We start from the raw sequence: 57,671 nt of genomic DNA on the forward strand, positions 1-57,671 counted from the left end.
TCGGTCGGGGTGAAGGTAAAGGTCAGATCTTCGCCCGGCATCACTTTCGCGCCGTAGATTGCATCCGTGGAGATCACCACATCTGCATTTCCTTCCACTTCCACCGCTGCATTGCTGCTCCACTGTACGGTCAACAACTGCGGCTCTGCGGGACTCAAATCTCCTACACGGTCAAACCGCAGAGAATCCAGATTAAAGTTACCGGGGTTATCCGAACCTTCCGAGCGGATCTTAATCGTATGCGAGCCTTCAGTCAGCTCAATTCCTTCAATAGCGTGTTCAAACCAATCGCCCCAACTGTCGTGCACTTCCAGTCCAAAATCTGCTACTTTTACGCCGTCTACATACAAAGCGCCCGTTCTTGGGGTATTATCGTACTTTGCTTCGTTCTTCTTGCCGTTTCCAGCATGCAGAACTAAGTCGTAGATTCCAGACTGTTGTACATGGACATCAAACTCGACATAATGTCCAACGGCCTTCCAGCCCGCTGTATAACCAGTTCCAGTATATCCAGCCCATTCGGTATCCACACGTACCTTACCGCTACCGTCGCCCTTCGAGCTGCTGGTATCGCCACGCGCATTTTCGAGTTCAAATACACTACCAGGCTCCACAATGTTCTCGCCCTGCTTCAGCGTTACCGTCACGGTTACCAATTTGGTATTCGGCATAGCAAAGGTATATGCTTTCCCTGCTTCTACTTCGGTCAATTTGACTGGTGTCCCGTCCTGGGTTTCTGCTGAGATTGAATCGAATTCCTTGCCGACTTCGATGTTAGAAATCTCCACCTTCACAGTGTTTCCTTCTTCCACCGGGTCCGGCGCATCGACGGTCACAGTCGCTGTGCCGCCCTCCACCTGTGTAGAGACAGTTGCCACATCCCGTGTAAAACGAATCCAGTCCATATCACAAATGGAATTGTCCGTCGTCGTATTGACAAATTTCAGATAGACATCATGGATACCCTTAATGTCCTTACAAGTCGCGGAGAATACCTTCAATGTATTCCAGTCGCCAGTGCTCTCGATCGTCACCTCAGCCACCTTAATCCCGCTCTCGGAATCAAGGCGTACTTCCAAAGTGCCACCCTGCAATCCGGCTGCTACACGGGTTTCAAAGCCGCTAACCCCGCCATTGCCAAAGTTGACATCTGCAAATTTTGCCCAGTCGCCATTTTCGATGTGGTTTAACAGCTTGATTTTTTCGCCGTTGACCGTTTTCGTCGTTGTGTCAATACCTTCCCGCTCATCCGCTGACTCCGCTTCAATCTGACTGTATGCATCAACCGTTTCACGGTCGGTCGTAAAGTGGAACCAGTCCACATCGCAGTTGAAATCGTCCTCGCCAACAAAGGACAAGAAAATATTGCTGGTTTCTGCGTCCGTATCCTTGGAGTCTACATTCAAGGTATGCCATTCGCCATCGGATGGCAGAGTAATGGTGGTCAGAATCTTGTCGCCTACACCGTTTTCGTAAACGATGATGCTACCGCCTGTTGTACTTCTGACACGGATGGTAACACCCGTTCTACCGGTGCCGCGTACTTCATCAAATTGAGCCCAAGCGCCATTCTCTGTAGCTCTCAATAGGCTGCCATTGGAAACGGCCTCATCTTCAACAACCGCAATGCCGCCTTCCAGATGCGAAGAACTCTCCGCTTCAATCCGGCCAAATGCATTGGTTGACGTATCCACGCGGTTAAAGGTCACAGAATCCAGGTTGTAGTTGCCAGGGTTATTGCCCTCTGCGCGGATCTTGATGGTATTGATACCAGCTGCTAATTGGACGCGGTATGTGTAATCAACCCACACGCCTTGCTTGACGCCGTCCACGACATTGCCCCAGACATCGGTAATTTCAAAGCTGAGATCAGCCGCCTTTTGGTCCTGAATGTACAGGCCACCCGTACGCGGCGCACTATCATAAGCTGGATCGTTCTTTTTACCGTTGTTAACGCGGAGAACCAGATCATATGTACCTGCATTCTCTACGTTTACCTCAAACTGAACTGCGTCTCCCTCTTTCTTGAAGCCCTTTGCAAAGCCACTTCCGGTGTAGCCCTTCCACTCGTTGTCCGGCTTTACTTCGCCTTCTGCGGTGGGCAGCATCTCAGCGTCTTCCAGTTCAAACCGCTCGCCATCTGTGATGACCGGTGGAGGGAGTCCTTCATCTTCATCGCCCAACGCAGGCTCTACAATACCATTGGAGTCAAGGACTACATTGATCTCGTCGCCTGTGTCCGGGGTACGAACATAAACGATATGATTTTCTGCGTCCAGCCAATAGGCCTGCTCTGCTGCGTTGTATTCCTCGAGGGATTCCGCTGCGGAGATCGGAGTTCCATTGATGGTCACACCATTGATCTCTGCAATATGGTTAAACTTTAGATTATAGGAACGCTCATCCGGCGTGTAAACATCGGGATTATGATCTTCACGCGCGTGAATCTTAAAGGAAATATCCTTTCCTTCCTGTACGCTCTCAAAGGTCGTCGTGCTGTAAGCATCTTCCGTGATATATCTACGGCTTTCTCCGTCGTCCTCATACAGTGTAAAGGTGGTCGTTCCCTTCGGATAAATATCCAGTGTCAGTGGATCAAGCGGTTTCTCGTCCGCATAATTCACATCCGGTCCCATCGGAACAATCGCACCGGATTTGACGAATACCGGAATTTCATCCAAAGCTGCTGCCACATGGATGGTCTTTCCAATTTCGCCACCCTCATAGCGCTCGCCAGTATAATAGTTGTACCAGGTGGTGTGCGGCGGGAGCCACACGCTTACAACCGTATCCGTTGTTGCAGAGGCCGGGGCCACCAGGAACCAATCTCCATAGTAATACTGCTTATTGAGATCCCACGCATCTGGATTGTACTGGCTGTCATCTTCCAGCAACATGGCGCGCATGATCGGCACACCCTGACTGTAACCCTGCCATGCCAAAGAGTAGATGTAAGGATACAAAGCATAACGAATCTTCAGGTTCTCTTTCAAAGTTTCCTGGGCTGTCTCATCATAGGTCCAAGGCTCACGTCCATCGTGGCCATGCGTACGCATAATGCCGCTCCAAGCGCCGAATTCCGATACCCAACGGGTGTACAGTTCATCGGTCGGGCGCTTCATAAAGCCGCCCAGGTCATTGGAGGACGCCCAGTATCCAATAAGGCCGGTGTCAATGCTGAACCCAATCTGATTGTCCAATTCTGCGCTGGTGTTGTTGATGTCGCCCGACCAAGCAGTTGCAAAATGCTGGCCAGCATAGCTGCCGCGGGTAATGAACATTGGACGGGATTCTACCGTATACTCTTTCCAAGCCTCATAAGCGCCTTTGGAGGAGAACGTCGGGGCAGTGTTGGACCCCAGCACATCAAACTCATCCGGCCAGAACCAATCGCCATAGCCAGTGGTAATGACGCTGTCCATATAGGATTTGACCCATTTCTCTTCATATTCGGGCTTATAAAGCTCTTTGCCGCCGGATGCCTCCGGAGTTCCGGCATTGTTATGCAAGCCTACACGGAATCCCAGCTCGTCCGCCTCTTTAAACATGGCGTCGATATCCGGGAACTTTGTCTTGTCATTGCTCCACATCTGCTTGCCCCATTTTTCACCAGCACCGTGCTGAGGGTTCCCGTTGTCGGCTACATCGCCGCGCCAACCGTAGTCGAACACATAGCAGTCCGTCGGGTATCCTTCGTCGCGCAGGCGGTGAAGCCACTCTAGGAATTCCGCCTGTGTTGCGTTGTCGTTACCGTACTTGGAAAGCATAAAGCCGTGCGCCCATTTTCCATAGAGTTCCATGCGGCCGGTGATCTCCGCATATTCATTCAGAATGGTTTTAAAATCCGGGCCATACATGAAGTAGTAGTCAAGGTAACCCTTGGTCTGGAAACCACCGCCATGTTTGAAGAACTTGGTGTCCTCTTCAATGGTGTTTAAGAACACACCGTAACCGACCGTACTCATGAAGAACGGTGCGATTACGCGGCCATGGCTCATAGTGAATTCAGTAAAATCGTTGTCGTAGCGGTTGAGGTTGCTTCTGCGGCCGTGGTCGCCAGAGCCGAAACCGAAAATACCGCCGGCATTCTGCGTTCCCTCCACCTTTTTAACGCCACGGATACCGCTGTCATCCCAATACATGCCCTGATCGTCTGCATCCTTGCTGAGCAAATTGCCCTCCAAGTCATACATGCCGATGCGCAGTGGGCTCTTCTGTACACGGATCTCCATCATAGAAGTGCGAATCTTTATTACATCGCCCTCATCGGTCACCGTCTTATCAACCGGATCCCACTCATTTTTCTGTACCATGTAATACTGCGGATCTTCTGGGCGGTAGCCGTCTGCTCCATCCAGGGATAGTTGTACACGAACTGTACGCGGTGTGCAGAGTTCTACGCGGACCTCCTGTCCGCCCACTTGGAAGATGAGAACATTGCCATCCTCCGATTTTCCTGTCACATCGCCGATGTTCTCTGTTGTTGCCTTCTGTGCGCCAAAAGCAGAAACTCCCGGCACTGCCATCATGGAAAAAACCATGACAATGGCCAACAACAGACTTAGTACTTTCTTCTTTCTCATAAGCGCTCCTTTCTCTTCATTCCCGATTTCTCGGACGCTTTTCTCTGCAAAAAGACATGACTTGATCTTTTTACAGGCTTTCCATGTCTTAATCATACCGACTTATCCTCCAATAATCAATAAAAAATTTTGTGATTTTTCATTCAGTTTTATGTGATTATTCTATTTTATTATTCACCTGCAATTTATTGCAACAAAAAATGACAGGCCCAAGGGGCAATCCCCCGTGGGCCTATCACTCTCGTACTTATTCTCCCTGCCGATAAACGTCTTCCTTGAGATGGAAGCCATCCTTAATAACGGTATCATCAATATTTTCTTTTGTCACCGCAATCACATCGATCATCCAATAGGGAACTTGATACGTTCCATCGTCAATGGTCTTTTCTCCATCGATCTCTTTTCCTTCTGCCAAAAGTTTGCAAGCCTCGATGGTCTTATCCACCAAATCCGGGATGGGCTTATATACAGTCATCAACTGTGTTCCAACCACAATCCGTTGGCAAGCGGCAAGGTCCGCATCGTGTCCCACCACCTTTACTTGATCCATCCGTTGCGCTTCTGAAAGGGCATCGATGGCGGCCCAAGCAAGGGAATCGTTAGCCGCTATCACCGCATTCACCCGGTCGCCTTTATCACGAAGTACATCCGAGGTAAAGGCAAACGCAGTTTCCCGTCGCCAATCCTGTACCCAGGTTTCCCCCACAATTTGAATCTGTCCGGCATCGATAGCCGGCTGTAGCTGATCCATGCAGCCTTGATGGTACATCTGGCTATTGCTGTCATCTTCTGAACCGTTCAGCAAAATATAACCGCCTTCCGGAACCGCCTCCAAAATCGCCTTTCCTTGTAGTTCTCCTACTTTATAATTGTCAAAAGAAATGTAAACGTCCACATCTGCATTTTTCACCAAACGATCGTAGGAGATCACAGGGATTCCCGCCCGTTTGGCCAACCCTACGCACCGCGCAGAATTGTCACAATCGTGTGGGGCAATCACCAACACATCCACCCCTTGTTCCACCATATCGGCTACCTGCTCATATTGGCGGTCTGCATCGTTATTGGCATTGGTTATCAGGACATCAATTCCTTCCTGTTTCGCTTTTGCAGAAAAAATGTCGCGGTCCCGTAGCCAACGATCCTCTTTGAGCGTAGCCATCGAAAAACCGACCAGCAGCCGTTCCTCCTCACTGGAGGTAGGAGCGGGTATTTCATTCTGACACCCTGCCAATAGCAGTGCAGCGGCCAATGCCAGCGGTGCAGCTCTGCGCAAAAATCTTTTCATTCGCATCAGTAGCTCCCCTTTCCATACGACTCTTTGTATTCCGTTGCGGTCATATTGGTCACCTTTTTGAACAATTTGGAAAAATAATTTGGATCGGCATAGCCAACCGCACGAGCAACATCCTTTACCGTATATTCTGTACGTGCCAGATATTCCTTTGCTTTTTCCACGCGGACAGCTGTCAACCGGTCGATAAAATTGACGCCAGTTTCTTCCTTATAAAAGCGGCTAAAATAGTAAGGGCTGAGATTGACCGCACGGGCGACATCCTCCAAAGCAATTTCTTCGCTGAAATGCTCTTGCATATAGCGGTCTGCCCGGTCGATAATCGAACCAATTTTTTTCTGTTTCCCAGAATCGATTCGGGTGGCAGTGTCCCGGATAAACCGGCTTTCGATCTCATACAGTGTGTCGGCATCCTTAGCATTCAGGAGATTGGACAGCACAGGGCAAGAGTTCCCTATCACATTGCCCCATCGTTTTCCAAAGTCGACAACCAGTTCAATCGCACGATTTTTCACTCGGATAAAATCTGGCATCAGGCTTTTACAAAGATGTGCATACAACTGTTCAAATGCAATGAGCGCTCCCGCTGCATCTCCGTCCGCAGTCCTTTGCAGAACACAGCGTTCCAATCGCTCGTCTTCATCCGCAGGAAGGTCCTCCATATCCCGTACAGCGTCGTCAATGTGTAGGATACTCATCTCCTTCGAGCGGCCATCCTCCATCCCAAGGGCTTGTAAAGCCTCCCTATAGCTTTTTTTCGCTTCCTCAATGCGCCGGTAGACCCGGCCAATTCCAATGGAGATTTCCGGATACAAGCTTCCTACACGTTGGTACAGCGCATTTGCCAGTTTAATTGCAGCGACTTTTTGCTCAAAAGAAGTCCCTTCTGGACCATTTTCGCAGACATATACCACCAACCGGTTGAGCATGATTGGACCGACCATACAATTGCACATCGCTTTTAAAACTTCCCTGTACCGGCTATGAAGCGCCTGACCTCTCACTCCAGCTCCCACACGGTTATTTCCACCTCCGCTATCCTTATCTTCAAACGCAATCACCATCACATATCCCCCTTCTCCGGGGCTGCCCAGCAAACGGTGATAGCGTTTCAACTCTTCTTCACTGTCCTCAAACATACACAGAGCATTGATAAAACCGGTTTCCATCATGGGGACAATCATTTCAAACTTTTCTTTGATTTCCAACTCTTTGCGCAGCTGTGCGCGTTGTGCATCTACCTGCGCAGTAACCTTTTCCATCACCTCCAGTAATTTTGCCTCCCGAATCGGTTTCAAAAGGTATTCCGTTGCCTGTAATTCCATCGCTTCAACCGCATAGTCAAAATAGTCGAATGCAGTTGTAATGATAAACTGCGCAGAAGAATTGGTCTCCTTGATCCGCCGAATTGCCTCCAAACCGTTGATGCCTGGCATATTGATGTCCATCAAAACAATATCAGGGCGTGTATTATACGCTTTCTCCACAGCGTCTCTCCCCGACCGTGCCTTCCCTACTACTTCAATATCCCTTCGATTTTTGCGAAGCATATATTCCAATGAATCAATCGCAATCGGCTCATCATCCACCAATAACACCCGATACATACATGCATCCTCCCCTTCTTTTCTCCATCTTCCATTCCCTTTGATTCTTAAATCTTAAAATACTCGACCGCAGATCCATCCGCAGCCGTTCATCCCGTCGTGTCCCCTGTTTCCACCTTCGGAAGCTTCAATAAGAAGCAGGTCTCTCCCTCTTCGCAGGTGATCTCCATGACGTTTTCTCTACCAAAGAACAGGCGCAATCTTTTCAACACGTTGTCCACACCAATTCCCGATACATGCCCCTTTCGGACACGTCCTGCTGTTTCTATCTCTCCTAAATCCGCATGCAAAAGCTCCGCGATCTTCTGCGTAGATATCCCTTTTCCGTTGTCGCATACAGCAACGCGAATTTCTTCCTCTTCTTTCCAAGCCAGCAGGCGTATAACGCCACCATTTTCTCGTTCGCTGATCCCATGGATATATGCATTTTCCACCAGGGGCTGAAGAGTCATGCGCGGTAAAACAAAGTCCAAGAGATCTGCATCCTCCTCAATTCGCTGCTCAAAACACACGGCATCCCCAAAACGTGTTTGAAGAAGGTTCATGTAAGCGTTGACATTTTCCAGTTCTTGGCGCAAAGTCGCATTGGTGTCCAATCCTCGAAGGTTATATCGGAAAATATCCGCCGCATTCTGGAAATACGTACAGGTAACATCGTCTCCATGTAGCATGGCCAATTGTGCGCCGATATTGATCGTATTAAAGATAAAATGTGGATTTACCTGGGACTGTAGCGCCAATAGCTCGGATTCCCTCAAAGCATTCTTCATTTTTAAGTTGTTGACCTTTTGTTCACTCAAGGCACTCTCAATTCGCTGCTTCTGCCGAAGTTCCTCCACATGTCCTTTGATATTGGCTGCCATTAACCGAAAGGTGCGGTACAGGACACTCACTTCCCGGCTGGTTCGGTTTTCCGGAATCTGCACATCAAAATTTCCTGCCGAAATCTCCTGTGCATAAGAGGCCAGCTGAGAAAGGGGCCGAGTCATCTCTGCGCTAAAAAATACAACTGCAATCGTCATAAACGCTGCTATTACTGCAATCAACAGGTTATTAAAAACTGTGATCTGCCCCACATCCCGACTGATCGCCGCATAACGTTCTGCACTTCCAATCAAATCGGTACTCATCATCTTTTCCATGTAACGGGTGATATACCGGTTTTCTTTGACCGTATCGGTATAGCCCTGTGTATAGCTGTCCACAATACGGCCGCGCTTTGCACGGATGGTATCATCCGCCTTTTGTATATAGTGCTCCATCATATTGGACACATTTTTGATGCGAACCCCACGTTCTGTATAGGTGGCGGTTTTTCGTAGTTCCGCAATATTACTACTCACTGCCGCAGAATGGTTATAGAAAGCGACTAAGCTGTCGGAACTGCTTGTTGAAAAGTAGGTCTCAAACTCCTTTTGCATCAGTTCGACTTCTTTATAGGCGTTTGCCAATTGGTAATTTTTCTGAAGAATCTCCACGCTGTCATCCATCAAATTTTGGACGGACAAATAGGAGTACAACCCCGCCAACATTGTAATCCCTATGGACAACAGCAAAAAGGCAACCAACTTTGTTTGATAACGAAAATTTCTTGGACGCCTCATTTTATGTAATGCCTCCCTTAATCGAGGTTTTGCTGCGCTGTCTCTTTGCGAAATTGCTCTAAATTCTCTTTTGTAACCGTATACATCCCCGTGTTGGAGGAATTGCTCACGGTTTCTCCATCCAGCATTCTACAGAGTTGCTTGACCGATTGGTATCCAATCTGGTAAGCATCCGGGCAAACGGAACCATAAATGACTCCCCGTTCAATGTAATCCAGGGTCTGCGGCATCGCTCCATATCCAATCACACAGATGTCACCCACACGGTTGGCATCCACTAAGACCTGTGCAACCCCTGGAGTACTTGTTTCCCCTGTGCACAGAATCAAGTCCACCTCTGGACGTTCCTCTAAAATTTGGCTCGTACATTTTTCAACTTCAAAGCGTTCTACGTCCACCGGATATACCTGGGTTACTTCAATTTGGGGTGCATCCGAAAGGGCGTCCATAATCCCTTGAACCTTTAAATTTCGTGAAGAGGAGGGCGCATTTTCCAAAACACTTTCCACCAATATGGCTGCAGTCGCCCGGCCACCACAGGCCTGAATCGCCATCTGTCCCAACGAATAACCAGCATCATAACTATTGGAACCAACCGTAGGGACATCTGTCGTTGGAAATAAATCACTTTCAAAGGTTAAAACAGGAATTTGTGCCTTCTCCGCCATCAACAAAACATTTGCTGTCCTCTCTTCATCCGCTGCCTGTAACGCAAGACCATCCACCGCAGAATACACGGCCTGTTCTGCCGTTTCTGCAATCAGTTCCGGGTCTTTTGCCGAAATGTCAGCGAATTCAACATAGATGTTTTCCTCTTTTCCCGCATCCAATGCACCACGTTTAAATGTAGACCAGAAATGTTCATTGGAATTCTGTGTAATCATCTGCACATGCGCCCGTGGCTCTGTCAAGACCGCGGAACCTTCCGGAGCGTATTCTCCGGAAAAATAGGTATATCCCACCATAGCGAACAATAAAACAAACACTACGCTTAAAACTGCAAAGAAATACTTCATGTTTTCTCCCCAATCCACCATTCGAATCTTTCAATAATTCTTTACAAAAAACAAAATATTTTGTCTTTTTTGCTGCCTTCGTTTTATTATAGATAGTTTTTTTAAGCGAATCAATACAATAACACAAGAAAATAATGCCAAGTCTTGACTTTTTCTATAAAAAAGGGCCCCCAGTCCTAACGAACTGGGGGCCCTCCTTGCAATTCCGTTTTGAAGAATAGAGAAAATCACTCCATTCTTCCTTTATTTGTTACGATTATCCAATCGTAACGGTGCAATGTTTCACAGCGTTCTGACCCGACAGAGTCGTGTACACGCCCGTACTCTGACCCGGTGTACCAATTGCATATACTCTGTAGTAGTAGTCATTGCCGACCTTTGCTACAAACTGCGTCTTGAGCACATTGCCATTTCCAACTGTGAAGCTCGGCGCCTGATTGTTGCCATTGACTACGGTCATTTTGAAGCAGTATGCGCTGCCTCTCTTCATGGTGAAGTTCACCGTCGTATCCGATACGACCGATGCTGCATTTGCCACTGTAGATGCACCGTTCATCACGGCCACTGCTGTTCCTTCTCCAGACGTATTGCCTACAGGCTTTCTGTTGGAAGAAGAACCGGACCCGGACGAGCTGGAACCCTTCGAATCCGTCTTCAGATTCTTCTCTGCAAGTTCGAGATTCTCAATCAATTCCTTTGCACGCTTTTCTGTGAGGTTCGGATCAGCCAAACCGTCATTCGCAGCATTCAACGCCTTTCTGAACGCATTTGCGGAAGCTGCCGTGTACTTGTTAAGGTTCTTATTGCTGAGTTCATTTACGAGTTCTTCCAGAGCACCTCTGTTCGGAACCAGGCGCATAACTGCCAGAGCAGAAGTCAAATTCGAGGTTACTTCCTCAACCTCATCCTGCAAAGCTTCCTCATCATTGTACACTTTAAGCGCTGCATCATATGCACGCTGTAATGCGTCCTTTTCTTCCTGGCTGTTGCTGTAATCGCCGAGGTTATCCAGAACCTTCTTTGCTTCTGTCAAGGCAAGGTTCAGCTGGCCCTTATCAGAAACAAACTGCAAGTCCTTAATCGCTTGATCGAGCGCATTATATGCCTCTGTGATTTCATCCTGCATTGCATCCACATCGTCGTTCACTTTTTGCGCTTCAGCCAGAGCCTTCTCAAAGGCATCCCATGTGCTGCTGGTAAAGCCGTCTTTCTGAAGATTTTCTACACTCTTAATCAGAGCATCCAGAGTCGTCTTGTCGCCCTTGCTGAAGTCAATCACATGGATAATATCGAGCAAGTCGGACCATGCCTGATTGATTTCTTCCTGTGTTGCGGAATAATCTTCCTGTACGGCAACAGCTGTATCCAAGCGAACCCGGAACTTCTCCTTCACTTCCTCCAAGCGGTCCTCATCTTCCAGGACGCCGTCTTCTACGAGGCCTTTTGCATAATCAATGATGCTATCCAGAATGGTACGATCGGTGACCGTGAATTGGAGATCAACTTCCTCATTCTCTTCTTCTACGTTCAGGATATACGTATATTCTGTGCCGCCGGTAAAGGTTTCATCCACTTCGCCATTAATGGTTACGGACTGGATCACACGTCCCTCAACTGCGGGCTTAAAGACCATCTCCACCTGGGAACCGGCTTCTGCATCGCTGTGATATGAACCAATCAGGTCAGCCAGCTTTTGCTCTTCGCCGTCGATGGTCAGCTTCACAGTTCCACTGTTATAGTTGACCGTCGCTCCGGACGGAGTCGGAACCGGTGTGTCATCCGAAACGATGACCTCAATCGTGGGCTGTCCAGCATTGTTGGTGACATCTTCCGGAACCTCCATGACGCCATTCAGCGTGTAAGTCCCTGCTACATCGCCATTGTAGTCACCCTGCTCCCAAGTAACAGGCAGGTATGCCAGCTTTCCAGTATCCAAGAGTGTTGCCACAAGCGTCGGAAGTTCTGCGGTCAGTTCTTCAAAGCTGGTTCCGGTTTCAACCGTAACGCTCTCCGGCTTCTGAATGGATTCGATAACCGGTGCAGCTGTGGAGCAAATAAACTGTGCATCCGCCCAGTCTGCATGGTCGTTGCCATTCCCGCCCAGTTCATCGACATACAAGGTGATGGTCTTCGCATCTGCCGGGATGTCTACAATGACCTCCTGTGCCTCGCTGGTGGAGCGCATTGCGCCACTTTCGAATGCAGGGTTTGCACTGTCATCGTCAAAGTAAACGCGGAATTCCAAGTTGGCAGTCGTGTTGCCATACTGTTCGCGGTCCACGCCAACCATTGCCTGGAAGCGCTCATAGCCCTTGCCAGAAATATCAATGACAATGCGGGACGTCGCGTGCGTACCAATGCCCTTTGCAAAGGTCTTCTCTTTGCCGTCCACCGTCAACTTCAACGGATTTCCATCGATAGAGCGGTCGATCTTTGTGGTGCTGTAGCCACACTCGTTGACCATCCACTGCATATCGCCTGCATACGCGCTGGTCGTCTCTGTAAAGTTGATGGTATAGGTCTTGCTTACGCCATATTTGTCGGTCGCAGTGATGACTGCAGTCCCCGGAACGCCGTCTGCCTGCTGGATCTCAACTGTACCGGCATCATCCGAAGTCTTTTCCACTTCTACCAACGGAACGCCAACAAAGGAACCTTCCAGATAAGACATCTCATAGTCGGTCTTAACCGGATCAAAGCTTGCCATCTCAACGCCGTTGATAGTGACCTTGTCGATCACATTAAACACAGTGTCAAAGTCTAGTTTGCTTTCTTCCATCTTATCCGTCTGATTGGTGATCGGGATAATACGGAACGAATGCGTAACATTCCGATCGCTTGGTACTTGGAATGCAGGAAGAGCTGTACTGCCGCCGCAGCTGTTGTTGCCGAGGCCTCTCTGCATATAGTCCACGGTCCAAACGATATTTTCGCTCTGTTCAATCTGATAGATGTGTCTGCCAGCGGACGTCGAACTGGTTCCACGGTTGCCAATGCCCATTGCTTCCGGCTGATAACGGGTTGCGCCGGTCTCCATGGTGTCTTCAGCAGCAATCATCAAACCATTGCCGTTTTCGTCCGTCAAAGAAGTCCATCTGACATCTGTACGGTTTGCAAACTCCTGCGGATGGAGATACTTGAATTCCTGGCCATCGACGGTCAGATTCTCGCCGTTCTCGTCGGTATTGTATACATCGACGAGGGAACCACTGTTGCGGTCACTGTAGTTCTCAACAGGGCCACGGCCATAGTATTCCATGTTCTGCAGATCGGAATTGACTTCCATCTTCATGCCGACTCTCGGCAGGTTGCCAAGGCTTGCATTCGGCAACAGGCTGTTTGTCACAACAATGTCGCCATTGCTGTAGAACTTATAGTCCACCTGGTTTGCCGCATTGATCCCCAAGTCGCCCTTGAGGGAAACCAAAATGACCTTATCCTTTGTCTCTTTTGCGGTCGGAACCGAAACCTCTACCTGTGGATCGGTCATCGTATCAAAGATATTCTTGAGATCTTGTCCCATGCTGCCATCATTGTCGATGGTCGCTCTGTACAGGTTCAGAACCGGACCCTTTTCAATCAGAGTGGTTCCATCAACCGTATAGTTTTCCAGCACGCCGGTGGTCTTGTTCAGGGAGAAGCTGAATTCTTGCCCCTGATCGGTGATGCCGGAAGCAGTCAATACATCCGCGTCATCTTCCAGTCCTTCGATAGAAGTAAACGGATTCATGCCGCTGACGTTGAGCGCTTCTGCCTTCACTGCCGGGTCAAATTCCAGTTCGAACTGCTCGTAAGCCACTTCAAATCCGGCCTCTGCCCATGCGGTGTCTTCTTTCGTCCGGACGCTGAAATTCAGCAGATAATCGGAATTCTCTTCGATGGTATCCGGATCAATCCCGAGATCGATCTGCACCGTTTCCTCTGTCTGCGGAGCGGTATGGAGATCCAACGTACCCTCGTTGATTTCCTGGTCGTCTTTCTTGAGCTGCCAGGTAATCTCATAGTTGTCCAGATTGGTATTGAGGAATTCATTTACAACGCGAACTTCGCCATCCTCAATCTTGCCATCGTCATAGAAGCTGACTTCCTGATGGACCTTTTTGACCTCATAAAGCTTTGCACTGGGGGTTCTGTCTGCATAAACAACACCGTTGCCGCAGAACCAGTTATCATTGACTTTGGAATCGATCCAGTCGCCGCCGTAACCCCAGAAGTATCCTTCCTCCGGATAATCCGTGCCGCCGGTAAGCGGAATATCTTCCTCTGCAAAATTGGTTGCAAAGACAACGCTGTTATCCGCCACAGAAATCTCATTTCCTGCATATGCATTTGCAACTTCTTCTGCAGTCAATGCACGATTGTAAACGCGGGCACTGTCGATCAAGCCGTCAAATGCTCTGCTTGTATACTGCGGGTCGTTGCCAATCGCCAAACCATAATCCAAAGAGTTGTCGTACGGCTTCGAAACGTTAACTGTCTTACTTCCAGCCTCTTTGCCATCAATATACATGGTGTAAACGCCATCTGCATTCAGCGTTCCTACCAGATGGTGCCATTCTCCAACATAATTATCCGGCAGGGGCACAGTCAAAGTGCCGGCCGACCAACCGTTGACAAAGAATTCCAGATGGCTGCCGTTTGTAGCGCTATACTTGAGGTTGTAACTTCCATCGCCCTTGGAAATGATCGCTTGGTCTGCAGAAGGCATGGAGTTTGGTTTTACCCAAGCTTCCAATGTGATGCCTTCGGTGCTGTTTGCATTCAGCTCTTGCTTCGCAGGCATGAAAATTGGAGACTTGGCAGCCAATGTGCCGTTGCGTCCCTCGGCAAATACAGCGTCCATATCGGAAATCTCTGTATTACTCAGTACACCTGTTTTTGAATCCTTCACCTGATGGAAAGTTGTATTCTCTGGGAAGCGAGTCGCAACCGACTGATCCATCCAGTCCCAAATGAAGCCGCCCTGCACATTTTCGTTGGAGCGTACTTCTTTCCAATACTCGTCAAAGCTGCCTAATGCGTTGCCCATAGAGTGTGCATACTCGGACCAAATATACGGGAACTTGTTGTTACTATTCTGCGCATAACCAGTCGCACCACCCTGTGCTGGATATTGCACACTATAGATATCTACCAAGCACCGCTCACGATAATCTGTATTCATCGGGTCTTCTGCATTGATATTATATCCCTTATTATCGCGTTCGTACTTTCTGATACGGCTGGGATCGCGCTCCAAAATCCAATCGGAGGAAATGCGGAAACAATAATCTTCACGATCTGTATTCGCACTCGCATAAGTTGCCTCATTGCCCAATGACCAGATGACGACGGACGGATGGTTCTTCAAATTCTCAACCATGGTTTGCGTTCTGTCCAGAACCATACCATTAAACTCCGGATTTGCAGACGGAAGGTCGCTGTGGGATTCGATATTCGCCTCTGCACAGATATACAGACCCAATTCATCTGCCAACTCATAGGTGAGTTTGTTCTCCGGATAGTGGGACGTACGGATTGCATTGACGTTGAACTGCTTCATCATCTTCAGATCAGTGACAATCTCGTCCTTTTCAAGGGCGCGCCCCTTCATGAGGTCGGTTTCATGGCGATTAACGCCACGGAAAACAATCTTCTCACCGTTGATCTGCATCTGCTGCTGGTTGTCATCGTTGATAATGACCTTATCCACTTCACGGAAGCCGACGCGCTGGCAAGCCGTTTCAATAACGTTGCCTTCGCTGTCCTTCAGTTCGATGAGCAGCTTGTAGAGGTTCGGCGTATCGGCAAACCACTTGTCCGGATTTTCTATCTTCATGCTGCCCGTTGCGCGGGTGCCGGTGGTGTCGATCCTCTCCTCAAAGTCTTCCGGAGCAGCCTCTACGCCATTCACCGGAATTTCCATGGATTCAATCTTCTGATCATCCATGTCATAAAGGGTGGCTGTAACATTATAATCGCCAGAGATGGACGGGTCCAGGCTTCTGACGTCTACATCCAGAGCCAGCGTCGCGTCCGAATTGACTGCATCCTCTTTGTCGTCCAATGTGGTATGTACGAAGAAGTCGCGCAACTCAACATTGGCCTTCGAATAGATGGAAACATCGCGGAAGATGCCGCTCAAACGGATAAAGTCCTGGTTCTCTAGGAAACTTCCATCGGACCAACGGAAAACTTTCACCGCCAAAGTGTTGGGGGTTCCATCCGTATGGAGATACGGTGTGATGTTAAAATCGTGTGCGGTATAGCTGTCTTCTGAATAGCCCACTTCGTGACCATTTACATAGACATAATATGCAGACTCCACACCTTCAAAGGTGATAAAGGTCTGGCGTCCATCAAAACTATCCGGCGTCTCAAAGGTAGTACGATAGTAGCCAACCGGGTTATAAACCGTAGCTGCATATCCGTTCGCCGAATCGTTTCTGTTTTCAAAGTTCTGCCACGGATAGGACTGATTGGTGTAAATTGGGGAGTCATATTTGAAATCTCCGCGCTCATCGCGATAGGTCTGCCAGCTCTGCGGAACGTATTCCTTATTGAACGCTGCCTGATCCTCTGCGCTGAGTGTCTCTGCCAGCCAAGTCTTGTCCTTTTCCTTCGCTTCTGCCGGGGTAGTTACCAGGGCAAAATCCCACTCTTTCCCCGAAAGTTTCTGGTAATATGCAGAAGGCTCGTCCTCATCCAAAGCGGATGCTTCATTTTCCAAAGCCTTGCTTGCACTTTCATAGGGGATAAACAATGCATGACCGGGCTCACGGTTGACTTCATAAGTCTGTAATTGGTCATACCACTCTTCCCCTTGGAATTCTGGATTCACTGGAACGGCGGAACCGATGGTACTCATTCCGCTGAATGTTGAGCAAACCAACGCAAACGCCAGAACAAACGACGCTGTTCGTTTGATTTGCTTTCCTCTTTCTTTCTTCATTAGGTCCTCCTTCTCAAAACATACTCATTTTTTCTCTCCAAAAGTGCAATCCGAGCAGGAAACAACCAACCGGAAGCACTCAAAATCATATAGGTATCAGGCTCCTTTCCATTTTAAAATAAAAAATCTGTGCGTAATTTGCACAAATTTTGTCACAAAAAAAGAAGCGTTTCTTTTGCCTTAGATAAATCATCTAATTTCAGCTAACGCTTACGAACTATATTATATAATCTATTTACAAAGAAAGCAACACCTTATGTAAAAATTTTCCTAAAAAAATAATTTTAACCTTTTATCTGTGTGATAAAGTGCTAAATCAATACAATCTTGCTGCAATTGTTCGATTGTTTACAATTTATTGTTGAATTCGTGTTTTGAAAGGCTTAAACTGATTCTAAAGAACTCCCTTTCAGAAAGGAATGTTTCATTTTTGGATTGGCTACGAAGATTTATGATGGGACGATATGGTCCGGATCAACTGGGTTTTGCCTTGATGATCATCTATTTGATCCTGATCTTCTTATCTCCGCTTACCGGATTCTGGTTACTGCGATTGGTGGCCCTGGCATTGTTAGCGTGGTGTTTCTTTCGAATGTTGTCTCGCAATACGTCCAAACGTTATGCGGAGAATCTAAAATTTCTGGCTTTGTGGAACCCAATTAAAAGCCAGTTTCAGAAGTTCCAGGCACGGTTTAAAGACTCCAAAACTCATCGCTACTACAAATGCCCCAACTGTAAAAGTACCCTACGAGTCCCGCGCGGGAGGGGCAAAATCCAGATCACTTGTCCTGTGTGCCATACCGAGTTTATTAAAAAGACATAATGAAGAGAGTATCCTTCAGCCAAGCTACGACTGAAGGATACTCTTGTTTTTTAGAAACCCAGATATTTTCCCAAACAGAAAGAGGACGCCTCTTTCCTATGAATCGAACAATTCATAGTTTAGGGACATCCTCTTCGGAATATCGTCTTTACAGACCCTTAAATCAGGTCCAGTATGTCACACTGTAATATGTCGGCAATGCGCTTCCATGTGCGGACATCCGGCTCTACCTCACAATGCTCCCATTGATACAACAGCGCCTGCGAAATTTCCAAACGGTCGGCTAATTCTGCACGAGTCAAATTTGCAAGCTCCCTTTGACGGATTAGTTTCTTGTCACGTTCTACTAGAATTGCCAGTTTTTTCGCCTCATCGATTAAAAGAGGACAACCATTATGTCCTTGTAAGCCGCAGGGATTTCCATCCGGATTTAAAATCATCGGCACCCCGTCCTGTGCACTCAATACATATCCCTTTGGCAATTGGTAGTCCCTTCCTCCGTCGTCTTCTCCTTTCATCGTAGGGTCTTGCTCATCCCATGGTACTAGGGAAAAGGTTTCACCCAGCAATTCTTCATAAGGCGCGTCGTAACAGTTGATCCGATAAAGTGTTACCGTATCCATGTACAACCCTCCAAAATTTCCGCCGCACAAGCTGCTAATTCGGCACAGGGGCGTTTTTGATAGTAATCTTTTGTACGCGCGCTTGGAATAGGGCTATTATCCGCGTCTTTCACTCCTGCTAATAGCTCCGCGCAGACAATAGACCCGTTCTCTTTGCGAAACTGCTCTGCTATTCGTTGAATCTCCTGGTAGAGTTCCTTCTTCTCCACGGTTGCCTTTGGATCGGAATAACCGAGTTTTGCGCTCGCTACAAATACCATCCCAGAAACCGTTCCACACACCTGGCGCAAGCGGCCCATCCCTCCGCCAAAGCCCGACACAAGCTGAACCGCCATATCAAAATCTAAGCCGAGCTCCTCTGCAAAAGCGCCAACAACCGCTTGTGCGCAATTGTATCCCTGTAAGAATAGAGCTTTGGCCTTTTCTCCTTTTTCGCTCATTTTCATTCTCCTTTATAGACTTGGGGAGTCCCCCAATTTTTACTTCTTATAAATCTTCAAAACTTATCGAACTCTTTTATAACAGTCAATTTTATCATTTATCGTCTAGGGCGTGAAGTTATTATAATATCCATTCTCCAGATTATTGCTTTCCTTTTCCTTATGAGCCAATGTTTATCTACCGGCTGATGTTTCAATGTTCTCCCAGTCGTCGGAAATCTTCGATTTCCGCTTACGGCGTGAGGTTATTATAACATCCATTCTCAGATCGTTGCTTTCCTTTTCCTCTTGAGCCGATGTTCCCTATCGGCTGATGTTTCAATGTTCTCTCAGCCGTCGGAAATCTTCGATTTCCGCTTACGGCGTGAGGTTATTATAACATCCATTCTCAGATCGTTGCTTTCCTTTTCCTTATGAGCCAATGTTCCCTACCGGCTGATGTTTCAATGTTCTCTCAGCCGTCGGAAATCTTCGATTTCCGCTTACGGCGTGAGGTTATTATAACGCAAATTCACAATGGTTGCAATTTCCACTTGACTTCTTCGAAAAAACGTTCTATACTATCATATGCGAACATTTGTTTATTTCGAGGTACTCTTATGACGACCATGGAAAAATTGACCATTCTTACAGATGCTGCTAAATACGACGTAGCCTGCACTTCCAGCGGAATTGATCGCCGCGGAAAAACCGGACAACTAGGCAGTGCGGTTAAAATGGGAATTTGCCACAGTTTTGCGTCGGATGGCCGATGTATTTCTCTTTTAAAAGTACTCATGACCAATGCCTGTATTTACGACTGTCAATACTGTGTAAACCGCCGTTCCAACGATACGGCACGGGCGGCATTCACCCCACGCGAACTTGCCGATTTGACCATTGGATTTTACCGACGCAACTATATTGAAGGGCTTTTTCTAAGTTCTGCCGTTATCAAAAGTCCGGACTATACCTGTGAACTCCTCATCGAGACATTGCGCATCCTCCGAACAGAGTATGGTTTTCGCGGATATATCCATGTAAAAGCAATTCCCGGGGCCGACGAGAATTTGCTGACACGTTTAGGGATGCTTACCGACCGCATGAGCGTTAATATCGAGCTTCCATCCGAACGAAGCCTCAAACTTCTTGCTCCAGACAAGACAAAACATTCCATTTTAAAACCAATGGGGCTAATTGCAAATCGAATTCAAGAAGCCCATCACGACCTTGTCCGGTATCGAAACACGCCCAAATTCGCTCCCGCCGGACAGAGTACCCAAATGATTATCGGCGCTACGCCGGACTCAGATTGGGACATTCTCCGCTTGACAGAAGGCCTCTACAAAAAGTATGGCCTACGCCGGGTATTCTACTCTGCCTATATGCCGGTTTCAGAAAATACGCTGCTCCCCCCAAAGGGGACAAAGCCTCCTCTTTTACGTGAACACCGGCTCTATCAAGCGGACTGGTTGCTCCGCTATTATGGATTTGCTGCCGACGAATTGCTCGATGAACGCCACCCCAGCTTTCATCCTCTTGTGGACCCCAAATGCGGCTGGGCAGTCAATCATATGGAACAATTTCCCGTCGAAATCAACACAGCCCCCTATGAAATGCTTTTGCGAGTACCGGGGATTGGTGTGCGCTGCGCCCAACGCATCCGTGCTGCACGCCGGTGCCATTCCCTTGACTTCGACGGTCTGAAAAAGATTGGCGTTGTTTTGAAACGTGCGCAGTACTTTATCACCTGCTCTGGAAAGATACGGGAAGGCCTGCGTTTTACTCCTGAGAGTATTTTACGCGCTTTGATCTCTGAAGAAAAGCAAAAGTTCGTTGTTTCAGACATTCCAGAACAGCTATCCTTTTTTAGCACGCCCCCTGTTCCGAATTCAAGTGACACGACCAGCTTTCCGGAACTCGCTCAAAAGGAGGCTTAATTTATGGTAGCCTATCGCTATGACGGCAGCTTTGAAGGTTTTCTATGTTGTATCTTTGAAAGCTATACCAAGCGTGAAGTTCCCGCACAGATTTTCTCTGATGAAGAAGCACAAGTATCACTCTACCCGGAAAAGTGGATTGAAACCGATTCCGGCCACGCGGAGCGAGTTTATGTTTCCCTATCCCGCAAAATCTCCCCGCAAGCCCGCGAATGGATTGAAGTGGGGTTTCTCTCCTGTCTACCGGAACGGGAACTCATACTTTACCGGTTCATCCGTATGGGTTATTCATACGGTGCACAGGTAACCAATTGGCTTGCCGACGACACGGTAAATACTTTGAATAAAGCAGTTTTTGCAGCCAGTCATGAAGCCCATCTCCTGACGGGATTTCTTCGTTTTTCCGAACAAAACGGTACTCTCGCCGCAATCATTACTCCGAAAAACCGGGTACTCCCCCTGATTTTGGAACACTTCAGCAGCCGTTTCAATGGAGAAACATTTCTTATTTATGATAAAACACACCATATGGCCCTCGTTCACCAACCGGGCCAGGACGCTATTATTCCTCTCGAAAACTTTACTTTGGAGCATCCAAATGAGACAGAACAACAATTTCGCGCACTTTGGAAACGATTTTATCACACCATCGGCATCGAAGGGCGTTTCAATCCAAAATGCCGTATGACCCATATGCCAAAGCGATATTGGGAAAACATGACTGAATTTCTTGATTCCGCTCTTCCAGGCAATGAAGTACCTGCCACAGAGATTTCTTCCCCAATGTCGCGAAAATATCTGGAATAGACCTTTTCCCCAAGCAGTCCCATTTACTATTGGTTGAACTATTTCCTCTTTCATTCTTCTATTTTTCGCAGGACCCCATTGTCACCCGCTATTCTTAAAAGTTACAAAACCATCGGCCGCCTCATGAGCCAAGCTTATGAGGCGGCCGATTTTATACAACCTTTATTGAAATAGGCTACTTTTGTGTGAAAAGAAAATTATCCCCTTCCTCTGAAAAGCTTCGTATAAAACCAATCCAACCACTATAACCGGGAGTTTCTTCCGATCGACATACTGGATGGTGTAGGCCTTTCGACCATTCGGCCTCCCGCCATAGCTGTGCTGAGTGATCGGCCAACCGGCGGTTTCTCTGCTGCATACAACTCCTGTTGTAGTGGGAACGCAGGCAAACACAATCGCCGCAATTTGCCAGAATTCCCAGACGGTGTGCCCATTGGCTTGCGGCTCAGTAGCCCGCCTGCGATTCGCGGGAAAAAATTGCAACCAGCATATGGATTTTTCCAAAAAGTCGTGTTGCATGCATTCCTTCATCAACACTTTGGTTTTGAAATGACAAGTTTTGATAGCCTATATAAACGCCAATATGTCCTTTTCCCTATTCATCTTCATACTGCGAATAGCAACGTCCGACCACAGGCGTACTCCATCGGAAGTTATATCCGCATAATCAAGAAAAGACTCGCAAACATCGGATCTAGCCATGTACCCTGCCATAAACGGATTTACACCATCCTTTTAAACACCGCTGCTTTCGTTCGAATGATTCGCATCGCCAGAAGATTCCATTTCATTCACATAGTCCCTATAAGAAACGGTACTCAAAACCTCTTTTGTGTCACCATCAATAAAATGAACTACAACATCAATTTTATCGGGCGCTACTCCTGCAAAAGACTGATAATACGCGCCCGTCATATAGAAAGCCAATGCATAGAAGTTATCCCATTGTGTATATTCGTCAGCATTTACCTGTATATTTACTTCGGAATAATCGTCCGTATAGTCGATCGACATAAAGGAGGCTACTGCATTCTCACCCTCTGTCAAGTTCTTAATGGATTCGTCCATACTTTTCTTAAGTTCCTCGAGCATTTCTTTATGCTTGGTTTTCGTCATTGTATAGGTGACAGAACCATCCTCATGCACCACACAACCGCTATAGCCGTTTTCTTCGGCTGTCTTTTTGATGTCTTCTTCTGTCATGCTATCAAATAAAGCGGCGGGTAAGGTTACATCAACATTGAACAATCCCTCATCCACCTGAACGCCAGTCGAATTTTCTTCGCCATTGTTTTTGTTAACATCTCCATTCGATGCATCTTGGCCACAAGCTGCCAAAGATAGTAATAGAACAAGTGACAGCAGTAAGGCAAAAAATTTTTTCATTTTCCTTTCCTCTCCTTATCCAAAACATAGCTATACAGTAAACCGCCCATTGTCCATAGAATTCAAACAATATACAAGTTTGCACACCATTTTCCGATTCATGGATGGGAACTTTGGGGCGGATTTCTGACTAGAATCAATTGAAAATTCCTTTTAATATTGTATAACATTTTCATATGGATTCCAAATCTATAATCATGCTTGTAGCGCTTAATGGATGAAATCATCCCCTGATTCTTCGTTCACTCGAATGTATTCTCAGATTTTTTGCTATATGTGAATTTTTTCAACCATTTCTGTACCAATACCTTGGACAATCAAAACCACTCGTAAAGGAGCGGTATGCTCAGATTCCAGAGGGGTCAGCAAGTACTGCCCCCTCTGGGGTACTGAGGGTTTGTCATTGCATCACTGCTACAGGCAGCCGCTAAAAGCGGCTGTTTTCTTTTGCTTACTTTCTCCTGCTATCCATAAACGGGTCCATGTATCCCTTTCGAGACATCTGGCCGCTTGCCAAATCTTCTTCCAATTGGTTTTGGATATACTCCTGGAGCCTCTTCGTATCCTTTCCTACTATCCACAAAGGGTCCCCGGCACCAGAAATTCCGGCTCCTGTATTTGTACTTTAGGTTTGCATGTCTATCGAAAATCATCAGCGCACTTTTGCTCTTGAGCGTCCCCACGAACTGTGCTATACACATAGCGGATACTCACTCGAAGATGAATGTGATCCGGGCACGCCTCGCCCTCGATGATCTCTACTTTCATCTCCTTACACAGCTTTTTGATGATTTTCATAATATCCCCGCGTAATGCCTTATAAATCACTTTCCGGCGGTACTTTGGTGCAAATACCAGGTGGTGTTCGCACCGGTAGCCGGAGTGCGCCGTCTGCTTTCCTTCATGTTTCACTTGCGTAAAACCTCCTCGCTCTTTCGGGATGCGGTTGCCAAACCATCTCGATTGTAGTAAGGAGGTTTTTTGGCCAAGGTTTTTTATTTCACTCCTGATAGAACCAGGGGGGTTAAGCCTAATGGCAACAACAAAAGAGGATGCAATACGGCTTCGTATTGCATCCTCTTTTTCTCTGTGATTCATTTCCATCAAGCTGGTTCCGGGATATGCTCGCTGTAATGATGCGCCTCTTCCAGCATCATGTCCTTAACCTTCATCAGGCGAATCTGCGTGCTGCGCTCGTTTTCATCGAGCTTCATGGTAATATATTTGATATTCGCCTGCATCTGCGGAATCATCACATGTTCCAGTGCGTTGACCCGCCTGCGCGTCTTTTCGATCTCAGCCGCCATCAGCTGACACGACTTCTCAATCTCAGCCAGACGCAGCATGTCCGGCAGGACATCTGCCAAAGACTTCACCGCCGCATCCAAATCGCTGGACGTAAATGCAAAGCCGTAGGAATAAATATCGTTTGCATCCGAAGTACGGGTCTTATAGGTGAAAACCGGAATGTCCACACTCATCACGTTGCGCGCGCTACACTCCAAAAAGACTTCCTGCTTCGGCGTCATCAACGCCACATCGAGCACCGGGTCCTGCATACCCGCTCGCGCCAGAACAAAATTCTGATTGGCTGCCGCGATACCAGCCTCTACCTTTTCGCGCAGGGCCTTATTCTCCCGAACCAAATCCAAAAATTGGCGCATCAGCTCGTCGCGCTTATCCTTCAGAAGCTTGTGCCCCCGTGTGGCAGTCACAAGTTTTTTCTTCAGGCGCGTCAATTCCATTCGCGTCGGGTTTACATGGGTTACCGCCAAAGATGTCTCCCCCTTTCCGTGAGGCAACGCAGCGGGTTACGCTTCCCGTTCGCGCTGCGCCTTTGCTTTATCGTAATATTCATCCAGGAAGGCATCTTTGATACGCTTCAATTCACTGCGCGGTAGTATGGAGAGCAGTTTCCAACCGATTTCTAACGTCTCTTCAATATCGCGGTTTGCATTGTATCCCTGGGAAACATATTCCCGCTCAAATTCATCTGCAAATTGCGCATACAGCTTATCCATATCCGTCAGAGCTGCCTCGCCGAGAACCGTCATCAATTCCTTGGCTTCCTTACCGCGCGCATAGGCTGCAAAGAGCTGGTTCATCGTATTGGCGTGGTCGGCGCGGGTTTTTCCCTCTCCGATTCCCTTATCCTTCAAACGGGACAGGGAAGGCAGTACATCAATCGGCGGCGTGACGCCCTTGCGGTACAATTCACGGCTTAAAATGATCTGCCCTTCTGTAATATAGCCTGTCAGGTCGGGGATCGGGTGGGTCTTGTCGTCCTCAGGCATGGTCAGAATCGGAATCATTGTGATGCTTCCATTTTTGCCCTTTTGCCGTCCAGCACGCTCATACAGGGACGCAAGGTCCGTATACATATAACCTGGATACCCACGGCGTCCGGGCACCTCTTTGCGTGCAGCGGAGACCTCGCGCAGGGCATCGGCATAGTTCGTGATGTCGGTCAAGATGACCAGTACGTGCATGTTCTTTTCAAAGGCAAGATACTCGGCGGCGGTCAATGCCATACGAGGCGTTGCAATTCGCTCGACCGCTGGATCATTCGCTAAGTTGACGAACATCACCGTACGGTCGATGGCGCCAGTCTCTTTAAAGCTCTGAATAAAGAAGTTGGATTCCTCGAATGTGATACCCATGGCGGCAAATACGACCGCAAACGGTTCATTCGTGCCGCGCACCTTTGCCTGGCGGGCAATCTGCGCCGCCAAATTTGCATGCGGTAAGCCGCTGGCGGAAAAGATCGGCAGTTTCTGACCGCGCACCAACGTGTTCAGGCCATCAATTGCAGATATACCCGTTTGGATAAATTCCTGCGGATAATTGCGCGCCGCGGGGTTCATCGGCAATCCATTGATGTCCATACGCTTGTCCGGGAGGATCTCCGGCCCCCCGTCGATCGGACGGCCAAGACCGTCGAACACGCGGCTGAGCATATCCTCTGAGACGCCCAACTCCATGCTGCGCCCCAAAAAGCGCACCTTGCTGTTGCTCAGGTTGATACCGGTGGAGCTCTCAAAAAGCTGAACCAATGCGTTGCCGCCGTCGATCTCCAATACTTTGCAGCGGCGTTTCTCCCCGCTGAACAGCTCGATCTCCCCCAGCTCGTTATAGGTCACGCCTTCCACGCCGCGCACCAACATCAGAGGACCCGCAACTTCCTGTATGGTTCGGTATTCCTTTGGCATTTAGAAGTCCTCCTTTTGCGAAAGCTCTTCAATCTGTTTGGAAAGCGCTTTCAAAATTGCCTCATATTCGGCCCGCATATCCTGTTCCTGGATATACTTGAAACGGCCGATGCGTTCACGCACAGGCAGCTTTACCAAATCATCGATGGACGCCCCCTTGCCCAGGGCCTCCACCGCTTTGTCGTAATAGTCCAATACCAGTTGCATCATCGTGTATTGCTTTTGCAACGGCGTATAGGTGTCCACTTCATGGAAAGCATCCTGATGCAGGAAATCCTCACGAATGGAACGGGATGCTTCGAGTTTCAAGCGGTCCGGCGCCGAAAGGGCATCCATACCGACCAGCTGAACAATCTCGTTCAATTCTGCTTCCTCCTGCAAGAGACGCATCAAACGCGCACGCAGGTTCATCCAATCTGCATTTACGTGTTCATTAAACCATTTCTCCATGGTGTCGACATACAGGGAATAACTGGTCAACCAGTTGACCGCTGGGAAATGACGTTTGTAGGCAAGATCCGAATCCAGGCTCCAAAATACCTTGACGATGCGTAGGGTTGCCTGCGAAACCGGTTCGGAAATATCGCCGCCCGGGGGAGAAACAGCGCCAATGACAGACAGCGCGCCTTCACGCCCTTCGCTGCCAATGGTTACCACACGGCCCGCACGCTCGTAGAACTGCGCCAGACGGCTGCCCAAGTACGCGGGATAGCCCTCTTCGCCGGGCATCTCTTCCAGTCGTCCGGACATTTCGCGCAACGCCTCCGCCCAACGGGAGGTCGAGTCCGCCATCAGGGCGACGGAATAGCCCATATCGCGGAAATACTCCGCGATGGTGATCCCCGTATAGATGGACGCTTCACGTGCCGCAACCGGCATGTCGGAGGTATTGGCGATTAAGACAGTGCGCTCCATCAGGGAGAAACCCGTCTTTGGGTCCTTCAATTCCGGGAATTCGTTCAAAACGTCCGTCATCTCGTTGCCGCGTTCGCCGCAACCAATATAGACAACGATATCCGCTTCTGCCCACTTGGCCAGCTGGTGCTGTACGACGGTTTTTCCACTGCCGAACGGTCCCGGAACCGCTGCTACACCACCTTTTGCAATGGGAAACAGCGTATCGATGACACGCTGCCCTGTGACAAGCGGCATATCCGGGGACAACTTCTGCTTGTATGGCCTGCCGACACGCACCGGCCATTTTTGCAGCAAGGTCAGATTCTGGCTGGAGCCGTTTGGTGTATCCACCACCGCAACGGTCTCGTCGATGTTATAATCGCCCTCCTTGATCGAGCGCAATGTCCCCATCAATCCGTTGGGCACCAGAATTTTGTGGACCACAATCGGCGTCTCCTGGACTGTACCGATGATATCGCCGCCCGTGACGGAATCGCCCGCCTTTTTCAGCGGCTGAAAATGCCATTTTTTCTGATGATCCAGCGCGGGGATTTCCACACCGCGCTGCAGGTTGTTGCCTGAGACCTTCATGATCTCCTCCAGCGGACGCTGGATTCCATCGAAGATGCTTCCGATCAGGCCGGGACCTAACTCCACGGAGAGAGGCGCGCCGGTGGATTCCACCGGTTCGCCCGGGCCAAGTCCGGAGGTCTCCTCGTAGACCTGGACGGAAGCCTGGTCGCCGTGAATCTCGATGATCTCGCCGATCAGGCGTTGTTCGCTGACGCGCACCACGTCAAACATATTCGCGTCTCGCATTCCTTCAGCGATGACCAGCGGGCCGGCAACCTTTTTTATGGTTCCTTTGCTCATTGTTCTGATCGTTCCTTTCTGCGGGAAAGCACTGCTGCGCCCTCCCAGAGTTCCGGAAATCTATCCGATTCATAAAATTAATTATTAAAGATAATGTCGGAGCCGACCGCCTGTTCCACACTCTTCTTCACTGCAGCGACGCCCTTTCCGGTATTGCCAGACGCTCCCGGAATCAAAATAATTGCGGGCAGCATCTGCTCCCGGTAACGGTCAATCTCCGCCTCAAGGGTCTCTGCCAGCGCCTCGGTGATATAGACCACCGCGTATTCCTGCTCCGCCAATCCCCGCAGCTTCCGGGCCGCTTCGATTGGGTCGGTCACGGGATAGGTGTCCAGCCCCAAGGCCGCAAAGCCATAGATGCTGTCCCGATCTCCCATCACTGCAATTTTATACATGGCACTCCCCCCTAAACATTGCGGTACATTTCCCGCATACGATCGCGCACCGCTTCTTCCCGCAGATGGTTCCATTTTCCGGAAAGAATGATGCGCACTGTTTTTACCTCGTTCTCCCTCGCCAGGATATACGCGGCCAGCGGTCCAATGGTAAAGGGGTTGTACTGTTGTGGACGAATATCCCGTATAATCAGGTTGTCACACCAGCGCTCAAACGCAGAAGGCGATTCTTGCAGCGCCGGCACCGCATCCGCATAGGCCGTCCTTTGCAGATAGCTGTAGACCGCATCTTGCCCCTCGAGGGAAGCTTTCGCAAGCTGCTCGACATCGAGGGAATCGCAAGGGGCCAACGCGCGCTTGAGAAAATCCAAGGACTTTCCGGTTTTTTGTGCGCGAACCGCAATTTTGATGTCTGCAGCGGCTACGGTTAGCTCCGCATATTCCCGAATGATCGGGTGATCCGCTGCTTTTCCGGCTGCATAGATTGCATCCAAGGCCGCGCGATCGACTATGACGTCGCAAAGCTGGCCGTCACGTGTATGCAACAAGAGATCAAACGCCTCTTTTGCAGGGGCCCGCATTGCCTCTGGTAACAGGGAATAATCCTGTTCGCGAAGCGCCTTCAGCATGGTTTCCGGCTGTACAGTCCCATGTGAGAAAAATGCCTCGCGCCGTTCTGTATCCAGATACACCATTTTGATCGCGGCCTTTAGATTGTGGTAGTCGTTTGCATAGAGGAACACGTCAAAGACCGATACATCGTCCACCAATTCCTCCATCAGGGCCCAGGTTTTTTCCTGTTCCCCTTTGAGGATTTGTTCCGCGTCCGTTGCCGTCCCGTCTCCCCAACCTTTTTCTGACAAAAGCTGGATGCATTCTGCATAGCTTTTCGCTGCCAGCAACTGTTCTAGGAAAGCACTTTTCAAAAGACTGAGCTCTTTCGTGCGGATGCGGGCGACTGCATAGGTGTATTGTTTTTCCGCCATATCAGTATCCTCCCGCAAAGAGCAGCGCATGCAGTTTATCCTGCAAGCTGTCTCTTGCGGCGTCGAATAGCGCCGCGAAAGAGCAGTTTTGCTCCACGCCGCCATACACCAGCACAAAGCCGCCTTCCATGTTCCGCGGCTCGCGGGATATTTTTAAGCTGCCTCCGGCCGGGACGGCCTGCGCAAGTTCTTGTTCAAACCCTTTGGGCAGGCGATCCAGATCCCTTTGTGAGAAAAAGATCTCGCCGTTCTGGGCTAGCGCGTACTTATGGACTAATTTTTGTATATTGGCAAAATAATCCGCAGGCGCAAGCGCATCCATCGCCCGCAAGCTTTTGTCCATCAACTCCCGAATAATCTGCTGCTTGGCCGCAAGGATGCTCTGCCGTTTTTGCAGAGCTGCCGCGGACTCTGTCCGGCTTTGCAGGTCTTTCACCTTTTCCTTTGCCTGTTCTGCAATTTCCTGCGCGCGCGCTTCACCGCGCGACCGTGCCTCCTGTGCAATTTGCGCCGCTTTCTCCTCCGCGTCCCTGCGGATAGAGGCCGCGGAGGCCGCCGCGTCGTCTTCAATCTGTTTAATGATTTGTTCCAATCCAGTCATGCGCAGCGCTCCTTTTCCATATCATATTTTGGCGGGGGCGGATCATACCGGCAGACCGCCGATGCCTGTAATCGCCAGGATGGAAACCAGAAGCGCAAGGATGGCGTAGGTTTCGACCATGGCGGGGAAGATGATGGCCTTGCCGAGCTGATCGGGGCGCTTCGCAACCAGACCGATGCAGGCGACCGACGCACGGCTCTGTTTCAGAGCCGACCAATAGCCGACAATCGCCATCGGCAGGCAGGCCAGAAAATACAGAAATCCCTTTGCCAGAGACATTTCATAATTACCGCCCAGAATACCGATCTGGGAAAGCGTGATAAACGCGATCAACAGGCCGTAAATGCCCTGTGTGCCGGGAAGCAGCTGTAAAATCAAAACCTTACCGAATTTAGACGGGTCCTCTGTTACAACGCCTGCGGCAGCCTCGCCCGCACGGCCAACGCCTACTGCGGAACCAGCGCCTGCCAACAATGCCGCTAGAACTGCGCCAAGCAAAGCAAGTACAATACCCATGTTTTCCATAATTATTTTTCCTCCCTGATTTTGTAGTATTTGGTATGGACGCCGAATGGCGCAAATTTACGCCCGCCGCCCTCATAAAATTTTCCAAAGAACTCCACAAACTGGAGACGATTGGTATGCACATAAGCGCCCAATAAATTGATCCCCAGATTGATGGTATGGCCAACGAGAAACACCAGGATAAACATAATCGCTCCACCGACTCCACCGCCGCCCATACTGCCCATCTGATTAATCACCGTTGCAATGACGCTGGTTGCAAGTCCCAAGGCAAGCAGGCGGGAATACGACAGGACATCGCTTAAATAGCCAGTGACGTTATAAAGGCCGTAAAGGCCCTTGAGCAGCCGTTTGATCGGATTGCGAGATTCGCGTCCCGATGTAAAAATAATACCAACTGCACCGATCCCTGCGACAATTGCAGCTACGTTCCCCACTTGAGCGGGTAAAATAAAGCTGAGTTGCGCGATGTCTACAAACATCTGATTGGACAACATAAACACAACTGCGCCGCCTACCAGCATATACCAGAATATCACGTCGTACAGAGCATCCTTGTACTTCTTTTGCCGGCAAAGTTGGTAAAGCTGCATAGCCAAACCCGTGAACAAGTGGATCACACCGACCAAGAGCGCAAACATCAGCATGCGCATCGGTTCTTTGAGAGGCTCAAACCAAAGTGGCTGGAGCGCCACTTCGTTTCCAAAGAAGGTCCGGGAGACGACTGCCAAGGCATCTCCAAAGAAACTTCCAAACAGGAATCCCCAGACCGTAGTGGAAATCCCACAGAAAAAAAACATCCGCAGCGTCTTGCGAAGCCCATCCTCCATATTCTTGAATTTGAGCAACACAAGTCCGCAACCAATCACCATCAGCAGCCCATAGGCAGCATCGGAGAGCATCATGCCAAATAGAAAATAATAAAAGACTGCCATGACCGAGGTGGGGTCCACCTCGCCTTTGCCAGGAAGGCTAAAGGATTCCAAAACCCCCTCCACTGGCTCTGTAAACTTGTTATTCTTCAGGAGTACAGGTACATCCTCGTCCTCCGAGGGATTTTCGAGTTCCACCGCCGCGCCAAACCGCTGCTCCAGTTCCTGGGCGAGCTTCCCCGCATCCCTTTGGGGGATATATCCGGTGAGCACAAAGGTTCGCCGCGACTGCATGAGGCGGCCAATCACCTCATATTTCTCTTGACGCATGGTCAGGTAATCCACCATGAATTTGAGATCATCCCGTTGCGGGGCATAACTTTTGATCTCTTCTTCCGCCTCTTGCATGGTTTTTTGCTGCTCCTCAATTCGCCCTTGTAACGTTTGCATACGTTCTGCGGGGGGCGTTTTTGAAGGCGAAGCAGGTTTGGCAAAGCCCAAGGTACGCAAAGCTTCTTCCACCGCAGGAGCATCCCTCCGGTTACAAAGCAAAAAGATGCAAGTCTGCTCCTGAGAGGTACTGATCACATCCACATGAAGAGGGACCTTGGGTACCAATAAAGCCAAGTTCTCCTCCAACACAGGTTCTGTATACGCTGTTGGAAGCGTCCCAACAAAAGAAGCCGTACATTTTGTCCCCTGGATTCTCATGGAGACATCGAGATTCACCCAGGGATTCAGGGCTTCTATTTGCGTCTGCAATTTTTGGATCGTCCCTTGGCTGTCTGCAATATCCTTTGAGAGTTCATTCAGACGATGTACCACATGGAGCACACTGTCGCTTTTTTCCCGGAATGCATCGTACTGTTCCGCCGGAATTTCCTTGCGTCCTTCCAGCGAAGCAAACAGGGACTTTTTCTCGGGCATATACTGGTGGAGCACATCCAATGCCTGTTTTGAAGCGGCAATGTTCTTTTCAAACTGTGTTTTTTGTGCGGTCATATCGATCCGCCGGAATACGCTGTCTTCCTCCAACACGTCGTTGATCTCCACCGCGCCGCACCGCTGTATCCATTCCAGAATGGGCTTTCGGTTTTTCCTGAGAGCGTATATGCTGATGCGCTGCATCTGCAATACCGCCATAAGTGCAATTCCTCCTTTCGGAATTGGTTTTTACTCGCTACTATCCGACGAGTTCGGCAATCACACAGGCGATTGCCTCTTTTTCCTTTTTTTGTGCATGCGCACGCAGCGCCGCAATCTCTTGCTCGGCTTCTTGAGCAGCCTTCGCCACACGGGATTCTCCCTGCTTGCTCGCCGCCTGCAAGGAATTCCGGGCCTGCTTGTCCGCCTCAGCAGCCATATGTGCCACCGTCTGTTCTGCATCTTTGCGGGCCTGCTGTAACAATTGCTCAGCCTGCTGTGCTGCATCCCGTTCGGTCTGCTCTGCTTTTCGTTCCGTCTCCCGTACGATGTCGATTGTCTGCTGTGCCATACGGTTTCATCACCCCCTATTCCTTTTTGGTTATGCATGGCCCCATGTCTGGGGTCCTTATAGATTCCAAAATTATCTTCATTGTACATGAAAAGAATGGAAAGTGCAACAATATTGACCAACATTTTTCTGATAAAATTTGTATTTTGTACAATCCGATCAATTTTTTCGGTTGACCAAGTTTTTTGTCAAAAGGTCACCAGATTCGCCCCTTTTATCCCACCAAAAATCAGACGAAATTTTCTTTGATTCGTCAATAAATTTATGAATTTCGCTCCATTGATTTCAGTGCGCTAAATCGGTATAATAAATAGTATTATAGTCTGCTCATCTGAAGCAGTAATTTATAGGAGGTTGCACCATTATGAATCGCGTTTATAACTTTTCCGCGGGCCCCTCGATGCTGCCCGAAGCTGTTCTTCGCCGCGCTGCGGACGAAATGTTGGACTATCAGGGCAGTGGCCAATCGGTTATGGAAATGTCCCATCGTTCTAAGGTCTATGAGGGTATCATCGGTTCTGCCGAAAGCCTGCTCCGTGAAGTCATGAATATTCCCGACAACTACAAAGTCTTGTTCTTACAGGGTGGTGCATCCTCCCAGTTTGCAATGGTTCCCATGAATTTGATGACCAAAAGCGGCAAGGCCGACTTTGTGATTACTGGCCAGTGGGCTACAAAGGCATATAAAGAAGCGGCCCGCTACGGTGAAGCGAATGTTGTGGCTTCTTCTAAGGATCAGACCTTCTGCTATATACCGGAGCTCGATCCTTCTACCTTTACCAAAGATGCGGACTATTTCCACATCTGCATGAACAACACCATCTATGGTACCAAATTTACAAAGTTGCCGGAGACGGGAGAGGTCCCGCTGGTAGCGGATATTTCCTCCTGCATTTTGAGTGAACCGATCGATGTGAGCAAGTTCGGCGTATTGTATGCAGGCGCTCAAAAGAACATGGGACCGGCCGGTCTGACGGTTGTCATTATCCGCGAGGACCTGATCGGCCATGCGATGGACATCACTCCCACCATGTTTAACTATCAGACCCATGCGGACAATGGTTCTATGTTTAATACACCGCCATGCTATGCAATCTATATCAGCATGCTCGTACTCGATTGGATCAAGAACACCATGGGCGGCCTTGAGGAAATGAAAAAATACAATGAGAAAAAGGCGGGTATTCTGTATCATTATCTGGACAACTCCAAGATGTTCCGTGGAACCGTCGTTCCGAAAGACCGCTCTTTGATGAACGTCCCGTTCGTTACAGACAGCGACGAACTGAACGCAAAGTTTGTCAAAGAGGCCGAGGCAGCTGGTTTCGTCAATCTAAAGGGCCATCGTTCGGTCGGTGGAATGCGCGCTTCGATTTACAATGCTATGCCGATGGAAGGCGTCGAAAAGCTCGTAGAATTTATGAAGAAGTTTGAAGAAGCCAACGCATAAGCCCTGTTGCTTACATAGTATGGCATTTAGAAAGATCCTTTATTTTTGAAAGATACAGGTGATAAACATGTACAATGTGAAATGCTTAAATAAAATTTCCTCCGTGGGCCTGGACCGTTTTGGTGCAAACTATATCTGCGGCGAAGACGTCGAAAATCCAGAGGCAATCCTAGTTCGTTCCGCTTCCATGCATGAGATGGAGCTGCCCAGTAACTTGTTGGCAATTGCGCGCGCAGGCGCGGGTGTCAACAATATTCCGTTGGACAAATGCAGTGAAGCAGGAATCTGCGTCTTTAATACACCGGGCGCCAATGCCAACGCTGTCAAGGAGCTGGTTATCGCGGGGTTGCTGCTCGCCTCCCGTAAGATTGTTTCCGGTATTGAATGGGCAAAGAGCTTGAAGGGCAAGGGCGCAGAAGTTGGTAAACTGGTCGAAAAGGGAAAAAGCCAGTTTGTTGGACCGGAAATCAGCGGAAAACGCCTTGGTGTTATCGGCCTTGGCGCCATCGGTATTCTGGTGGCCAACGCTGCTAAGAGCCTTGGCATGGAAGTCTATGGCTACGATCCGTATTTGAGTGTTGATGCCGCGTGGGGGCTTTCCCGCTCCACCAAGCATGCGCAGACATTGGATGAAATCTATGCAAACTGCGATTATATCACTGTTCATGTTCCGCTTACGCCGGACACCAAAGAAATGATCAACGCAGAAAGTATTGCTAAGATGCAGGATCATGTGCGTATTCTAAACTTTGCACGCGGTGACCTGGTAAATTCTGCTGACCTCCTAAAAGCATTGGCAGACGGAAAGGTTGCTTCCTATGTGACGGATTTTCCGACGGATGAGATGTTGGGTGTAGAGGGTGTTGTCGCTGTTCCGCATCTGGGCGCATCCACCCCGGAGAGCGAGGACAATTGTGCGCGTATGGCAGCCGACGAGCTCAAGGATTATCTCGAAAACGGCAACATCTTGCACTCTGTAAACCTTCCAAATGTTTCCATGCCGCGTGATTCGGCTTTCTCCCGTATTTGTATCATTCACCGCAATGTCCCGAATACGATCAGCCTTTTGGCCGGTAAGCTTGCGGAGTTCGGCATCAATATTGAGAATATGCAGAGTAAATCCCGTAAGGATTACGCTTATACCCTTTTGGATGTCACAGGCGACCTCAACGGAAATGCTGCAAAGATTGAAGAATTTCCGGATATCATTAAGGTCCGTGTGATCTAAAACGAAATTTTTCGTTCACACCTGAAAAAATACTGTCCGCCTGTTGTGAAATTCATCACAACAGGCGGATTTTTGTAAGTGAAGAAGGAGGTCCTTACACTCTATAAAATGGAGCATTCCGCAAGCTTTCTCCTTATGAAAGACCCTATGACCGACAAGATTGCCAACTTCTATAGCAGGCCAAGTTTTCCCCAACATAATGGAACGATCCATGCACATCCATATCCTCGGACCCGTTCTACTGGAAAAAGAAATTCTTCATAAAAGAACAACGATAAACGGCGATCGACCTCTATACATTGACCATCGCTCTCATAAACAAAAATTATTTTCACGATGAACCCGTTATACTCCTCACGAAAAGTGTTCTGAAAGTATTCTATATGGGGATTGCATCCCCCATATAGGACGACCTTGTACCACATACTATCGATCTGCAAATTACATTTATTATGAGGAAACAAGTATGCATGTTATTGATAAGCCCTAAAATACCACGTGTACTTCAAAATACCTACATATACTCTTACACATGGGAGTTCCTTCAGAATGAACCATGTACCAACTACTGACTATGGACAAAGCAAACCATTACGGTAGTTCGATGAATTTGCCTATAGAGGCAAGTAAGGCAGATTATCAAGACAGGGTTGCCGCATTTGCCTATACCGGGGTATAGGCAAGCAAGGCAGACGATCAAGATAATCATTACATGCGTTTGCCTATATCTGATAGGCAAACGCGGCTAACCAATATAACGAGTACACTCCATAAACTGCGCTAGATCTTGGACGGCAATTTCTACGAGATCGTCAATCTCTGGCGGATAAGCCCTTTAGAGGTTATTTTCTATCATCAAAGCGAATGAAAAGGGGCTTCTACGAAGATCACCATCTACCAGGCTTAAAAAAGGGACAAGTACATGAAAGAAAACTTTTTCGACGGGATTGCAGTTCAAGAACTCTTGATACTTTATATGTAAGCCCTATTGAGATCTTTTTCTATCTTCACAATTTCAGTTCGGAACAAAACTATTCATAATTACATCCTAGAAGTGAATTTTTGATACAGCGCTTAGGAGTACGGCGTACCATTTCGTAAATTGTTCATATCATATCTTCCTGTGTTGTTTCTTCGCAAATTGTGTTGCCTGGAGGCAGGTCAATTTGCACAAATTCCCCTAAAATATGCTGCCTTACAACGGCTTTTCAAATGTCGTATTAGCAAGGTATTAGCAGGAACCCCTTGTGACAGAGGGCTTCCATGGCCATTTCAAAATGCTATTAGCAAGGGAGGATCATTTTATGAGCACCAATGAAAAAGGGACGCCCCAAAGCAGAACATACACCGTGAATGACATCGCAGCCATTCTCGGTATCGGCCGCACTACGGCCTATAAGCTCGCCAACTCCGGAGCGTTCAAGACAATCCGCATCGGCAACATGATCCGCATCTCCAGAAAGTCCTTTGAGGATTGGCTGAAGATGGAGGAAATAATAAAAGAATAGACTTAGGCGGATTTTTTATAGCGTAAGGTAAAAAACAGGGCCCCATAAAGGCACACGCCCATAAGGAAGTAATTGTATTACCGCAGGGCGGCATAGTCAAAAGGCTATGCCGTTCTGCCTTTTCTTTTCCGTTCAATGGTCTGCTTGTTCTCGTCCTGTTCCAGTTCCCCAATAAAGTTCCAGACAATTTCAATCTTCTGTCTGCGGTGTCCGCTGGATTTGTCTGGTGCGTGGACAATAATTTTCTTTACAAACTCATTGACGATAGTAGGCGTTAGTTCCCGTATTCCTACATACTTGCGGATAACGGCGGCGAAGCTGTCAAAGTCAGTCCGGTCTTGTTCGTAAGTATCAACGGCGGCTTGCTCTGCCTTAACAAACTCTGTCAGTCCCTTTTGCTCCGCTTCATACTCGGCGGACAGTTTCAAAAATCGCTCGTGACTGATTGTGCCGTTAATATCGTCCTCGTAAATCCGCTTGAAAATACGGTCAAGTTCGGTAATCCGTTTCCTTGCCTGTTCCAGTTCTTTTTTCTGCCGCTTTACTGCCTTTTCTGTTTCCGTAAATCTCTGTTGATAGACCATGTTTTGGAAGTTCTGTATATCGTCAAAGAACATAGCTGTTACATCAAAAATCCTCTGCCGGACGAACAGCTTTAAGGTTTCTTCTCTGATAAAATGCGCGGAACAAGTACCCGTATTGCTCTTGTAGTTGGAGCAGACATAATGCTCTTGTTTTGGCGTGAAGCTGTTTGTTGTGCAGAAGTAAAGCTTTTCGCCACAGTCAGCACAATAGAGCAAGCCGGAGAATAAGCCTTGCCGTCCTGTCTTTGTAGGCCGGCGTTTGTTTGCCCTTAATTCCTGCACCCTCTCAAATACCTGTTCTTCGATAATCGCAGGTTGGGTATTTAGGAAAATCCGTTGATTTTCGGGAGCGTTTTGCAGACGCTTTTTCAGCTTGTGAGATTTGGAATATGTCTTGAAATTGACCGTACACCCTGTATATTCCGGGTGTTCCAAAATCCCCACAATGGTTTTGAAATCCCACCGATAGAGATTATCCGGCATAGCCTTTCCGTCACGCTTTGCATAGTAGGCTTTGACTGTTAAAACCTTATCCGCCGTCAGTGTCTTTGCTATCTGCATTGGTCCTTTTCCTGCAATGCACAAGTCAAAAATCCTCTTTACCACCTCGGCGGCTTCCTCGTCCACAATCCATTTCTTTTTGTCTGCCGGGTCTTTCCTGTACCCATAGGGCGGATTGGTACAGAGGTGTTCCCCTGCATTACCCTTTGACCGCATGACCGCGCGAATTTTTTTGCTTGTATCTCGTGCATAAAAGTCGTTAGTTCACTTCGCATAAAGCATGACAAGCTCACAGGTCGATATGCCCGATGAAATTGTAGTAGATATTGAAGTCCCGTTCTTCGTGGCCGTCTACCATGCGCTTTTCGCCGACCTCGATTTTCTGGATGAGCCGCACCAGCGTAGGCCGGTCAAGCTCTTCCAGATTGTAATAATCCTGCACCATGTCCAGCCATGCGTCCACGGATTGCTCGTTCTCTTTGCTGGCGGCAAGCTGCTCCGTCAGCTCCCGGCGGCGCTCCTGCTTGGCCTTGCGTTCGGCCTCGTAGCCGTTCAAAAGCTGAACGCAGAGGTTTTCCGGGATTTTCCCCAGCACCTTGTCCTCGTAGGCGGACTGCACCAGACGGTCAAGCTCCGGCAGCCGCCGGTCGATGGCGCTCAGCTCTGCTTGGAGCGTCCTGACTCTCTCACGGCCAGCGGACTCCTTCTGCGCCAGAAGTTTTTCCCGAATCTCAGCCCGGCCAAACTGCGCCCACATGGACTTGCTGCGGATGTCCACCAGCACCACATGAGCCAGCGCTTTCTGGTTGATGTAGTGGGAAGAACAGGCGTCTTTGCCGCCCGAAGCGTACCGGTTGCAGACATACGCCTTGTACTCCGGCTCCTTGCCGCTGGTTTTCTTCCGGTAGTCCCGCATATACCCGCATGGAGGCTCCGCAGTCCATGCACCGCAGCAGACCGGCGAACAGCGAAACGGTTCCGCTCTTGCCGCTGCGCCCTCTGGACGGATGGTTGTCCATCCGCTGTACCGCGTCCCATACATCCTGCGAGATCAGCGGCTCGTGGGTGTTCTCCACCCTGATCCACTCGCTCTCCGGCTTGCTGACCTGCTTGTGGTTTTTGTAGGAGACCGTGCCCGTCTTGTTCTGTACCATGTGGCCGAGATACACCTCGTTGCGGAGGATGGTTTTCACCGTCACATCGTTCCAGCACTCCGTCTCGCCCCGGCGGTTTTCCCGCCCTTCCGCCATGTAGTAGAAGGTTCTGGGCGAGGGGACTTTTTCGGCGTTGAGGATCAGAGCGATTTTTCGGAAACCGTTGCCCTGCAAACGCAGATCGAAGATACGCCGCACCACCGGGGCTGTTACCGGGTCGATCTCCAAAATGTGCTTGTCCGCCGCGCTCTTCCGGTAGCCGAGGGGCGCATAGCAACCCACATATTTCCCTGCCTTGAAGGTGGACAGCTTCACCGCCTTGATCTTGTTGCTGGTGTCCCGCGCATAGAGGTCGTTCATGACATTTTTCAGAATGACCAGCATCTCATTGTTCTTGCGGATGGTGTCTACCCCATCGTTGAGCGCAATGAACCGGCATCCGAGGGACGGAAAAATGAAGTCTGTATATTTGCCCGCTTCGATATAATCACGACCGAGCCTACTTAGGTCTTTGGTTAGTACCAAATTGATCTTGCGGTCGGTCGCGTCCTGTACCAGCCGGTTGAACCCCGGACGGTCGAAGGTCGTACCCGAAACCCCATCGTCGCAGTAGTAATCGTAGAGCGTCCAGCCCTGTTCCCGCACATACCGGGCGAGCATTTCCTTCTGATTTTCGATTGACACAGACTCACCGGCGCGCTCATCGTCCCGGCTCAGTCTGGCGTAGATTCCAACACTGTATTGTTCCTGCATTTTCTTCTTTAACCTCCCGAAATGCAGTGCGTATCACAATCAGAAATCCTGATTGTATTATACCACTGCGGCGCTGATGATTCCACTGGGCAAAGTGCCGGGATTCACTTCACCCGTTCTATCGCTTCAATCGTGAGAGCGTCCAGCAGATCGCACATCTCCGCATTCCCCACAAAAAAGCTCTGGACATGGTAGATGGTCCCATCCTCCGTGACCATATCCGCATGGTCGGGGACCGGCAATCTTTTGGGGCAGAGCCGTAAAACATCCATGTTCTGTTTCTTCTGAGTTTTCATATTCGCAATTCCTCCGTATTCGCCGTGTGTGGCACAGCAGCCCGCCGCAGTCAAGGAACCGGCTTCGCCTCGCTGCGCGTCCTTGACAGCGGCGTTCTGCCGTGCAGGTGAGTAACCAAGGCGGCAAGGCCGCCCTTTGCCAAAAGGCTTCGACTGGTTCTAATTCTGATTACATGGCACGCTCCTTCCCGCTGGCAGGGAGGGCGGACGGAGGAAAAGAAAAGAGCCGCATGACGGTAAAAAATCTTCCCATACCGACTACACAGAAATCCACGCGGATTTCTGCGTTCATGCGGCATTAGGAAGACTTCGCTTCGTCAGCGGCTCCACAGCACAGCTACTTTATTTGGTTGATTTCAGTATATCAGGAACAGGCGTTCGAGTCAAGGTTCCAAACGAAAAAAGTGTTCGTGTCCGCGCAAAATTTACGAAGGCATAGGCTTTGGACTGGGATTCGAGAGAACAGCAAGCACAGCAAGTGTATGTACACTTGCAGAAAAACGGTGCTTGCGATACCGGAGTGACTTGCTGATTAGCAAGCACATCCGGTGTGGCCACACACCGGAAAAATGGCGCTCCGGGCTGTCTGCCGAAGTGCCATTTTTCTATTTTGGGAGTGTCCCAAACCCTTTATTTTTACTATAACTATAATTTTGACGGAAGTGCATCTATTGTTTTTTGCCAATTATCAACACCCATTTTTGATTAAAAAAGATGTCATTGTTTTTGAGATATGGAGAAAAGCCGGTTTTGTCATTACCAGTTACATCTGCCCGCATACGCTGTCTGATTTTTTCACGAATTAAGTCTGGTGTCCTCGTAAGGGCAAGCCAGTTTTCCAAACGCTGCGGCATTTCCGTTGTTTCGCATTTTTCTATGGCAAGGCCATGTGTTTCAAACAGGCTTAGCATTTCTGTCTTGCTTAGATTTTTTACATGGGACGGGTCGCGCTGAGTTTCAATTTCATCTTCTGTTTTCCGCAGCACTTCATCAGCGGCTTCCATATCTATCATTACCAACTTGCCGCCGGGTTTTAGTACCCGAACCATTTCAGAAAAAACAGCGGTTACATCTGTAAAGTGGTGGAAAGCAAGGCGTGAAAATACAATATCAAAGCTATTGTCCAGAAAAGGAAGTTCCTCCGCATATCCTTTCACAAAAACTATATTGCCTAAATGTTCTTTGTCGGCTTCCTGATGTCCAATCTGCAACATGGGAACCGTTGCGTCCAGACATACGACTGTCTGTACTAATGGCGCAAAGGAACGGCCGCAGGCACAAGTCCCGGCAGCTACTTCCAAAAGCGTGTTTTCCCTGCATGGCGCAACGCAGGAAATCGTGTAATTCAAATATTCCTCCTTTGTGAAATTGACGGATTTGCTCTCAAAGTTCGGGGCTTGTAGTTCAAAGGAGCGATTAATTTTTTCTATGTTCTCTGGTTTCATAAAGCGGTTCCTTTCTTTGGCGTGAAAAGGGATTCCATATCTGCCTTTTCCAACTGCAACAATTTTATCTTTTTATCTATTCCCCCGGCGTAACCTGTTAGGCTTCCGTTTGTGCCTACGACACGATGACAGGGAACAATGATTGAGATTTCATTATGACCTACCGCGCCACCTACGGCCTGTGCTGACATACGCGGCAGACCTCTCTTTGCGGCGATCTGCTTTGCAATTTCGCCGTATGTCATAGTCTGGCCGTATGGAATGGTACAGAGGATTTTCCATACCTCATTCTGAAAGTCTGTGCCTGTGAAATGAAGCGGCACAGTAAAGTCCGGCTCTTTCCCCGAAAAGTAAATGTCAAGCCAATGTTTTACTTTTTCAAAAAGGGAAATTTCTTTTTCCTCATGCTCTTTGTCCAGATAAAGGGCAAAATATTTCTGCCCCTCAAACCATAATCCAGTTAAGCCAATATCATCTGCGGCTAAAAGAATATTGCCAATGGGGGAACCATAATGACTGGTGTACTGCATTATCAGCCCTCCAATTCAAAATACTGATTAGAGTCCTGTGGAGCCTGTGCGCGTTCCGTGTCCGTGTAGGAACGGATTTCGGAGCAGACCGTAATTTTATAACTCTCAAACAGTTTTTCCCGTCCCTCTTTCTGGCTCATGCGGTGCTGCATGGCGTTTCTCCAACGCTCTATGGCGGCCTCGTCCGTCCATATATTCATGGACAACAGCTTGCCGTCCTCATTCAGACTGGAAAACCGCTCTGCCCGGACAAAACCCTCAAATCCGGCAAGCAAGGGCTTCAACATAGCTGCAAGGTCAAGGTATTTCTTCATTCCAGCCTTTGTGGGCTTCACTTCAAACAAAACAATAATGTTTGCCATTTTTTACTTCCTCCTATTTTTAGCTTGCACCGTTTACAAGGGCGGTAGCCGTTTTTCAAGGCTTCTTCCAAAGCATCAAAGAACACCATGTTCTTCTCTAATGGTGTGCGTGATGAACAGGACGGGCAGCAAACAATTTTCGTAGATTTTACTGCAACAAAAAATTGTCCGTCATACCGTTTTTCCTTGTTTTTGACTGCCTTTATCTTTTCTTCTCGTTCCACGGTTTCCTCCTTTCTTCGGCGCATAGTCTTTCATGCCGGGAATAGCCCCGCCCGCAACAGCCCACAAATACAAACTGGCAACGCTGCAATAAGGGCTGAACCGCCTGCGGTATTTTTCAAACAGCTTGCGGTCTATTGTCCTGTGGTGGTAGACCATACGCAGCCCGCGCTGGATTGCCAGATCGTCAAAGCTGAATATGTTAGGCCGCTGCAAGCAGAACAGCAAAATCATTTCCGCTGTCCATACGCCGATTCCTTTCAAAGAAGCCAGCGCCTTGATTGCTTCGTTGTCTGGCAACTGGGAAATTTCCTGTAAAGCAAATTTCCTGGTCTTTACTTTTTCAGCAAAATCTTTGATATATTCAGCTTTTCGGAATGTCATTCCAAAAGACTGCAACGTATCTATATCGGCTGCCGAAATGCTCTCTGCGTTCACTTATCCAAACTGCGCTTTCATTCTCGCCCATATTGTTGCCTGCGCCTTTGTCGATATTTGCTGGCCGATGATGTGATGTACCACGGAAGAAAACAGGTCGGTATCTACCTCGCGGTCAACGTGGCCGATTTTTTCAATGACTTCACGCAAACGCTCGTCTTTGGTTTTCAGATATTCTACTTCGCGCTCGGCATAGTAGAAATACAATTCGCACACCTCCTGTTGTCTTGACTTTTTTATTCCCTTGCACTATGATTTTATCACAAAGAAATGCTGTGTGATATTAAAAAATCGCCGGATATTATCATAATATTCCCAAAGGAGAACAGAAATGGATTTGGATAGAGAACAATATATCAACTCGGTCAATTTGAACATTGACACGGATTTTCCCTACCTTGTCCTCGATGTTATCAATGACAATTCTTTTCCCAGAAATCCCGGATTTCATGTTATGCACTGGCATGAGGATCTGCAATTCATTTTGGTGCTGGAAGGTACAATAGAGGTGCAGACACTTGATACCTCGGTTCTGATTCACACCGGAGAGGGATTGTTCATCAACAAGAATGTGGTACATGATGTACGGCGGCTGGAAAATTGTCATTACAACAGTTTCCTCTTCCCAGCTTATTTCCTCGAATTTTATGCCGGAAGTCCAGCAAAGGATTTTGTAGACAGCGTGACATCAAATGACCGAATGGCCTTTATCCATTTTACAACCGCCCTTGACTGGCACAAAGAAGTCATAGCGCAGTTAAAGAAGTTGGTTCAGATTGAGAAGAACAAGACCGACTTTTATGTGTATGAAATTTTAGTGCAGCTCTCCTTGCTATGGCTGGTTATGAGGAAACACGTTACACTTCCGCAGGAACAGAGGGAAAGCATAGTCCGGCTCCGTATGCAAAAAATTCTCCGTTTCATTGAAGAACACTATGCGGAAGATATTACATTGTCTGACCTATCCATGAGCGCCAATATCAGCAAATCAGAATGTTCCCGCTGTTTCAAACTGAGCATGAATACCACGCCCTATAAGTATCTGACAGAATACCGGCTCTCAAAAGCCGCGCAGCTTTTGAAAAAGACGAATGAACCTATCGGAAATATTGCCGTTGCTGTTGGGTTTCATCAAATGAGCCATTTTGGAAAGTGCTTTAAAGAAAAAACGGGCTGTTCTCCAAAGGCTTATCGGGAAATGGAAAATAACTCTTAACATTTGGCATGACAATGAATCGCAGAAAGCCATCATCAAGATTGATAGATTGATATTTAATTAGATTGTTACTTGATTCTTTGATATTTCTTTATTTAGTATTTTATTGTGCGGGATTTTCCCCGTGTGGTTTTTCCGTGTGTGGATTTGCCACATCTGGATTATCCATATGTGGATATTCCCCATGTGGAGGGACGGAGAAACACCGGATTTGCGCTCTGAGCGGCGTTTCCCTATGCGGGAATATCCGGATATGGCAAGCCCTTCAAAAGCCGCTTACAGCGAAAGAAAATGCCCAAAATCGACCTTTATCCTGACAGTAAATCGTCCTATCTATCCACCTATTTAAGTCAAAGAAAACCGCCTGTTCCTTAGACCGTTTCGCTCGGCCATAGGGACAGGCGGTTTGGATTTTCTGATTGCTTACGCACTGATGATTTTTTGTCATTCTTTATTCAAGGTTGTCATTGAACAAGTTTCTGAAAGGGGTAAAATCATTATCGCCTTTGTCGCTGTCTACGCCGTCATTGATTGCGATATAGCGAATATCACGCTCGGCAAAGAAACTTTCGGTGTAATAGCCAACTTTCAGATAATCACGCCCCATGCGGGACATATCCTTTACGATAACCGTCTTGACCTTTCCGGCTTCCGAAAGTCCTATCATTTCATTCCAACCGGGTCTATCGAATAATGAGGTGTGATAGCGATAGCGGCAAAAAGCTAATAAAATCAATGGTTTTGCGGACAGCGGATAGACAGGGAATGTGTTAAAAACTGAATACGCACACAAGCGGCGTTACCTTAACCCCTTTTGGGGAGAAAGTAACGCCGTTTTTTTATGCCCGCAGGAAAGGAGGCGCAGCCGGAATGTATTTCACAAAGGGCAAGCAGCGGGCGTTTGAACTGATCATGCAGCAGAAGCCGGGATTTGACCGCTATCAATCCGGTTGTGCCGGAGATGATGAAGATTGCGGTACTTGCCGTTTCTACCGCCCACAATGGAAATATGAGTTTTGCGTTTTCAAAGAGTGTCCCTATTGCCCCGGCAAAAGGACGCGGAAAACGCACGCCAGCATGGACAAATAGACGGGCAAAAGCCCTTGTGCCATGCGGCTTTGCAGACGCGAAAACGGCAAAGGGCATATTGCAATACCAAAACAGCCGAAAACGGCTTTCTAATTGTCCACGCATACCAAGAGAGGAAGTGAGGAAATATGGCAGTTTTCAGAGTGGAGCGAAATACGGGATATACCGTTATGAGCAACCACCACTTGCGAAACAAGGAATTGTCCTTAAAGGCAAAGGGCTTGTTGTCGCAAATGCTTTCGCTGCCCGAAGATTGGGATTATACCCTTGCGGGCTTATCCCATATCAACCGGGAGAAGATCGACGCAATCCGCGAAGCGGTAAAGGAACTCGAAAAAGCCGGATATATCGTGCGCAGCCGGGAGCGCGACGAAAAGGGACGCTTGCGGGGCGCAGATTACGTCATATACGAGCAGCCGCAGCCGCGAGAGCCGGAAGCAGCTACCAGCGGCGGACAGCCGCCTATATTGGATTTACCTACATTGGAAAATCCAACATTGGATAATCCAACGTTGGAAAAACCTACGCAGGAAAAACCTACGTTGGAAAATCCAACGCAATTAAATAAAGATATATCAAGTAAAGAACAATCAATTACTGATCTATCAAGTACCCATTCCATTCCTTTCCATTCCCTAAATCCCTTGCCTTATGAGCAGGACGAAGCGGCTGCGCCGCCGGAAAGGAAAAGAACGGAAGCGAAAACAAACAGTGCAATAGAGATTTATCGGGAAATCATCAAAGAAAACATCGACTATGACATTCTCATTCAAGACCCCAAAATGGATAAAGACCGTTTGGACGAGATTGTAGAAATCATGCTGGAAACCGTCTGCACAGCCCGAAAGACAATCCGTATCGCCGGGGACGACTACCCCGCCGAACTTGTCAAATCAAAGTTTATGAAGCTGAACAGCAGCCACGTTGAGTTTGTTTTGGACTGCATGAGGGAGAACACAACCAAAATCCGCAACATCAAGCAGTATCTAAAAGCGGTGCTGTTCAACGCGCCGAGTACCATTGACAGCTACTATACCGCCCTTGTCAATCACGACTTTTACGGCAGCAAATGAGCATAGCCGCAGTTTACCGGGAAAGGAGTTGATACCTTGCAGGAGGAAGTAACCCAAAAAACGATTGCCCTATCCGTCAACGTGGGAAAAGGCGCGGCAAGGCTTACCGAACAGGCGTTACAGAAAGCAATCAAGAAGTTTTTGGAGCAGAAAAGCAAAGCACCGCATGGGAAACAGACCATGCGGCAGCTTATGAAGCAAAATGCGGGGGTTTCCAACATCGAGATCACCGACAGCAATATCAAAGCCTTTGAGAGTACCGCGAAGAAATACAACATAGATTTTTCGCTGAAAAAGGTTAAGGGCGAACAGACCCGTTACCTTGTGTTTTTCAAAGGCAGGGACGCGGACGTTATGACCGCAGCGTTTCAAGAGTTTTCCGCAAAGAAGCTGAACAGGGATAAAAAGCCCTCTATCCGCAAAGCCCTTGCCGCAGCAAAGGACAAGGCGAAGCAGCTTAACGCCGCCCGCGACAAGGTAAAGAAAATAGACAGGGGGCGCGAGATATGAAGCAGATAAACTACAAAAAGCTGATAATCCCGAATATCCCGTATGTGTTCTTTGTCTATCTCTTTGATAAGGTGGGACAGGCGGTGCGGCTTGCCCCCGGCGCGGATATTTCCGAAAAGATACTCAATATCACACAGGGATTTTCCGAAGCGTTTTCAAATGCCTTGCCGAGCGTTCACCCGTTGGATTTGCTTATTGGCATTGTGGGCGCGGTGGTTATCCGTCTGATTGTCTATTTCAAAGGGAAAAATGCCCGCAAATACCGCAAGGGCGCAGAATACGGCAGCGCACGTTGGAGTGCATAATTTTAAGTGTAAATGACACATACATGGACGCACAGGAGGTTATGCACATGACTGATTATAGCAAAATTACAGCCCTTTACTCCCGCCTTTCCGTGGGCGACGAGGACAGGGACGGCGGCGAGAGCAACAGCATACAGAACCAAAAAATATTTTTGGAGAACTATGCCAGAGGGCAGCACCTAACCAATATCCGGCACTACATTGACGACGACGAAAGCGGCAGGTTTTTTGACCGTTCCGCCTACTCCCGCATGATGGACGATGTGGAAAACGGGAAAATCGGTGTCTGCATTATGAAAGACCTTACCCGCTGGGGGCGTGACTATCTCCAAGTCGGCAACGCGATGGAGATATTCAGGCGGAACAATGTGCGCTTTATCGCGGTCAACAACGGGATAGACAGCGAGAAGCCCGACACATTGGAGTTTGCGCCCTTTATCAATATCATGTCGGAGTGGTACGCAAAGGACATCAGCAAGAAAGTGAAAACGGGCATTAAGACCAAAGGTATGAGTGGAAAGCCGATTGTCACCGAAGCCCCTTACGGCTATGTCAAAGACCCGGACAACAAGGATTTTTGGATAATCGACGAAGAAGCCGCCGAGGTTGTCCGTTTGATTTTCCGTCTGTTTATCGGCGGGAAGAACCGCAACCAAATCGCCGTGCATCTGAAAAACGAGCAAATCCCAACCCCCACTTTCTACATGAAAGACCGCGGGCGGGGAACCTGTAAAAATAAGACTCTCAACGAGGATAACCGCTGCAAGTGGAACAAAGCCACCTTGACCAATATCCTCACACGGCAGGAGTATTGCGGCGATGTGGTCAACTTCAAGACTACAAAGCATTTCCGGGATAAACATAACCACTATGTAGACCGGAGCCAGTGGCACATCACAGAAAATGTGCATGAGCCGATTATCAGCCGCAGCGATTTTGAAACCGTACAGCGGATTTTAGAAAACGCGCCCGTCAAACGCCCCAACGGGGACGGGGAAATCCACCCTCTGTCCGGCTTGCTTTTCTGTAAGGACTGCGGCGCAAAAATGCACATTCGTATAGATTACCGGAACGGCGGCAAGCGGCACGTTGCTTTTTGCAGCGAGTACCACAAGGGAAAAGCCAAGAACCCCAAATGCAATTCCCCGCACATCATGGACGCGGACTTGCTCATGCAGACCATCGCGGAAGTGCTGAAGAAAATCGAGGACTATTCTATCAGCAATCGGGCGGAGTTTGAAGCATTAGTGAAAAAGAACCTTGCCATGCAGCAGACCGACCAGACCAAAAAGCAACAGAAGCGTATTCCGCAAATCACGACGCGCCTTGAACAGATTGACAAGGTGCTGAATAAGCTCTATGAGGACAACGCCCTCGGCACGATCCCGCAAGACCGCTATGAGCAGATGTCGCAGAAGTATTCGGAAGAATACTATGCGCTGAAAGCGGAGCTTGCCACGCTCCAAGAGCAGCTATCCGCTTATGAGAACGCGGGAGGACGGGCGCAGAAGTTTTTGAAGCTGACGGAACGCCATGCCGCCTTTACCGACCTGACCCCCGCCATTCTCAACGAGTTTATCAGCCGGATTGAAGTGCATGAGCGCGACCAGAAAAGGGCGAGATACGCAATCCAGCACATCAGCATATATTTCAATTATATTGGCAAGTTTGAGAACGAAGTGACACAGCTTGCAGAGCCGACCGAGCAGGGAATCCGGCAAATGCGGGAGGAAATCGAAGAAGCCAAAAAGGAAAAGAGCCGCGCCTACCACCGGCAGTATTCAAGGGAGTACCGGGCGCGAAACCTTGAAAGGCAGCGGGAGTATGACCGCATGAAAGCACGGGAATACCGGGCAAGGAGAAAGGCGCAGGCAGCCGCCGCACAGCCCGCACAGTAAAACAGAATAACCGTCAACCAAGAGGGATTTTCCGAACTACGGGAAATCCCTCTTTTGCGCCCAAAGAAAGGAGCCGCCTATGGCAGAACAGACCCCCGACAGTATCATCACAACCCGGAGGAACGGGCAGACCATTGTTGCGGAGTTATTTTTCAATCACAGCAGCACAGAAACATTCCGCGACAAGCTGCTCAAACTGGTACTTGCCGACAGCTCGCGTTTATCCGCGTCTGACGGTCAAGAGCCGGAAAAAACAGAAATCTTGCGATAACAGCCGCCCTGACGATACACTCCCCGTCCGGGCGGTTTCTATTTGAAAACCCTCATTTTCCCCAAGTCAAGAGCCGGAGAAAACATCCGAAAAATGCCCCTATTGCGTAACAAGGGCGAAGAAAGGAGCTTGCATGAGAACAGGGCTTACCAAGCAGGAAAAGACCACCGATATTTGGTTTGACGAGAAAGACCCGCTAATCCATGTCCGCACCCACAACACCGATTTGAAAAAGCGGCTACTTGCATACAGCCGCCGTTATCCGACGATCTGCCAGCAGACCGACGCAGACCCCGAAACGGGCTGCATGGAGTTTGATATTGCAAAGGGGCGTTTCTCCTTCCGTCTGACCGCCCCATACAGTGAGGAACGGAGGAACGCCGCCAGCAAAGCGGCAAAGAAACATTCCGGCAACTTGACACACCCTATTCAAAAAGATGTGCTATAATTTTTTTGAAAAAGTTTCGAATTAGATGTAGTATTTGCCGCTGAAACCGTAGTACATAGGTGAAGCCCGAAAGGAGGCGGTGAGATGATAGACGACGAAAAAATCATAGAAATGTTTTTTGGACGTTCAGAACAAGGCATACGAGAGCTGGATATAAAATACGGAAAGGTCTGCCACAATCTTTCCTACCATATCGTAGGCAGCAGACAAGACGCGGAGGAATGTGTAAACGACGCTTATTTAGGCGCATGGAACGCCATTCCCCCGGCACGACCTAACCCGCTGCTATCTTATCTTGTTAAAATCGTTCGGAACATTTCACTCAAAATCTATTGGAGAAAGGAAGCAGCCAAACGGAGCAGCCATTACACGATTGCTTTGGAAGAAATTGAAGCCTGTATAGCAGCCCCGAATACAGTAGAAGCAGAAATCGAAGCCAAAGAGTTAGCCCGTATCATTGAAGCATTTTTAGACACGCTGACTACCGAAAACCGCGTTATTTTCATGCGCCGCTATTGGTTTTCCGACAGCTATAAGGACATAGCCGAGTTTATGGGGCTTTCAGAAAAAAACATTTCTGTCCGGCTGACCCGTATCCGCGAGAAGATGAAGCAATATTTGATTGAAAGAGAGGTATTCGTATGAATGCAAAGAAGTTTTCCGACGCTATGAGCGAGCTTGACACAAAATATGTCGATGAAGCTCTCAACTACAAGAAGAAAGCCAAAAAGCCCATTTGGGTAAAGTGGGGGGCTATTGCAGCTTGCTTGTGCTTGATGATACCATTGACCGCATTTGCCGTTGATATAATTCAATATAATGCAGCGGTTGATTATCTCAATTCTCTCGGCATTGCTATTGAAGATTTGAGCGACTATTCTCATAAAGAAATAAAAGAAGCTGCAAAAACGATTGACGCAGGAGAAAGTAACCCGTTGACTGAAGAAATCCTTAGTCTAATACCAGAAAACAAAGAACCGCTCGATACACCGACGCAGGTAACATCTGAGCAAATTAAAGAACTAACACCGACCATGACAAGAGAAGATGTTCTTTCTCTTTTAGGTGACACACAAGATGTTGGCTCAGGCATTTATATATATCTTTACGAAGTAGACCAACAATACCTGCTGCGTATTCCTTTTGCAAGCGATGAAGCACAATTAGGTGTAACAGGAGAAGATTTGCTAAAGGCATTGGTTCCCATTTCTGGAGATATTGCTCCTATGGTCTATGTAAATGATACGCTTTATCAAATCGTTGACTCTCAATCCAACCTCGCAGATGAAAAAAGTTCTTTCAATTTGTTAGGAAAAATCGAAAACACAGTTAGTTCTTCGGAAGAACCAAAAGAAAATTTCCAAGCAAATGATGATATTGTAGGGGCTGCGGTTTATCAGTACGGCGATAACATTGTCGTTGAGTTTGAGGGAAAATACTGGTTATATGAACACTATCATAACACAGACTTTGACGGAAACTCAGACTGATATGCCCCACGCCCAAACAAGCCATACTTCTGATGAAAAAGTATCCGAACAAAACCTTCTTGCAAAGTAAATAAGTTTTCTATTTTACAAGGGCAGCCGAGAAAATCGACTGTCCTTTTTCTATGCTTATGAGCAGAAAGGAGCGCCTAACCATGACAAAGCCAAGAGAGAAAACCCGCGAGGAGTTGCAAGCCGAGATTGAGGACGGAAAGAAGAAAATCCGGCAGTTTGAGAACCGGGAAAAGATGTTGCGTCAGAAGCTATCCAAAGAAGAACGCAGAACGCGCAGCCACCGCCTTATTGTCCGGGGCGCGGTCTTTGAAAGCATTGTGCCGGAAGCAAAGAACATGACCGACGAGGAAGCCGCAGCACTTCTTAGGCTCGCCTTGACGAGTGAACCAGCGCGGGAATATCTGAAAAAACGAGCCGAGGGAGCGACAAGCTGAAAATCCCTTAGGCACTAAGGGCGCACTTATACACCCTTACGGGCGTGTGCGCTCTGCCGAGGGCTTATCTCCGCACAGGGAACTTTCCCCGCGCTCCGATATGGCGGCTTTGCCGCAACAAGGGGCTGCACCCCTTGCGCCGCTTCGCGGCTATCCCTGCACACCCACAAAAACAGTACACCCGCCGTTGGCGTCTGTACCATTTTTGCGGGTTTTATTATCCTATCCGGGAGGTGATACCCATAGCCATTTACCATTGGAACATCGGCATTGTGAGCCGAGGAAAAGGCAAATCAGCCGTTGCCGCAGCCGCCTACCGAAGCGGCGAAAAGCTGACAAACGAATGGGACGGAATGACCCATGACTACACTCGCAAAGGCGGCGTTGTCCATACAGAAATCATGTTGCCGCCCCACGCACCGCCCTCGTTCGCTGACCGTTCAACCTTGTGGAACAGCGTGGAGCTTTACGAGAAAGCCGGGAACGCCCAGCTTGCCAGAGAGATTGACGCGGCGCTCCCCACAGAATTATCCAGAGAGGAACAGATCCGGCTTGTCCGGGAATACTGTTCCTCTCAATTTGTTTCCAGAGGAATGTGTGTGGATTTTGCCATTCACGACACCAACAGCGGCAACCCCCATTGTCATATCATGCTGACTATGCGCCCCCTTGACGAGCGCGGCGCGTGGGCAGCGAAATCCAAAAAGGAATATGACCTTGACGAAAACGGCGAGCGTATCCGCTTGCCAAGCGGCAGATACAAGACGCACAAAATTGACCTTACAGGCTGGAACGACAAGGACAACACCCTCTTGTGGCGCAAGGCATGGGCTGACTATACCAACAACTTTTTGGAGAGAAACGGAAGCCCGGAGCGCATCGACCACCGCAGCAACGCCGAGCGCGGCATTGACGAGATACCCACCGTCCACATGGGCGTGGCGGCTTGCCAGATGGAGAAGAAAGGTATCGCCACCGAGAAAGGCGAACTGAACCGCAGTATTCAAAAGACAAACCGCCTTATCCGGGAAATCCGGGCGCAGATTGGGAAGCTCAAAGAATGGATTGCCGACCTCTTCAAAGCGCGGGAAACCGCCCCAAAACAGCCGCCGCAATCTCCCAACCTTGCAAACCTGTTGATGAAGTATTTGAGCGTTCAGAGAGAAAAGAGCCGGAAGTATTCGCAGCGTTGGCAACAACAGCACACAGCCGATGAACTGAAAACCATAGCGGCAGCGGTCAACTATCTCTCCGAGCATGGCATCTCTAATCTTGACGAGCTGGACGCTTCTCTTTCCTCTGTCAGTGATAGAGCCTATTCAATCCGGGAGGGAATGAAAACCGCCGAGCAGCGCATGAAAGAACTGCAAAAACTCATGGAGTACGGCAGAAATTATCAGACCTACAAGCCCATGCAGGACGAGTATCGGCAAATCCGCTGGAAAGGAAAACAGGAGAAGTACGCCGAAGCCCACCGCGCCGAGCTTACCCTATGGGACGCGGCAAACCGCTATCTCCATGCAAATCTGCCGAAAGGAACAAAGACCTTGCCTATTGCGGAATGGGAACAGGAATATGCTGACCTCAAAACACAGAGGGACAGCGATTATACCAAACTGAAAGATACCCGCGCCGAGGTTGCCGAGCTTCAAAAAATCCGCAGGTGCGTGGATATTGCACTCCGTGCCGACCAGCCGGAGCAGATGCAGAGCCGCACCAAACGGCATGATATAGACCGCTGAAAGGAGTTGAACTTTTATGTATTACACCCAAGAACAAATAGACCGCGCCAACCAAGCTGACCTTGTTTCTTTCCTGCAATCACAGGGCGAGCAGCTTACCCGCGCCGGGAATGAATACCGCTGGAAGCGGCACGACAGCCTGACCGTCCGGGGAAACAAATGGTACAGGCACAGCCAGAGCAAGGGCGGCGCACCCATTGATTTTGTCATGGAGTTTTTCGGCAAGAGCTTCACCGAAGCCGTTGAAATGCTGACAGGAGAAAAAGGCGCAGCCCAACCGCCGGACAGACCTTGCCCTGCGTCCCTATCCGACTTCCGGCTACCGCCCCCAAACAGCGACAATAGAACAGCGAGGAACTACCTCACAGCCGCCCGCCGCATTGATGAAGATGTGACGGGCTTTTTCTTTTCCACCGGGGATATTTACGAGGAAGCCGCCCACCATAACGCCGTATTCGTCGGCAGAGATGAAAGCGGCATACCGCGATACGCCCACCAGCGCGGCACAGCCGGGAGATTCCGGCTTGATGTGAAAGGCAGCGACAAAGCCTTTAACTTCTGCTACCGGGGCGAGGGCGAAAGATTGTTTGTCTTTGAAGCCCCGATAGACCTCTTATCTTTCCTCTGCCTGTTCAAAAAGGAATGGCAGAAACAAAGCTACCTTGCACTGGGCGGCGTGGGAGAAAAAGCCCTGTTGCGTTTCCTTTCTGACCGTCCGAACATCAAGACCGTTTTTCTCTGCCTTGACAGCGACGAAGCAGGGAACGACGCTTGCAGCCGCCTTGTGAAGCTCATGCCGGAGGGCTACACCGTCCACCGGCTTATCCCTCTTTTCAAGGATTGGAACGAGGTGTTGCAGCACCGGGCAGAAATCGCGGACGGGAAGTATATCCGGGAAGCGATTTACGGCTTGAAAGAGCCGCCGCAGGAAGAAACCGTTGAGATTATCCGCATGAGCGAGGTTGATACACAGACCGTTGAATGGCTATGGAAGCCGTATATCCCCTTTGGGAAAGTAACCATTGTGCAAGGCAATCCCGGCGAGGGCAAGACCACCTTTGCGCTGCGCCTTGCCGCCGCCTGCACCACCGGGGGAACGCTGCCGGGAATGAAATCCTTGCAGCCATTCCAAGTGATTTACCAGACCGCCGAGGACGGTTTGGGAGATACCGTCAAGCCACGCTTGATAGAAGCCGCCGCAGACCTTGACCGGGTGCTTGTGATTGATGAAGCCAAGCGGGAGCTTACCCTCTCCGATGAGCGCATAGAAAAGGCAATCACGCAGAACGGGGCGCGGCTGATTATCCTTGACCCCATACAGGCGTACATGGGCGAAAAAGCCGACATGAACCGGGCAAACGAAGTGCGCCCCATGTTCCGCCGCCTTGCCGATGTTGCCGAGCGTACCGGGTGCGCCGTTATCCTTATCGGACATCTCAACAAAGCTGCCGGAGGGCAGAGCGCATACCGGGGCTTAGGTTCTATCGACTTCCGCGCCGCAGCAAGGAGCGTCCTGCTGATCGGGCGCGTGAAGCGAGAACCGAATGTGCGGGTAATCGTCCATGACAAATCTTCCCTTGCGCCGGAGGGCAAGCCCGTTGCCTTTTGCCTTGACCCGGAAACGGGCTTTTCGTGGATAGGCGAGTATGACATTACCGCCGACGAGCTGCTGTCCGGCGCGGGCGGCAACACAGCCACCAAGACCGAGCAGGCGGAACGGCTGATACTTGACCTGCTTGCAGACGGGAAAGAGCTTGCCAGCGAGGACATTGTAAAGGCCGCAGCCGAAGCCGGAATATCCGAGAGGACGGTGCAGAACGCCAAGCGCAACATGGGCGGCATATTGGGCGCAAGGCGCGTCGGCGGTCAATGGTACAACTTCATCAAGAAGAAGCAGCCGCCCGAACCCGCAAGCTGAAAGTGCAAAACGCAGACCCTTTGCACTTTGCACTTTCGCACTTTCACGATAATTTGCGTCAATAACTCAAAAAAGCACTTGACAAAACGCTTCATGGGGCACGGCGGCGGATATTGCCCCTTATGTCGATCCGGTCCCCGACTGGAACATCCCTCTGACCCAGACGGAAAAGCTCACCATGTCCAGCCGCCCGAAAAATCCCAAGTACGCCCGGAACAAAAACATCCTGGTCATCGGCGGCAGCGGCAAGACCCGGTTCTTCGTCAAACCCTCCCTCATGCAGATGCACAGTTCTTATGTGGTCACTGATCCCAAAGGACAGCTTTTGTCCGAGGTGGGGACCATGCTGCGGCGGGGCATCCCCAAGCTGGACGAGAACGGAAAGCCCATGCGGGATGCCCACAGGAAGGTCATCTATGAGCCGTACCGCATTAAGGTCCTCAACACCATCAACTTCAAAAAGAGCATGAAATACAACCCCTTCGCCTATATCCGGTCGGAGAAAGACATCCTCAAATTGGTCAATGTCATTATTGCCAACACCAAAGGCGATGGAGAAAAATCCTCGGAAGATTTTTGGGTGAAGGCCGAGCGGCTTTTGTACTGTGCCCTGATTGGGTACATCTGGTACGAGGCGGAGCCGGAGGAAAAGAACTTTCTCACGCTGCTGGAGCTCATCAACGCATCGGAGGCCAGAGAGGACGACGAGGAATTTCAGTCGCCCGTGGATATTTTGTTCGCCAAGCTGGAGAAGGAGCACCCGGACCACTTCGCCGTGAAGCAGTACCGCAAATTCAAACTGGCTGCCGGTGTTGTATGCTCTAAAAGACTTCTTAATCAAGCGGTTGGGAAGTCTCTTAGAACACATAACCTAAAACCGAAGAAAGGAGCGCAAGTTATGAGAAAAAGCGAGAAAATCACAGCTCTGTACGAACGACTGAGCCGTGATGACTTTGGCAAAGATGATGACCAACAGCGTGAGAGCAATTCCATTTCCAATCAAAAGGCTATGTTGGAGGAGTTCGCCGCACGGCAGGGCTTTACGAACATTGTCCATTTCACGGACGATGGCATTAGTGGTACTTGCTTTGACCGTCCCGGATTTTTGGCAATGATGAAAGAGGTGGAAGCCGGGAATGTGGAGTACCTGTGTATCAAGGACATGAGCCGCATGGGTCGTGACTATCTGAAAGTCGGTCAGATTATGGAAATCCTGCGTCAGCGTGGCGTTCGCCTTATCGCCATCAATGACGGCGTGGACAGTGCCAGAGGGGACGATGATTTTACCCCTTTCCGCAACATTATGAACGAGTATTACGCCAGAGACACCAGCCGTAAAATCCGTTCCACTTTCCAGTCAAAAGGCAAGTCCGGCAAGCACCTCACAGGCACGGTCATTTACGGCTATCTCTGGAACGAAGCCAGAGACCAATGGTTGGTTGACCCCGAAGCCGCTGATGTGGTCAAGCGCATCTTTGCCATGACGATTGAGGGCTACGGTCCGTATCAGATCGCCAGCAAGCTGAAAGAAGAAAAAGTCCTCATTCCGTCCGCTTACCTTGCCCAACACGGCGAGGGCGTGAACAAAAACAAGACTTTCAAAGATGTGTACGGCTGGGGTTCTTCCACCATCTGCAACCTTCTTGAAAAGCGTGAGTATCTGGGACACACCATCAATTTCAAGACCCGAAAGCACTTCAAGGACAAAAAAAGCCATTATGTCCCGGAGGACGAATGGACAATTTTCGAGAATACCCATGAGCCTATCATTGACCAGCAGACCTTTGACCTTGTGCAGAAAATCCGTGGGAATGTCAGACGCTACCCGGACGGCTGGGGCGAAGCGGCTCCCCTCACAGGCTTGCTTTATTGTGCCGATTGCGGCGGCAAGATGTATGTCCACCGTAC

Annotated in this window: 45 protein-coding genes and 5 pseudogenes (1 of these 50 running past the window's edge); 20 read left to right on the forward strand and 30 right to left on the reverse strand. The window is 49.0% G+C overall.

Annotated features, from left to right (window positions below):
• The 8 genes from B9Y59_RS15850 to B9Y59_RS10935 form a co-directional block, all read right to left on the reverse strand.
• A partial coding sequence (locus tag B9Y59_RS15850) for a carbohydrate-binding protein (RefSeq protein ID WP_158089013.1) occupies window positions 1-4,583 on the reverse strand: 4,583 nt, incomplete at its 3' end.
• A 247-nt stretch (window positions 4,584-4,830) separates the two neighbouring features.
• On the reverse strand, window positions 4,831-5,871 hold the full coding sequence (locus B9Y59_RS10900) for a sugar ABC transporter substrate-binding protein (RefSeq protein ID WP_158089014.1): 1,041 nt from the start codon (window positions 5,869-5,871) through the stop codon (window positions 4,831-4,833).
• 5 nt (window positions 5,872-5,876) lie between these two features.
• A complete protein-coding gene (locus B9Y59_RS10905) occupies window positions 5,877-7,484 on the reverse strand; it encodes a response regulator (protein WP_054324887.1) in 1,608 nt (535 codons plus the stop codon).
• A gap of 89 nt (window positions 7,485-7,573) precedes the next feature.
• The gene (locus tag B9Y59_RS10910) at window positions 7,574-9,088 is read right to left on the reverse strand and encodes a sensor histidine kinase (RefSeq protein WP_085533436.1); all 1,515 of its coding nucleotides are present in this window, start codon (window positions 9,086-9,088) and stop codon (window positions 7,574-7,576) included.
• A gap of 17 nt (window positions 9,089-9,105) precedes the next feature.
• Window positions 9,106-10,104, reverse strand: coding sequence for a sugar ABC transporter substrate-binding protein (locus tag B9Y59_RS10915; RefSeq protein ID WP_158089015.1), 999 nt, complete (start codon window positions 10,102-10,104; stop codon window positions 9,106-9,108).
• A 256-nt stretch (window positions 10,105-10,360) separates the two neighbouring features.
• Window positions 10,361-17,035: a glycoside hydrolase family 2 TIM barrel-domain containing protein gene (locus B9Y59_RS10920; RefSeq protein ID WP_085533440.1), complete on the reverse strand. Its 6,675-nt coding sequence runs from the start codon at window positions 17,033-17,035 to the stop codon at window positions 10,361-10,363.
• A gap of 981 nt (window positions 17,036-18,016) precedes the next feature.
• Window positions 18,017-18,481 (reverse strand): helix-turn-helix domain-containing protein, encoded by a 465-nt coding sequence (locus tag B9Y59_RS10930; protein ID WP_054324882.1) that lies wholly within the window; start codon window positions 18,479-18,481, stop codon window positions 18,017-18,019.
• Entirely contained in the window at window positions 18,469-18,921 is a 453-nt protein-coding gene (locus tag B9Y59_RS10935; protein WP_085533444.1) for a C-GCAxxG-C-C family protein, read from the reverse strand. The genes B9Y59_RS10930 and B9Y59_RS10935 overlap by 13 nt, the downstream gene beginning before the upstream one ends.
• A 599-nt stretch (window positions 18,922-19,520) precedes the next feature.
• On the opposite strand from B9Y59_RS10935, the gene B9Y59_RS10940 reads away from it, so the two are divergent.
• On the forward strand, window positions 19,521-20,840 hold the full coding sequence (locus B9Y59_RS10940) for a putative DNA modification/repair radical SAM protein (protein ID WP_085533446.1): 1,320 nt from the start codon (window positions 19,521-19,523) through the stop codon (window positions 20,838-20,840).
• Between the two features lie 3 nt (window positions 20,841-20,843).
• Window positions 20,844-21,647, forward strand: a complete 804-nt coding sequence (locus B9Y59_RS10945) for a TIGR03915 family putative DNA repair protein (RefSeq protein ID WP_085533448.1) — start codon at window positions 20,844-20,846, stop codon at window positions 21,645-21,647.
• 735 nt (window positions 21,648-22,382) lie between these two features.
• On the opposite strand, the gene B9Y59_RS10955 is transcribed toward B9Y59_RS10945, so the two are convergent.
• The 11 genes and pseudogenes from B9Y59_RS10955 to B9Y59_RS11005 form a co-directional block, all read right to left on the reverse strand.
• A complete protein-coding gene (locus tag B9Y59_RS10955) occupies window positions 22,383-23,033 on the reverse strand; it encodes a hypothetical protein (RefSeq protein WP_085533453.1) in 651 nt (216 codons plus the stop codon).
• A 451-nt stretch (window positions 23,034-23,484) separates the two neighbouring features.
• Window positions 23,485-23,945: pseudogene (gene tnpA, locus B9Y59_RS10960) on the reverse strand (IS200/IS605 family transposase).
• A gap of 191 nt (window positions 23,946-24,136) precedes the next feature.
• A complete protein-coding gene (locus tag B9Y59_RS10965; protein WP_085533455.1) occupies window positions 24,137-24,808 on the reverse strand; it encodes a V-type ATP synthase subunit D in 672 nt (223 codons plus the stop codon).
• Window positions 24,809-24,844: 36 nt separating this feature from the next.
• Window positions 24,845-26,242 carry a V-type ATP synthase subunit B gene (locus B9Y59_RS10970; RefSeq protein ID WP_085533457.1) on the reverse strand — a complete coding sequence of 466 codons (1,398 nt, stop codon included), beginning with the start codon at window positions 26,240-26,242 and terminating at the stop codon, window positions 24,845-24,847.
• Complete coding sequence (locus B9Y59_RS10975; protein ID WP_085533459.1) at window positions 26,243-28,012, reverse strand: V-type ATP synthase subunit A; 1,770 nt, start codon at window positions 28,010-28,012, stop codon at window positions 26,243-26,245.
• Window positions 28,013-28,089: 77 nt separating this feature from the next.
• Window positions 28,090-28,407 carry a V-type ATP synthase subunit F gene (locus B9Y59_RS10980; protein WP_054324051.1) on the reverse strand — a complete coding sequence of 106 codons (318 nt, stop codon included), beginning with the start codon at window positions 28,405-28,407 and terminating at the stop codon, window positions 28,090-28,092.
• An 11-nt stretch (window positions 28,408-28,418) separates the two neighbouring features.
• Window positions 28,419-29,393, reverse strand: a complete 975-nt coding sequence (locus B9Y59_RS10985; protein WP_085533462.1) for a V0D/AC39 family V-type ATPase subunit — start codon at window positions 29,391-29,393, stop codon at window positions 28,419-28,421.
• A gap of 1 nt (window position 29,394) precedes the next feature.
• Window positions 29,395-29,994, reverse strand: coding sequence for a V-type ATP synthase subunit E (locus B9Y59_RS10990; protein WP_085533464.1), 600 nt, complete (start codon window positions 29,992-29,994; stop codon window positions 29,395-29,397).
• Between the two features lie 42 nt (window positions 29,995-30,036).
• On the reverse strand, window positions 30,037-30,519 hold the full coding sequence (locus B9Y59_RS10995) for a V-type ATP synthase subunit K (RefSeq protein ID WP_054324049.1): 483 nt from the start codon (window positions 30,517-30,519) through the stop codon (window positions 30,037-30,039).
• Between the two features lie 2 nt (window positions 30,520-30,521).
• Complete coding sequence (locus tag B9Y59_RS11000; RefSeq protein WP_085533466.1) at window positions 30,522-32,534, reverse strand: V-type ATP synthase subunit I; 2,013 nt, start codon at window positions 32,532-32,534, stop codon at window positions 30,522-30,524.
• Window positions 32,535-32,574: 40 nt separating this feature from the next.
• Window positions 32,575-32,886, reverse strand: coding sequence for a hypothetical protein (locus tag B9Y59_RS11005; protein ID WP_085533469.1), 312 nt, complete (start codon window positions 32,884-32,886; stop codon window positions 32,575-32,577).
• 364 nt (window positions 32,887-33,250) lie between these two features.
• Between B9Y59_RS11005 and serC the strand changes: the two genes are divergently transcribed.
• The 3 genes from serC (at window position 33,251) to B9Y59_RS11025 (ending at window position 37,072) form a co-directional block, all read left to right on the forward strand.
• Window positions 33,251-34,336, forward strand: coding sequence for a 3-phosphoserine/phosphohydroxythreonine transaminase (gene serC, locus B9Y59_RS11010; RefSeq protein ID WP_085533471.1), 1,086 nt, complete (start codon window positions 33,251-33,253; stop codon window positions 34,334-34,336).
• Between the two features lie 67 nt (window positions 34,337-34,403).
• Entirely contained in the window at window positions 34,404-35,564 is a 1,161-nt protein-coding gene (locus tag B9Y59_RS11015) for a 3-phosphoglycerate dehydrogenase family protein (RefSeq protein ID WP_085533473.1), read from the forward strand.
• A 1,304-nt stretch (window positions 35,565-36,868) separates the two neighbouring features.
• Window positions 36,869-37,072 carry a helix-turn-helix domain-containing protein gene (locus tag B9Y59_RS11025; RefSeq protein WP_016316988.1) on the forward strand — a complete coding sequence of 68 codons (204 nt, stop codon included), beginning with the start codon at window positions 36,869-36,871 and terminating at the stop codon, window positions 37,070-37,072.
• A gap of 104 nt (window positions 37,073-37,176) precedes the next feature.
• On the opposite strand, the pseudogene B9Y59_RS11030 reads toward B9Y59_RS11025, so the two are convergent.
• The 10 genes and pseudogenes from B9Y59_RS11030 to B9Y59_RS16830 all read right to left on the reverse strand — a co-directional run.
• Window positions 37,177-38,418 (reverse strand): annotated as a pseudogene (locus B9Y59_RS11030) (DUF4368 domain-containing protein); the annotation flags it as partial.
• Window positions 38,419-38,446: 28 nt separating this feature from the next.
• Window positions 38,447-38,935, reverse strand: a complete 489-nt coding sequence (locus tag B9Y59_RS11035) for a DUF4368 domain-containing protein (protein WP_242967296.1) — start codon at window positions 38,933-38,935, stop codon at window positions 38,447-38,449.
• Window positions 38,889-40,064, reverse strand: a complete 1,176-nt coding sequence (locus tag B9Y59_RS11040; RefSeq protein ID WP_085533479.1) for a recombinase family protein — start codon at window positions 40,062-40,064, stop codon at window positions 38,889-38,891. Before B9Y59_RS11040 ends, B9Y59_RS11035 begins: the two co-directional genes overlap by 47 nt.
• Window positions 40,065-40,168: 104 nt before the next feature.
• Window positions 40,169-40,360 carry a hypothetical protein gene (locus B9Y59_RS11045; protein WP_085533481.1) on the reverse strand — a complete coding sequence of 64 codons (192 nt, stop codon included), beginning with the start codon at window positions 40,358-40,360 and terminating at the stop codon, window positions 40,169-40,171.
• A gap of 668 nt (window positions 40,361-41,028) precedes the next feature.
• Window positions 41,029-41,805, reverse strand: a complete 777-nt coding sequence (locus tag B9Y59_RS11050) for a class I SAM-dependent methyltransferase (protein WP_085533483.1) — start codon at window positions 41,803-41,805, stop codon at window positions 41,029-41,031.
• Window positions 41,802-42,335 carry a methylated-DNA--[protein]-cysteine S-methyltransferase gene (locus B9Y59_RS11055; RefSeq protein ID WP_085533486.1) on the reverse strand — a complete coding sequence of 178 codons (534 nt, stop codon included), beginning with the start codon at window positions 42,333-42,335 and terminating at the stop codon, window positions 41,802-41,804. Before B9Y59_RS11055 ends, B9Y59_RS11050 begins: the two co-directional genes overlap by 4 nt.
• Before the next feature lie 2 nt (window positions 42,336-42,337).
• Window positions 42,338-42,697 (reverse strand): antibiotic biosynthesis monooxygenase family protein, encoded by a 360-nt coding sequence (locus B9Y59_RS11060; protein ID WP_085533488.1) that lies wholly within the window; start codon window positions 42,695-42,697, stop codon window positions 42,338-42,340.
• Window positions 42,667-42,945: an Ada metal-binding domain-containing protein gene (locus tag B9Y59_RS11065; protein ID WP_442856157.1), complete on the reverse strand. Its 279-nt coding sequence runs from the start codon at window positions 42,943-42,945 to the stop codon at window positions 42,667-42,669. The genes B9Y59_RS11060 and B9Y59_RS11065 overlap by 31 nt, the downstream gene beginning before the upstream one ends.
• Entirely contained in the window at window positions 42,869-43,357 is a 489-nt protein-coding gene (locus tag B9Y59_RS11070; protein WP_442856158.1) for a DNA-3-methyladenine glycosylase family protein, read from the reverse strand. The genes B9Y59_RS11065 and B9Y59_RS11070 overlap by 77 nt, the downstream gene beginning before the upstream one ends.
• Entirely contained in the window at window positions 43,358-43,564 is a 207-nt protein-coding gene (locus B9Y59_RS16830; protein WP_442856159.1) for a DNA glycosylase family protein, read from the reverse strand.
• Between the two features lie 124 nt (window positions 43,565-43,688).
• Between B9Y59_RS16830 and B9Y59_RS11075 the strand changes: the two genes are divergently transcribed.
• A complete protein-coding gene (locus B9Y59_RS11075; protein ID WP_085533492.1) occupies window positions 43,689-44,573 on the forward strand; it encodes a helix-turn-helix transcriptional regulator in 885 nt (294 codons plus the stop codon).
• 463 nt (window positions 44,574-45,036) lie between these two features.
• Here B9Y59_RS11075 and B9Y59_RS11080 read toward each other — a convergent pair.
• Window positions 45,037-45,279 (reverse strand): annotated as a pseudogene (locus B9Y59_RS11080) (recombinase family protein); the annotation flags it as partial.
• 164 nt (window positions 45,280-45,443) lie between these two features.
• Between B9Y59_RS11080 and B9Y59_RS11085 the strand changes: the two are divergent.
• From B9Y59_RS11085 to B9Y59_RS11145, 14 genes and pseudogenes are all read left to right on the forward strand, one after another.
• Window positions 45,444-45,662: a hypothetical protein gene (locus B9Y59_RS11085; RefSeq protein WP_021748559.1), complete on the forward strand. Its 219-nt coding sequence runs from the start codon at window positions 45,444-45,446 to the stop codon at window positions 45,660-45,662.
• Window positions 45,663-45,790: 128 nt separating this feature from the next.
• Window positions 45,791-46,735 carry a DUF6017 domain-containing protein gene (locus B9Y59_RS11090; protein ID WP_021748558.1) on the forward strand — a complete coding sequence of 315 codons (945 nt, stop codon included), beginning with the start codon at window positions 45,791-45,793 and terminating at the stop codon, window positions 46,733-46,735.
• A gap of 36 nt (window positions 46,736-46,771) precedes the next feature.
• A complete protein-coding gene (locus B9Y59_RS11095) occupies window positions 46,772-47,245 on the forward strand; it encodes a PcfB family protein (protein WP_006775667.1) in 474 nt (157 codons plus the stop codon).
• Window positions 47,242-47,541, forward strand: a pseudogene (locus B9Y59_RS11100) (conjugal transfer protein TraG); the annotation flags it as partial. The gene B9Y59_RS11095 and the pseudogene B9Y59_RS11100, both read left to right, overlap by 4 nt.
• A gap of 32 nt (window positions 47,542-47,573) precedes the next feature.
• The gene (locus B9Y59_RS11105; RefSeq protein WP_085533498.1) at window positions 47,574-49,448 is read left to right on the forward strand and encodes a recombinase family protein; all 1,875 of its coding nucleotides are present in this window, start codon (window positions 47,574-47,576) and stop codon (window positions 49,446-49,448) included.
• Window positions 49,449-49,527: 79 nt separating this feature from the next.
• On the forward strand, window positions 49,528-49,719 hold the full coding sequence (locus B9Y59_RS11110; RefSeq protein WP_085533500.1) for a transposon-encoded TnpW family protein: 192 nt from the start codon (window positions 49,528-49,530) through the stop codon (window positions 49,717-49,719).
• A 133-nt stretch (window positions 49,720-49,852) separates the two neighbouring features.
• The gene (locus tag B9Y59_RS11115; RefSeq protein WP_085533502.1) at window positions 49,853-50,167 is read left to right on the forward strand and encodes a hypothetical protein; all 315 of its coding nucleotides are present in this window, start codon (window positions 49,853-49,855) and stop codon (window positions 50,165-50,167) included.
• Between the two features lie 84 nt (window positions 50,168-50,251).
• Window positions 50,252-50,812, forward strand: a complete 561-nt coding sequence (locus tag B9Y59_RS11120; protein ID WP_005922902.1) for an RNA polymerase sigma factor — start codon at window positions 50,252-50,254, stop codon at window positions 50,810-50,812.
• On the forward strand, window positions 50,809-51,657 hold the full coding sequence (locus B9Y59_RS11125) for a hypothetical protein (protein ID WP_085533504.1): 849 nt from the start codon (window positions 50,809-50,811) through the stop codon (window positions 51,655-51,657). Before B9Y59_RS11120 ends, B9Y59_RS11125 begins: the two co-directional genes overlap by 4 nt.
• Before the next feature lie 152 nt (window positions 51,658-51,809).
• The gene (locus tag B9Y59_RS11130; protein ID WP_008982219.1) at window positions 51,810-52,103 is read left to right on the forward strand and encodes a DUF3847 domain-containing protein; all 294 of its coding nucleotides are present in this window, start codon (window positions 51,810-51,812) and stop codon (window positions 52,101-52,103) included.
• A 272-nt stretch (window positions 52,104-52,375) separates the two neighbouring features.
• Window positions 52,376-53,845: a MobQ family relaxase gene (mobQ, locus tag B9Y59_RS11135; protein WP_442856160.1), complete on the forward strand. Its 1,470-nt coding sequence runs from the start codon at window positions 52,376-52,378 to the stop codon at window positions 53,843-53,845.
• A gap of 16 nt (window positions 53,846-53,861) precedes the next feature.
• Window positions 53,862-55,763, forward strand: coding sequence for an AAA family ATPase (locus tag B9Y59_RS11140; RefSeq protein ID WP_085533506.1), 1,902 nt, complete (start codon window positions 53,862-53,864; stop codon window positions 55,761-55,763).
• A gap of 388 nt (window positions 55,764-56,151) precedes the next feature.
• A pseudogene (locus B9Y59_RS16835) lies at window positions 56,152-56,520 on the forward strand (type IV secretory system conjugative DNA transfer family protein); the annotation flags it as partial.
• Between the two features lie 141 nt (window positions 56,521-56,661).
• Window positions 56,662-57,671 carry the 5' portion of a DUF4368 domain-containing protein gene (locus B9Y59_RS11145; protein ID WP_442856183.1) on the forward strand. Its footprint extends 877 nt past the window's final position, so only the first 1,010 of its 1,887 coding nucleotides appear in the window; it begins with the start codon at window positions 56,662-56,664; its stop codon lies beyond the right edge, outside the window.

Origin of the sequence: Anaeromassilibacillus sp. Marseille-P3371 (genome assembly GCF_900169665.1) — a bacterium.
Taxonomy (GTDB): Bacteria; Bacillota; Clostridia; order Oscillospirales; family Acutalibacteraceae; genus Anaeromassilibacillus.

Bases quoted from the DNA above. Each gene is read 5' to 3' on its own strand.
- B9Y59_RS10905 (WP_054324887.1), bottom strand. From the start codon at position 7,484: ATGTATCGGGTGTTATTGGTGGATGATGAGCCGATTGCGATTGATTCA.
- B9Y59_RS11015 (WP_085533473.1), top strand. From the start codon at position 34,404: ATGTACAATGTGAAATGCTTAAATAAAATTTCCTCCGTGGGCCTGGAC.
- B9Y59_RS10910 (WP_085533436.1), bottom strand. From the start codon at position 9,088: ATGAGGCGTCCAAGAAATTTTCGTTATCAAACAAAGTTGGTTGCCTTT.
- B9Y59_RS10900 (WP_158089014.1), bottom strand. From the start codon at position 5,871: ATGAAAAGATTTTTGCGCAGAGCTGCACCGCTGGCATTGGCCGCTGCA.
- B9Y59_RS10935 (WP_085533444.1), bottom strand. From the start codon at position 18,921: ATGAGCGAAAAAGGAGAAAAGGCCAAAGCTCTATTCTTACAGGGATAC.
- B9Y59_RS11090 (WP_021748558.1), top strand. From the start codon at position 45,791: ATGGCAGTTTTCAGAGTGGAGCGAAATACGGGATATACCGTTATGAGC.
- B9Y59_RS11000 (WP_085533466.1), bottom strand. From the start codon at position 32,534: ATGGCGGTATTGCAGATGCAGCGCATCAGCATATACGCTCTCAGGAAA.
- B9Y59_RS10995 (WP_054324049.1), bottom strand. From the start codon at position 30,519: ATGGAAAACATGGGTATTGTACTTGCTTTGCTTGGCGCAGTTCTAGCG.
- B9Y59_RS11055 (WP_085533486.1), bottom strand. From the start codon at position 42,335: ATGCAGTACACCAGTCATTATGGTTCCCCCATTGGCAATATTCTTTTA.
- B9Y59_RS11075 (WP_085533492.1), top strand. From the start codon at position 43,689: ATGGATTTGGATAGAGAACAATATATCAACTCGGTCAATTTGAACATT.
- B9Y59_RS11105 (WP_085533498.1), top strand. From the start codon at position 47,574: ATGGACGCACAGGAGGTTATGCACATGACTGATTATAGCAAAATTACA.
- B9Y59_RS10955 (WP_085533453.1), bottom strand. From the start codon at position 23,033: ATGAAAAAATTTTTTGCCTTACTGCTGTCACTTGTTCTATTACTATCT.
- B9Y59_RS11110 (WP_085533500.1), top strand. From the start codon at position 49,528: ATGGCAGAACAGACCCCCGACAGTATCATCACAACCCGGAGGAACGGG.
- B9Y59_RS11130 (WP_008982219.1), top strand. From the start codon at position 51,810: ATGACAAAGCCAAGAGAGAAAACCCGCGAGGAGTTGCAAGCCGAGATT.
- B9Y59_RS11025 (WP_016316988.1), top strand. From the start codon at position 36,869: ATGAGCACCAATGAAAAAGGGACGCCCCAAAGCAGAACATACACCGTG.
- B9Y59_RS10920 (WP_085533440.1), bottom strand. From the start codon at position 17,035: ATGAAGAAAGAAAGAGGAAAGCAAATCAAACGAACAGCGTCGTTTGTT.
- B9Y59_RS10970 (WP_085533457.1), bottom strand. From the start codon at position 26,242: ATGCCAAAGGAATACCGAACCATACAGGAAGTTGCGGGTCCTCTGATG.
- B9Y59_RS11045 (WP_085533481.1), bottom strand. From the start codon at position 40,360: ATGAAAACTCAGAAGAAACAGAACATGGATGTTTTACGGCTCTGCCCC.
- B9Y59_RS11125 (WP_085533504.1), top strand. From the start codon at position 50,809: ATGAATGCAAAGAAGTTTTCCGACGCTATGAGCGAGCTTGACACAAAA.
- B9Y59_RS11120 (WP_005922902.1), top strand. From the start codon at position 50,252: ATGATAGACGACGAAAAAATCATAGAAATGTTTTTTGGACGTTCAGAA.
- B9Y59_RS10990 (WP_085533464.1), bottom strand. From the start codon at position 29,994: ATGACTGGATTGGAACAAATCATTAAACAGATTGAAGACGACGCGGCG.
- B9Y59_RS11140 (WP_085533506.1), top strand. From the start codon at position 53,862: ATGTATTACACCCAAGAACAAATAGACCGCGCCAACCAAGCTGACCTT.
- B9Y59_RS11060 (WP_085533488.1), bottom strand. From the start codon at position 42,697: ATGGCAAACATTATTGTTTTGTTTGAAGTGAAGCCCACAAAGGCTGGA.
- B9Y59_RS10930 (WP_054324882.1), bottom strand. From the start codon at position 18,481: ATGGATACGGTAACACTTTATCGGATCAACTGTTACGACGCGCCTTAT.
- B9Y59_RS10915 (WP_158089015.1), bottom strand. From the start codon at position 10,104: ATGAAGTATTTCTTTGCAGTTTTAAGCGTAGTGTTTGTTTTATTGTTC.
- B9Y59_RS10945 (WP_085533448.1), top strand. From the start codon at position 20,844: ATGGTAGCCTATCGCTATGACGGCAGCTTTGAAGGTTTTCTATGTTGT.
- B9Y59_RS11005 (WP_085533469.1), bottom strand. From the start codon at position 32,886: ATGGCACAGCAGACAATCGACATCGTACGGGAGACGGAACGAAAAGCA.
- B9Y59_RS11115 (WP_085533502.1), top strand. From the start codon at position 49,853: ATGAGAACAGGGCTTACCAAGCAGGAAAAGACCACCGATATTTGGTTT.
- B9Y59_RS10975 (WP_085533459.1), bottom strand. From the start codon at position 28,012: ATGAGCAAAGGAACCATAAAAAAGGTTGCCGGCCCGCTGGTCATCGCT.
- B9Y59_RS11065 (WP_442856157.1), bottom strand. From the start codon at position 42,945: ATGCGCCGAAGAAAGGAGGAAACCGTGGAACGAGAAGAAAAGATAAAG.
- B9Y59_RS10985 (WP_085533462.1), bottom strand. From the start codon at position 29,393: ATGGCGGAAAAACAATACACCTATGCAGTCGCCCGCATCCGCACGAAA.
- B9Y59_RS10980 (WP_054324051.1), bottom strand. From the start codon at position 28,407: ATGTATAAAATTGCAGTGATGGGAGATCGGGACAGCATCTATGGCTTT.
- B9Y59_RS10940 (WP_085533446.1), top strand. From the start codon at position 19,521: ATGACGACCATGGAAAAATTGACCATTCTTACAGATGCTGCTAAATAC.
- B9Y59_RS11040 (WP_085533479.1), bottom strand. From the start codon at position 40,064: ATGCAGGAACAATACAGTGTTGGAATCTACGCCAGACTGAGCCGGGAC.
- serC (WP_085533471.1), top strand. From the start codon at position 33,251: ATGAATCGCGTTTATAACTTTTCCGCGGGCCCCTCGATGCTGCCCGAA.
- B9Y59_RS11085 (WP_021748559.1), top strand. From the start codon at position 45,444: ATGTATTTCACAAAGGGCAAGCAGCGGGCGTTTGAACTGATCATGCAG.
- B9Y59_RS11050 (WP_085533483.1), bottom strand. From the start codon at position 41,805: ATGAAACCAGAGAACATAGAAAAAATTAATCGCTCCTTTGAACTACAA.